This window comes from Leptospira perolatii (assembly GCF_002811875.1).
In the GTDB taxonomy this organism is placed as follows: Bacteria; Spirochaetota; Leptospiria; order Leptospirales; family Leptospiraceae; genus Leptospira_B; species Leptospira_B perolatii.
Window position 1 is genome coordinate 168,635 of record NZ_NPDZ01000003.1, and the last position, 57,671, is coordinate 226,305.

General features: G+C 41.9%; 52 protein-coding genes (2 of these 52 running past the window's edge). 19 read left to right on the forward strand and 33 right to left on the reverse strand.

The window, feature by feature from the left end:
- The 3 genes in view from CH373_RS06935 to CH373_RS06945 are tightly spaced (at most 18 nt apart) and all read right to left on the reverse strand, a layout consistent with a single transcriptional unit that may run on beyond the window.
- Positions 1 to 404: the 5' portion of a FlgO family outer membrane protein gene (locus CH373_RS06935; protein ID WP_243393296.1), read on the reverse strand. It extends 157 nt beyond the left edge of the window; only the first 404 of its 561 coding nucleotides appear in the window; its start codon is at positions 402 to 404; the stop codon falls past the left edge of the window.
- A gap of 18 nt (positions 405 to 422) precedes the next feature.
- Positions 423 to 2,576 (reverse strand): 7TM diverse intracellular signaling domain-containing protein, encoded by a 2,154-nt coding sequence (locus CH373_RS06940; protein ID WP_243393297.1) that lies wholly within the window; start codon positions 2,574 to 2,576, stop codon positions 423 to 425.
- 5 nt (positions 2,577 to 2,581) lie between these two features.
- Positions 2,582 to 3,820, reverse strand: coding sequence for a TraB/GumN family protein (locus tag CH373_RS06945; RefSeq protein WP_100712671.1), 1,239 nt, complete (start codon positions 3,818 to 3,820; stop codon positions 2,582 to 2,584).
- Positions 3,821 to 4,047: 227 nt separating this feature from the next.
- Here CH373_RS06945 and CH373_RS06950 point away from each other — a divergent pair, with 227 nt between their 5' ends.
- From CH373_RS06950 to CH373_RS06965, 4 genes are all read left to right on the forward strand, one after another.
- Complete coding sequence (locus CH373_RS06950; RefSeq protein ID WP_100712672.1) at positions 4,048 to 4,554, forward strand: chemotaxis protein CheD; 507 nt, start codon at positions 4,048 to 4,050, stop codon at positions 4,552 to 4,554.
- Between the two features lie 6 nt (positions 4,555 to 4,560).
- Positions 4,561 to 5,412 carry an HDOD domain-containing protein gene (locus CH373_RS06955; protein ID WP_100712673.1) on the forward strand — a complete coding sequence of 284 codons (852 nt, stop codon included), beginning with the start codon at positions 4,561 to 4,563 and terminating at the stop codon, positions 5,410 to 5,412.
- The gene (locus CH373_RS06960; protein ID WP_100712674.1) at positions 5,409 to 5,948 is read left to right on the forward strand and encodes a shikimate kinase; all 540 of its coding nucleotides are present in this window, start codon (positions 5,409 to 5,411) and stop codon (positions 5,946 to 5,948) included. Before CH373_RS06955 ends, CH373_RS06960 begins: the two co-directional genes overlap by 4 nt.
- 157 nt (positions 5,949 to 6,105) lie before the next feature.
- Positions 6,106 to 7,005 carry a tyrosine-type recombinase/integrase gene (locus tag CH373_RS06965; protein WP_100712675.1) on the forward strand — a complete coding sequence of 300 codons (900 nt, stop codon included), beginning with the start codon at positions 6,106 to 6,108 and terminating at the stop codon, positions 7,003 to 7,005.
- 59 nt (positions 7,006 to 7,064) lie between these two features.
- Here CH373_RS06965 and CH373_RS06970 read toward each other — a convergent pair whose 3' ends face one another.
- From CH373_RS06970 to CH373_RS06995, 6 genes are all read right to left on the reverse strand, one after another.
- Positions 7,065 to 8,357 (reverse strand): alanine racemase, encoded by a 1,293-nt coding sequence (locus CH373_RS06970; RefSeq protein WP_423789755.1) that lies wholly within the window; start codon positions 8,355 to 8,357, stop codon positions 7,065 to 7,067.
- 18 nt (positions 8,358 to 8,375) lie between these two features.
- Positions 8,376 to 8,996, reverse strand: a complete 621-nt coding sequence (locus CH373_RS06975; RefSeq protein WP_100712677.1) for a trimeric intracellular cation channel family protein — start codon at positions 8,994 to 8,996, stop codon at positions 8,376 to 8,378.
- Positions 8,997 to 9,017: 21 nt separating this feature from the next.
- Positions 9,018 to 9,824 carry an SDR family oxidoreductase gene (locus CH373_RS06980; RefSeq protein ID WP_100712678.1) on the reverse strand — a complete coding sequence of 269 codons (807 nt, stop codon included), beginning with the start codon at positions 9,822 to 9,824 and terminating at the stop codon, positions 9,018 to 9,020.
- A 44-nt stretch (positions 9,825 to 9,868) separates the two neighbouring features.
- A complete protein-coding gene (locus tag CH373_RS06985) occupies positions 9,869 to 10,972 on the reverse strand; it encodes an MBL fold metallo-hydrolase (RefSeq protein ID WP_100712679.1) in 1,104 nt (367 codons plus the stop codon).
- A gap of 115 nt (positions 10,973 to 11,087) precedes the next feature.
- On the reverse strand, positions 11,088 to 11,456 hold the full coding sequence (locus tag CH373_RS06990) for a hypothetical protein (RefSeq protein ID WP_100712680.1): 369 nt from the start codon (positions 11,454 to 11,456) through the stop codon (positions 11,088 to 11,090).
- A gap of 65 nt (positions 11,457 to 11,521) precedes the next feature.
- Positions 11,522 to 13,732, reverse strand: coding sequence for an adenylate/guanylate cyclase domain-containing protein (locus CH373_RS06995; RefSeq protein WP_100712681.1), 2,211 nt, complete (start codon positions 13,730 to 13,732; stop codon positions 11,522 to 11,524).
- A gap of 147 nt (positions 13,733 to 13,879) precedes the next feature.
- Here CH373_RS06995 and CH373_RS07000 point away from each other — a divergent pair, with 147 nt between their 5' ends.
- Together CH373_RS07000 and CH373_RS07005 are read left to right on the forward strand one after the other, a co-directional pair.
- A complete protein-coding gene (locus tag CH373_RS07000) occupies positions 13,880 to 14,359 on the forward strand; it encodes a peroxiredoxin (RefSeq protein WP_100712682.1) in 480 nt (159 codons plus the stop codon).
- A gap of 2 nt (positions 14,360 to 14,361) precedes the next feature.
- Positions 14,362 to 16,104 (forward strand): M61 family metallopeptidase, encoded by a 1,743-nt coding sequence (locus CH373_RS07005; protein WP_165778791.1) that lies wholly within the window; start codon positions 14,362 to 14,364, stop codon positions 16,102 to 16,104.
- A gap of 45 nt (positions 16,105 to 16,149) precedes the next feature.
- On the opposite strand, the gene CH373_RS07010 is transcribed toward CH373_RS07005, so the two are convergent.
- Positions 16,150 to 16,938 (reverse strand): SDR family NAD(P)-dependent oxidoreductase, encoded by a 789-nt coding sequence (locus CH373_RS07010; RefSeq protein ID WP_100712683.1) that lies wholly within the window; start codon positions 16,936 to 16,938, stop codon positions 16,150 to 16,152.
- Positions 16,939 to 17,019: 81 nt separating this feature from the next.
- On the opposite strand from CH373_RS07010, the gene argB reads away from it, so the two are divergent.
- Together argB and CH373_RS07020 are read left to right on the forward strand one after the other, a co-directional pair.
- Positions 17,020 to 17,892, forward strand: coding sequence for an acetylglutamate kinase (argB, locus tag CH373_RS07015; RefSeq protein ID WP_100712684.1), 873 nt, complete (start codon positions 17,020 to 17,022; stop codon positions 17,890 to 17,892).
- A 98-nt stretch (positions 17,893 to 17,990) separates the two neighbouring features.
- Positions 17,991 to 19,739: a SpoIIE family protein phosphatase gene (locus CH373_RS07020; protein ID WP_100712685.1), complete on the forward strand. Its 1,749-nt coding sequence runs from the start codon at positions 17,991 to 17,993 to the stop codon at positions 19,737 to 19,739.
- A 46-nt stretch (positions 19,740 to 19,785) separates the two neighbouring features.
- Here the strand turns inward: CH373_RS07020 and CH373_RS07025 are convergent, their stop codons facing one another.
- Positions 19,786 to 21,087, reverse strand: coding sequence for an ATP-dependent 6-phosphofructokinase (locus CH373_RS07025; RefSeq protein ID WP_100712686.1), 1,302 nt, complete (start codon positions 21,085 to 21,087; stop codon positions 19,786 to 19,788).
- Between the two features lie 139 nt (positions 21,088 to 21,226).
- On the opposite strand from CH373_RS07025, the gene CH373_RS18935 reads away from it, so the two are divergent.
- On the forward strand, positions 21,227 to 22,249 hold the full coding sequence (locus CH373_RS18935) for an LIC_20087 family outer membrane protein (RefSeq protein ID WP_100712930.1): 1,023 nt from the start codon (positions 21,227 to 21,229) through the stop codon (positions 22,247 to 22,249).
- Positions 22,250 to 22,307: 58 nt separating this feature from the next.
- Here the strand turns inward: CH373_RS18935 and CH373_RS07035 are convergent, their stop codons facing one another.
- The 5 genes from CH373_RS07035 to CH373_RS07055 are packed head-to-tail and all read right to left on the reverse strand — an operon-like array spanning position 22,308 to position 29,019.
- A complete protein-coding gene (locus CH373_RS07035) occupies positions 22,308 to 22,643 on the reverse strand; it encodes a hypothetical protein (protein WP_243393299.1) in 336 nt (111 codons plus the stop codon).
- 6 nt (positions 22,644 to 22,649) lie between these two features.
- The gene (metH, locus tag CH373_RS07040) at positions 22,650 to 26,387 is read right to left on the reverse strand and encodes a methionine synthase (RefSeq protein WP_100712687.1); all 3,738 of its coding nucleotides are present in this window, start codon (positions 26,385 to 26,387) and stop codon (positions 22,650 to 22,652) included.
- Positions 26,384 to 26,683 carry a DUF362 domain-containing protein gene (locus CH373_RS07045; RefSeq protein WP_100712688.1) on the reverse strand — a complete coding sequence of 100 codons (300 nt, stop codon included), beginning with the start codon at positions 26,681 to 26,683 and terminating at the stop codon, positions 26,384 to 26,386. Before CH373_RS07045 ends, metH begins: the two co-directional genes overlap by 4 nt.
- Before the next feature lie 27 nt (positions 26,684 to 26,710).
- Positions 26,711 to 28,024, reverse strand: coding sequence for an adenosylhomocysteinase (ahcY, locus tag CH373_RS07050; RefSeq protein ID WP_100712689.1), 1,314 nt, complete (start codon positions 28,022 to 28,024; stop codon positions 26,711 to 26,713).
- Positions 28,024 to 29,019, reverse strand: a complete 996-nt coding sequence (locus CH373_RS07055; RefSeq protein ID WP_243393303.1) for an ArsR/SmtB family transcription factor — start codon at positions 29,017 to 29,019, stop codon at positions 28,024 to 28,026. The genes ahcY and CH373_RS07055 overlap by 1 nt, the downstream gene beginning before the upstream one ends.
- On the opposite strand from CH373_RS07055, the gene CH373_RS18795 reads away from it, so the two are divergent.
- Positions 28,997 to 29,149, forward strand: coding sequence for a hypothetical protein (locus CH373_RS18795; protein ID WP_243393309.1), 153 nt, complete (start codon positions 28,997 to 28,999; stop codon positions 29,147 to 29,149). The two genes, CH373_RS07055 and CH373_RS18795, sit on opposite strands and share 23 nt — an antisense overlap.
- 50 nt (positions 29,150 to 29,199) lie before the next feature.
- Here the strand turns inward: CH373_RS18795 and CH373_RS18940 are convergent, their stop codons facing one another.
- Positions 29,200 to 29,727, reverse strand: a complete 528-nt coding sequence (locus CH373_RS18940; protein WP_165778792.1) for a DUF1564 family protein — start codon at positions 29,725 to 29,727, stop codon at positions 29,200 to 29,202.
- 126 nt (positions 29,728 to 29,853) lie between these two features.
- Here CH373_RS18940 and CH373_RS07065 point away from each other — a divergent pair, with 126 nt between their 5' ends.
- The gene (locus tag CH373_RS07065; RefSeq protein ID WP_100712691.1) at positions 29,854 to 30,756 is read left to right on the forward strand and encodes a haloalkane dehalogenase; all 903 of its coding nucleotides are present in this window, start codon (positions 29,854 to 29,856) and stop codon (positions 30,754 to 30,756) included.
- Positions 30,757 to 30,805: 49 nt separating this feature from the next.
- Here the strand turns inward: CH373_RS07065 and CH373_RS07070 are convergent, their stop codons facing one another.
- The 7 genes from CH373_RS07070 to CH373_RS07100 all read right to left on the reverse strand — a co-directional run bounded on the left by CH373_RS07070 (position 30,806) and on the right by CH373_RS07100 (position 36,830).
- Positions 30,806 to 31,528 (reverse strand): FecR family protein, encoded by a 723-nt coding sequence (locus tag CH373_RS07070; protein ID WP_207761441.1) that lies wholly within the window; start codon positions 31,526 to 31,528, stop codon positions 30,806 to 30,808.
- Between the two features lie 133 nt (positions 31,529 to 31,661).
- Entirely contained in the window at positions 31,662 to 32,693 is a 1,032-nt protein-coding gene (locus CH373_RS07075; RefSeq protein ID WP_100712933.1) for a DNA-methyltransferase, read from the reverse strand.
- A 56-nt stretch (positions 32,694 to 32,749) separates the two neighbouring features.
- Positions 32,750 to 33,658, reverse strand: coding sequence for a DMT family transporter (locus CH373_RS07080; protein WP_341476344.1), 909 nt, complete (start codon positions 33,656 to 33,658; stop codon positions 32,750 to 32,752).
- On the reverse strand, positions 33,642 to 34,205 hold the full coding sequence (locus CH373_RS07085; protein ID WP_100712694.1) for a hypothetical protein: 564 nt from the start codon (positions 34,203 to 34,205) through the stop codon (positions 33,642 to 33,644). The genes CH373_RS07080 and CH373_RS07085 overlap by 17 nt, the downstream gene beginning before the upstream one ends.
- Positions 34,206 to 34,267: 62 nt before the next feature.
- Complete coding sequence (locus CH373_RS07090) at positions 34,268 to 35,308, reverse strand: FecR domain-containing protein (protein WP_100712695.1); 1,041 nt, start codon at positions 35,306 to 35,308, stop codon at positions 34,268 to 34,270.
- A gap of 48 nt (positions 35,309 to 35,356) precedes the next feature.
- Positions 35,357 to 35,878 carry an RNA polymerase sigma factor gene (locus tag CH373_RS07095; RefSeq protein ID WP_100712696.1) on the reverse strand — a complete coding sequence of 174 codons (522 nt, stop codon included), beginning with the start codon at positions 35,876 to 35,878 and terminating at the stop codon, positions 35,357 to 35,359.
- Between the two features lie 193 nt (positions 35,879 to 36,071).
- On the reverse strand, positions 36,072 to 36,830 hold the full coding sequence (locus CH373_RS07100; RefSeq protein WP_100712697.1) for a DUF547 domain-containing protein: 759 nt from the start codon (positions 36,828 to 36,830) through the stop codon (positions 36,072 to 36,074).
- Positions 36,831 to 37,046: 216 nt separating this feature from the next.
- On the opposite strand from CH373_RS07100, the gene CH373_RS07105 reads away from it, so the two are divergent.
- Positions 37,047 to 37,316: a hypothetical protein gene (locus tag CH373_RS07105; RefSeq protein ID WP_423789756.1), complete on the forward strand. Its 270-nt coding sequence runs from the start codon at positions 37,047 to 37,049 to the stop codon at positions 37,314 to 37,316.
- 122 nt (positions 37,317 to 37,438) lie between these two features.
- On the opposite strand, the gene CH373_RS07110 is transcribed toward CH373_RS07105, so the two are convergent.
- The 4 genes from CH373_RS07110 to CH373_RS07125 form a co-directional block, all read right to left on the reverse strand.
- Positions 37,439 to 37,717, reverse strand: coding sequence for a TIGR04454 family lipoprotein (locus CH373_RS07110; protein ID WP_100712698.1), 279 nt, complete (start codon positions 37,715 to 37,717; stop codon positions 37,439 to 37,441).
- Positions 37,718 to 37,865: 148 nt separating this feature from the next.
- A complete protein-coding gene (locus CH373_RS07115) occupies positions 37,866 to 39,767 on the reverse strand; it encodes a glycoside hydrolase family 5 protein (RefSeq protein ID WP_100712699.1) in 1,902 nt (633 codons plus the stop codon).
- A 6-nt stretch (positions 39,768 to 39,773) separates the two neighbouring features.
- Positions 39,774 to 40,655 carry a patatin-like phospholipase family protein gene (locus CH373_RS07120; RefSeq protein WP_100712700.1) on the reverse strand — a complete coding sequence of 294 codons (882 nt, stop codon included), beginning with the start codon at positions 40,653 to 40,655 and terminating at the stop codon, positions 39,774 to 39,776.
- Between the two features lie 512 nt (positions 40,656 to 41,167).
- Entirely contained in the window at positions 41,168 to 42,385 is a 1,218-nt protein-coding gene (locus CH373_RS07125; protein ID WP_100712701.1) for an MFS transporter, read from the reverse strand.
- A gap of 139 nt (positions 42,386 to 42,524) precedes the next feature.
- Here CH373_RS07125 and CH373_RS07130 point away from each other — a divergent pair, with 139 nt between their 5' ends.
- Both CH373_RS07130 and CH373_RS07135 read left to right on the forward strand, forming a co-directional pair.
- Entirely contained in the window at positions 42,525 to 43,808 is a 1,284-nt protein-coding gene (locus tag CH373_RS07130; protein WP_100712702.1) for an acetyl-CoA hydrolase/transferase family protein, read from the forward strand.
- Between the two features lie 203 nt (positions 43,809 to 44,011).
- On the forward strand, positions 44,012 to 45,130 hold the full coding sequence (locus CH373_RS07135; RefSeq protein ID WP_100712703.1) for a GGDEF domain-containing protein: 1,119 nt from the start codon (positions 44,012 to 44,014) through the stop codon (positions 45,128 to 45,130).
- On the opposite strand, the gene CH373_RS07140 is transcribed toward CH373_RS07135, so the two are convergent.
- Genes CH373_RS07140 through CH373_RS07150 form a run of 3 tightly spaced genes read right to left on the reverse strand, consistent with a single transcriptional unit; the run spans position 45,131 to position 48,964 of the window.
- Positions 45,131 to 45,535 (reverse strand): DUF5360 family protein, encoded by a 405-nt coding sequence (locus tag CH373_RS07140; RefSeq protein WP_100712704.1) that lies wholly within the window; start codon positions 45,533 to 45,535, stop codon positions 45,131 to 45,133.
- 7 nt (positions 45,536 to 45,542) lie between these two features.
- Entirely contained in the window at positions 45,543 to 46,928 is a 1,386-nt protein-coding gene (locus CH373_RS07145) for a high affinity choline transporter 1 (RefSeq protein ID WP_100712705.1), read from the reverse strand.
- A gap of 41 nt (positions 46,929 to 46,969) precedes the next feature.
- Positions 46,970 to 48,964: a hybrid sensor histidine kinase/response regulator gene (locus CH373_RS07150; protein ID WP_207763705.1), complete on the reverse strand. Its 1,995-nt coding sequence runs from the start codon at positions 48,962 to 48,964 to the stop codon at positions 46,970 to 46,972.
- Positions 48,965 to 49,099: 135 nt separating this feature from the next.
- Between CH373_RS07150 and CH373_RS07155 the strand changes: the two genes are divergently transcribed.
- The 4 genes from CH373_RS07155 to CH373_RS07170 all read left to right on the forward strand — a co-directional run bounded on the left by CH373_RS07155 (position 49,100) and on the right by CH373_RS07170 (position 55,620).
- Entirely contained in the window at positions 49,100 to 50,233 is a 1,134-nt protein-coding gene (locus CH373_RS07155) for an MBL fold metallo-hydrolase (protein WP_100712707.1), read from the forward strand.
- A 139-nt stretch (positions 50,234 to 50,372) separates the two neighbouring features.
- Positions 50,373 to 51,704 (forward strand): TolC family protein, encoded by a 1,332-nt coding sequence (locus CH373_RS07160; RefSeq protein WP_100712708.1) that lies wholly within the window; start codon positions 50,373 to 50,375, stop codon positions 51,702 to 51,704.
- Positions 51,701 to 52,519, forward strand: a complete 819-nt coding sequence (locus CH373_RS07165; RefSeq protein WP_100712709.1) for an efflux RND transporter periplasmic adaptor subunit — start codon at positions 51,701 to 51,703, stop codon at positions 52,517 to 52,519. Before CH373_RS07160 ends, CH373_RS07165 begins: the two co-directional genes overlap by 4 nt.
- Positions 52,516 to 55,620, forward strand: a complete 3,105-nt coding sequence (locus tag CH373_RS07170; protein ID WP_100712710.1) for an efflux RND transporter permease subunit — start codon at positions 52,516 to 52,518, stop codon at positions 55,618 to 55,620. Before CH373_RS07165 ends, CH373_RS07170 begins: the two co-directional genes overlap by 4 nt.
- A gap of 15 nt (positions 55,621 to 55,635) precedes the next feature.
- On the opposite strand, the gene CH373_RS07175 is transcribed toward CH373_RS07170, so the two are convergent.
- The gene (locus CH373_RS07175; protein ID WP_100712935.1) at positions 55,636 to 56,373 is read right to left on the reverse strand and encodes a polyphosphate kinase 2 family protein; all 738 of its coding nucleotides are present in this window, start codon (positions 56,371 to 56,373) and stop codon (positions 55,636 to 55,638) included.
- Positions 56,374 to 56,503: 130 nt separating this feature from the next.
- On the opposite strand from CH373_RS07175, the gene CH373_RS07180 reads away from it, so the two are divergent.
- Positions 56,504 to 57,631: an MBL fold metallo-hydrolase gene (locus CH373_RS07180; RefSeq protein ID WP_100712711.1), complete on the forward strand. Its 1,128-nt coding sequence runs from the start codon at positions 56,504 to 56,506 to the stop codon at positions 57,629 to 57,631.
- A 2-nt stretch (positions 57,632 to 57,633) separates the two neighbouring features.
- On the opposite strand, the gene CH373_RS07185 is transcribed toward CH373_RS07180, so the two are convergent.
- Positions 57,634 to 57,671, reverse strand: the 3' portion of a protein-coding gene (locus CH373_RS07185; protein ID WP_100712712.1) for an alpha/beta hydrolase. 910 nt of this gene lie beyond the right edge of the window; 38 of the gene's 948 nt are visible here — the last part of the coding sequence; the start codon falls outside the window, past its right edge; its stop codon occupies positions 57,634 to 57,636.

Sequence of the window (57,671 nt, forward strand, 5' to 3'; positions counted from 1 at the left end):
GCGCCTGATAATTTTCCGATCGAAACCATTTCATCGGATAGTACCAAACCGCTTTTCTGAAAACTCTGCTCTCCGATGATTTTATTGAGCCGATCCCTTTCCAGCAAAATAAAAGTTTTAGATTGGAATAGCTCGCGGATCATCTTGTCAGTAAGAGAACGGCCTAAATTCGAAATAATTCCGTCCTCGTTTGCGATATTCAACACCGCAAGTTTTGCCGGGACCTTTCCTCCAGAAGCCTTAACCGAAGACTCGAATTGGGTTCTTAAATCCCCAGACAGTGACTGAATTGCATCCGGAAAATCCGAAAATTTATTGTTTTTGGATATTGAGGCGCAGGAAGAAAAGAAGAAGGAGAACATTAAAATAGCTGAATAAACGAATATTCCATCAGATTTTTTCATTTTAGTATTTCGCTCTCGTTAAAAGTATTTTACGACCGAGATTTGGTTTCCGGCACTATTGAACCTAACTACATCGAATGTTGCCCGAGCCAAAGTCAATCCTCTTCCGTGACTCAGTCCCTGCAAATTGATTGTGTCCAAATCATTCTTTAAAAGGCGTGCATGATTGAAGCCCCGGCCTTCGTCGGTAATTCTGACTCCAATCCGATTTCTGGAAAGTGAATATTCCACTTTTACTTTCTTGTCTTTATAATAAGGATCTTTTTGTCTCTTCTGAATGAATTTAAAATAATTGCCGTCGGCCATGGCTTTCGTTTTTTCATCAAAGCTAATATTCAAATTCCCGTGTTCGATCGCATTGATGATCATTTCCCGCAAACAATTTCGGATAGCAGCAATTGTCGCAGGATCCGTAAAACGATATAGATTCACGGTCAATCTTTGGCTCACTAGTTCCGCGTTCTGAAGATAATTATTCGTGGAATAGGTGATTTTCTCATCATCCAAAAACCTAGAGCTCAAATCTTGGTCCGGTTCGAAGGCTCGGCCTAAAATTTCCTTCTGCCCCTCGTATTCCAGTATTTGAAATTGGACCTGCAACTCTTTTGGTTCCCGCAAGTATTTTTGCATAAACTCGGTCTGAAATCGAATCGGCTTTTCTTCGGATAATAATTCCTCTAATTTCTCCAAAACATAGAGCTTAGTATAAGCATCTTGTAATTCACCCTGCTTATAAACTATCTCCATGAAATTCTTTCCGACTAGATCCGCAGGTCGAAATCCGAGGTGTTTGGAAACGGAACGATTTGCAGTCAGTATAAACCAATTCTGATCTAAAGAAAAAAGAAAATCTTCCTCGGCCTCGAATAAGCTTCTGTACTTTGCTTCGGATTCCTCTACACTCAGACGGATCTTTTGGAGTTCGCTTGCTTTCGCACCAAGCTCTTCCGAAAGTCCTTTGATTCGATCTGCCAATCCCAAAGAAAGCAAACTTACTTCCATGACCGAGCCGACCTGAATCCCCCAAAGAGTGAAGAAATTATTCGGAAGTATTCCAAAAGACTTTAAGCCGAATAGGAAACTGAAAGTCACAAAAAGGGTCCACGCCAATAAAAAGAACCGTGCAGTTTTATTTCCCCGAATCAGACATTGCCATCCATTAAAAATACTGAATCCAAGAGTTAAAAACATGGAAACTATACTAGCCACTATCGCGATTCTATATTCGAATACGAATAGGGTTCCGATCATACCGATCGCGTTCAGGCCGATCACTGCAAAATAGATTTTATCCGCAGTTGGAGTAAATCGTCTCGATTGCAAAAAAGAACGACTGAAGATCGCCGCATTCGAAAGAGTACAGAAGATCAGAAATGGCAAACTATAGTTTCCCCACCAGACCGAGTTTCTCCATAAATATTGGAACGAAAGGCCATTAAGAGTGAACTGAAACAAAATATAACTCAGTATATAAGAAACATAGAAGAGGTAACTCTTATCCCGCGTAGAAAGAAGCAAAAACAGGTTGTAGATCACCATTACTAGCATAGATCCATAATAAAAACCTAGTGCTAGCTGCTCGTATAACACGTGTTCTCCGAACTCGTTTTGGGTGAATGCGATAAAAGGAAGGATGATTGAGCTGGATGATGCAATTCTAAAATAGATCTCTTTTTGGGACTTGGGGGCCTCGTCAAAACGAAAGGCGAAATTTCTATGTTCGATCGGTCTAGAACCGAACTTCTTCATATCCCCGGTTGCGTATAGAGGCTTTGCCCCAGACTCGGAGGTGAAAAGATCTATATAATCGAGCAAAGCATAATCTATTTCTAAAATCCACTTTGAGACTTTCGGTAGAGTATTTTCTACTTTGATACAAACCCAAATCGCAGCCTTAGAATACCCGATACTGTTTGTTGTCAGCGATTCGAATTTCCCTTGCTTGTATAACTTTGATGCTTCCAGAAAACCAAGCTTTCCGGTCTCGTCCTTATAAATTTTCAAGTAGGGAAGAAGAGAGGTCTCAGTGATCTTTTCGGAAATTGAAAACCGATCTGAGGAAGGTGCGGATCCTGCCTGAGCAAATGTCGGAGATGCTACAAACAATAGAAACACAATACAGAAAAAAGTACATAACAACTTTCTGTTTTGCATTTCAGAGTTTGCATTCATATTCTCTAACCGCCCAAAATTTTACCGATCCAGCCAGATAGAATCCTGCTAACTGCCTGAAATAAATTTGCTGTAACGATAAAAGTACCGATGCTACTTCCCAATTGCGGTAAAGTGAAAACTAGAAAAATTCGAATTACATTATTCTGCCAGTATCCTTTCCAGCGCTCAGAATCTTCAGCGATCTTTTCAAAATCTTGCACGAGAGGTTTTCTTAGCCAGGATTCAATCAAGGCCGCAACCCAGCCCGGTTTGATGATTGGATTAAAATTTCCGACTGGTGCTGCTAGGAAAGCGGCAATAATCGATAAGGGATGAGCCAGAGCTATCACGGCGCCTAACGCGGCCAAGCTGCCCTTTACCAAAACCCAGCGAATCAAAAAATCTTGGCCTTGGTCGCTGTCTCCATGCAAAAAGACCGTACCAACTAACGAAAGCAAGATGACCGGAAATACAAATGGTCGAATCTGATCCCAAATTCCTTTTTTGGGAATCTCATCCAAGTGAGTCACGGAACGATCTTCCTGGATATGATCCATGATCCCGTTCAAATGTCCGGCGCCTACTACTGCAAAAACTTTCTTACCGTGTTTGGCGGCTTCTCTAATTCTCTGAGCTAGATACTGGTCCCTTTCGTCTATGATTACGTTTTTTACCGAATCATATCGTTTAGGAAGTTGCGAAAAGAGATCCTTCAGAACATCGTCCGATTTCATCTCTTCGATTTTTTCGGGCGGGATCTCTTCGGTGACGAACAAAGAAGTGATGAGAGCGGAAAATAGGAGCATTCTGTCCCAAAAACCTACTTTCCACCAAGCCCTCTTCAGAGTGGTAGAAATCTCCCGATCCACAGGGAATAACTTGGCGCCGGTTTTTTCCGATTCCGAAATCGCGCGTCGCATCTCGTCTCCGGGACGTATGCTTCCGTGCCCCAATTTCTTTTGAAAAGAGGAAAGGATCAGGCTAGAAAGCAAAAGCCACATTTTGCGTTCTTTAAAAACTTTGAAAATGTCCAGTTTTTCCCAATGCTGGCGATCTTTCACAGATCTCATTCTGGAAGCGCAGAGCTCCACACAAATCACGTCGGGATTCTCTTCGTTTACGATTCTAGATACTTCTTCGATACTTTTGCTGCTGATATGAGCGGTGCCGAGAATTAATACCTCAGATCCGGCGATCTTCACCTTTCGGATTGGCTCGTTGCTCGGGGTCTGAGTAGGGTTCAATGTTGGTACGGATTCCATTCGATTTCAGATGAGTTTTCTTCATCTGGGAGTAGTTGAAACTCAATTTTTGAAAGCTCTAAGCGAAAACTGCCAGGATTTTTCCGATTTTATCGTCCTGTAAGTTAGGAATTAAGGGACTATTTCGGAACAGGAAAAAAGATTTGAAGGAACAAAACAATGATTGTACATTTTATCGATTCTTTTTCCTGATTACTATTCAAACTACTTGGTAAGTTCCATAGGACATGCTTAATAAAGACGTAAAGATCATTAATATCGGAATCGCAGATTTACAGGGAGGACAATCCCCTGCTGTACTCCGAACTACTTTGGGATCCTGCATCGGAGTAGTACTCTATTCTCCTGATAAGAAAGTCGGTGCCATGGCTCATATCATGCTGGCCGCCGATCCGAGCGGAAAGGATTCGGTAAAAAATCCGCTCAAATATGCTACGACTTCCCTTCCTGAACTAATCAAAAAAATGGCAGAGCTTGGATGCCACAAAGGTGAGTATTTTGCTCGTCTATTTGGTGGAGCTTCTATGTTCAAAGGTATGAGTTCTAGTTTTCTGCAAAACATTGGTGAGCAGAATATTTCGATGGCGAAGGAGTTCCTGGAAAAGGAAAAAATACCTCTTCTGGTTGAAGATGTGGGTGGGAACGAAGGTAGGACGATCAGTCTCTATCTAGACGACGGTAGAATTCTGCTGAAAAAAGGCGGATTCGAAAAGTACCTCTACAAGGTCAGGTAAGCGGTTATGAAGGAAAAGATAGACCAGCTCTTTCAAAATGAGGCCCAGCTTCCAAAGATTTCATCTATCGTTACGAGAGTGATGGAGATGGTGAGTAATCCAGATGTGTCTATTCCGGATTTATCCAAAGAAATTTCCAAGGATCCAGGATTGACTGCGGCGGTTATAAAGTTATCTAACTCAGCATACTATCGACCTGCCAAACCTGTAAAAACTGTTCAAGAATCCTTAATGGCCTTGGGAACCAAGGCAGTAAAGGAAATCGTTCTATTAACCGAAGCAAAAGGAATTCTGAAAAAAGATTTAAAGGGTTACCAGGTAGACGGAGAAGCAAACTGGCTGCACAGCCTGATTGTTGCAGAGCTATCCATGCGGATCACAGTTCAGAAAAAGTTTAAGTTCGATAAGGACGTTGCATTCACTGCAGGACTGTTGCACAATGTGGGAAAAGTAATCCTCTCCGAGTTCTTTCCTCAAGTCATCCTACAGTTTAGAACTGAATTACAGAACTTCCAAAGGCCTTATGCAGAGCTCGAGAGAAAATACTTCGGATATACTCACGAAGAAGTAGGTGCAAAGCTATTAGAGAAATGGCATTTTCCAGAGGAATTCATCGACGTGGCCCACTACTATTCAGAGCCAGAAAAGGCCGAAAAATATCCGGAGCTGGTTTCTGTAGTGCATATCGCCCATATGATCGTGATACTCGGCGGAATGGGAATTGACATAGGAGGCTTGCGTACACCACTCTCAAACAAAGCCATCCAAGTAACACGTGTTACCGACGCCGATTTGCAAATGTACTACACATTATTACCGGAAATGGCAAAGCATATCGCGGAGCTAATCAGCGTTTGAAGAATATTTCTTTGATCGGCCCTAGAGGGGTCGGCAAATCCAAAATTTCCAGAAGACTCTCCAAAATTACCGGAAGACCGGTACTTTCTACAGACATGATCGCGGTGTATGAAAATGGCGGAATTGCAATTCCGGACTTTATCAAGAAAAGCTCGGGGGATTGGAGACCCTTTAGAGAATTAGAATTTAGAATTTTAGAGAGAATCCAAAACTCCGACGGAATCATTTTAGACTGCGGAGGCGGAATTCTTTTTGATCTGGATTCTTCAGGAAGGGAAATCCCAAGTGAGAGAAAAATACAGCTCCTGAGAAAAATCTCTATCGTATTTTCCTTATCTAGACCCATCGACTTTTTGATCGAAAAGGTTCAAAACGATCCTACAAGGCCCTCGCTGAGCAATGAAATATCATACAGAAATCTTTTAGAATCTAGGTTGCCACATTACAGGGCTTCGTCAGATGTGCAGTTAAATCTAGGCGATCGAAAAACCGAAGATATCTGCGACGAGATCCTGAAAAGAGCTTCCTGGATCTAATCAGAAATCACTTTACGATTTTCGCACTTAGATAAATTATTTGCATCGGTTGTCATTTTAAATAGAGACCGACGACCGAAAAATCCTCCCAAACGTTAGATGGACCAGGGCGGAATACTCTAAGACCAAGACTAAATGAACGAACTAGAGGTCCTGTATGATAGAAACAGAAGTACCGAAGAAGAACAAAGCTTCTTTCGAAAAGCTCGTCAAATTGATCCGACAAAGGAGTTATAAGAAGGCTACTGAATATACATATCTAAAGTACAATTTAGACTTTCTTATTTTTGCGGATAAGCCTGCGGAAAAGGTCGTTACGAAGGACATCGAAAGATATATCGATCAACTTCGTAAAAAAAGGGTGTCGGCATCAACGATCCAAATCAATATCAGTTCGCTGAAAATTTTCTTCGAAGAAGTCATGAATATGAATATATTCGAAGAATTTAAAAGACCAGCAAGAGAATATAAAACTCCAAAGGCTTTATTGCCAAAGGAAATTTATAGCCTGTTGGGCTCCGCTAACGGTAACCCTAGATCAAACACGATTTGCGCCCTTGCCTATTTCGGTGCGCTTAGAGTGGGAGAAATCGTAAATCTAAAATGGGATCAAATCGATTTTGGAAAGAAAATCTTGGAAGTGAAATCTTCCGTTCCAAAGCAGGCTAGGACAATCTTGCTCGAAGGTGAACTTCTCAAAATATTAAAAAAATATGAAAAAGAAACCGGAGGAGAAAAGAAAGGGAAATATCTTTTTCCCGGAAAGTATCCGGATAAACCTTTAACCTCCAGAAATATGGAAAGACTCGTGGGAGATCTTTCCACCCAAGCAGGTCTGAAAAACCAAGTGACTCTATTTACGCTAAGACATAGCAGAGCGATTCATCTTTTGGCAGAGGGAAAGCATATAGAAAACGTTAAGGACTTTTTGGGACACCAAAGTCTTGCAAGCACGGAAAGTTATCTTCCGATCCGAAAGAATTTAAGGACTTCGGTTCGAAGAAAGCATATCGAAGACGCCCTAAAGGATATTCGAAAAAAATACAAACTCAACTGACGAGTTACAGACTAGGATAAATTGCGATCGGGGAAATTACCTTTCGCATTTCCTCCTAGCTAATTTACGAAAGTTTTCCAGGTTCCGACTAGTTTTCCCCTTCTGAGCAAATGGATCTCGCCCAATTCTGCCATAACTTTTTCACTTTGGGTCGGTCGATAAAACACATAATCATTTGGAAACAAATCGGTTTTTCTGGATCCGTTCAGAATCCCTTGGTTTGTACTCGTTCCATACAACGAATTGTCCTGCAATCCTCTAGGAGATTCCTTTTTTGCAGAGAAGGCGCCTCCGTAGGTAAAATATGTCAGCTCCTGGTTTGGATCCCAAAGCGGAAACAGAAAAGATATTGATTCCAAAAACGGGATCGTTGTACCTTCCAGCCTCTTTAGGATAGGCGTTGCGATCAAAACCGCAGGCTTGTGCTCTTCTAAACTAGGAACGTCGAAATCCGTGGGTTTTACGAGTGCAGAACCGACTGAGATATCATCCACCGGACCTCCTTGCGACTGATAAAAACGATAGGTCTTGCTTCCACCTCCGTTAAACACAACGTCTCCCGTGAACAATTTAGGAAATTCCTCCTTTCCTAATTTTATAAATTCAGAATATAGAAAAATAGATTTTTTGAGCTCCTCTTCCTGAGCGATTATCTTGTCCCCGAAAATAACCGGAACCGAAGCGATATGTGGTTCGTACCCCATAAACCCTGAAAAACTTAAAGTTTCCGGATTGGCTTGAATCTTTTGTAAGGTACCGGTTACACTTGCTGGATTCGGAAATCCTCCTCTATGCAATCCGATATCTATTTCCAAATTGATTTTCAAAAGCAGCTTTTCCTTTTGTGCAAAGGCTAGATACTCCTCCAGTCTTTCTTGGGTATCAACCAGCCATCTAACCTTTTGGAAACTGTCCTTCAATGTCTTTGAGTAGATATCCGAGATCGCAGATACCGGCATAGGTTTTCCCAATAGAATATCAAAATTTCGAAATTCGGAGTCGTTTAAGAGCATCACGATATCCCCGGAATGGAATACCATCAGTCGAGTACTTCCTGTACTTTTCGTGATATACCTTAGCAGATCCAAAGATGGCAGTGATTTTACTACAACTCTGTATTTTAAAGGTGGAGAGAGTTTTTGCCGTAGAAGAACTAAATTTTCGTCCAATCGGTCCAAATCCAGAAGTACGATCGGCTTCCCCTTTCCATTTGTCTTTAATTCATTGTTTAGATTTCGATAATATTCCTCGTAAGGAGCACCCTTGTCTCCCGGTTTAAGAAAAAGGAAAAGAATTAGCAGGGAAACGAGTAAGATAAGGATCCATTTAATTTTGGAAGCAGGCCGATAAATTCCGATCATTGTAGATTCTCACTCCGGGATTTTAAATTGAGGCAGAGACAGATTGTATTTTACGACGACTACTCGAATCGCAATAATTGCACTCGCGGAAATAACCGTATTCCATTCGCGGTTTATATCTAGGAAATCCAGAAAAATATAAAGAATCGCCCCGGCGATACAAGCGGTCGCATAGATTTCTTTTCGAAAAATCACCGGAATTTCATTGATCAAGGTATCTCGGATGACTCCGCCAAAAACTGCGGAGACCATTCCTAGTATGACCGCCGCAAACGGATTCACTCCATAAGAAAGAGAAATTCTGGTTCCGATGACCGTAAATATTCCAGTCCCAATCGTATCAAATAAAAATAATGTTCTTCGAAACTGAATTAAATATTTTGCAAGCGCGACAGTGAGCAAAAATCCGGCAAGAATCGACCAAAGAACATTGGAGTCTCTTACCCAGGCAACCGGATAGTTTCCTAGGGTAATGTCTCTCAAAGTACCTCCACCGATTGCGGTCAAAAACCCTGTGAAAAATACACTAAACAGATCGTTGTGGTGGGTCTTTTTGTCCGAAGCAGCTAAAGCCCCGGAAATCGCAAAAACCATGATCCCGAAAAGTTCGATTGCGTTCGAAAAAGTCATCCGGATCGTTCTTACTACAGGTTAGTTCTTGGAGTAACTAGCCTGCTTTTTCCTACCCTTTTTGCGGATCGAAGGACCTATCAGAAAATTCAGATTCGGAAAGAAATTCCCGATTTTTGCGAGCAATCCTCTTGATGTAGGAATCATGACTTCGAGAGGCTTCTTCGGAATCACTCTATCAAAAATAATCTTGGATACGGATTCTACTGTTAGAACTTTTCCTCCTGAAAAAGTCATCGAAGCTTCTTCATAATCTTTTTGTAAATCTAGCATTGGAGTTTTGATCGCGTCAGGACATACCACCGAAACAAATACGTTTTGTTCCCGGAGTTCCTGAGCGACAGCAATGGAAAATCCTCTCACCGCGTACTTCGAGGCACTGTAGAGAGAGATTCCAGGAATTGGAGCGATACCGGCTAAGGATGCAATATTGATAATATGACCTCCACCTTGAGGGATCATTCTTGAGGCAGCCTCTCTGGTTCCGTACATCAATCCTTTCGCGTTAATATCGATATGTCTATCTATGTCTTTGGAAGTAACGTTTTGCAGATAACCGGGTAGCAAATATCCCGCTATATTCATTAAGATATCCAATCTGCCCCAGTTTTTATACGCAAGATCCACGACCTTTTTCCATTCGACCGCGGAGGTAACATCCAGCTTGGAAACCAAAACTCTTTTCTTCTCCGCCTTCCACTTGGACGCAAATATCGATAAAGCCTTTTGATTGATGTCCGTGAGAAAAATTTCGTGTCCTTTCGCAAATGCGTCTTCTGCGAGTTTTTTCCCCAAGCCCCCACTTGCGCCAGTAATTAAGATTTTCATGTCGTTTTCCTTTTTCGGAAATCAAATCCTAGTAGAACAGATCCTTAAGGTCGATAGACTTTACCGAATTCTAATTTACCGATGCTGAATGTAGGAGATGTGCCCGGAAAAAGCCAAAATCCGGTCATTTCAGAGGATGGCATGACATTGTAAAATTCGGGATTGCGGGCCGATGGACCTGCGATTTCCTTTTCCATCACCATCGAAATATACTGATCTAATCCGATCTCGAGGGTATTTCCGTTTAAGACCACTTCCATACCTGTAGACTTTGCGAACTTTCTCACTCCCGGAATTCTAGATTTTAAAGGTGCAAAGCTATCCGCCGAAACACCGTTTTCACTAGTCACAAAAAGACCTTCCGGAGTATGAGCGACTAGACTGTGATTCCCGTAAGTGTGTCCCGGAGTTCTTACTAGTGCCACTCCTCCGCCTAGTTCTACATCCGAATCCAAGACCATCACCTGCTCCATTGCAATTCCGCCGGTTCCGTTCGGGCAATACCAGTCAGACTGAGGAGGAATTAAGCCCTGGACAGATTCCCATTCTTCCTTCATCACTAGAAGTTTTGCGTTCGGAAAATATCCGGGCTGGCCATTTGCACCTAACCATTTACGAAGGTCCTGTGTATGGAGGTGATCGTAAGAAATATAGTCCACCTCTGCCGGTGAAATTCCAACATCCGCCAAACAGTCTTCGACGGTATTTTGAATCGGAGCTATGATCTTTTTGCCGATTTCATTAAAAGGTCCATATCCGGTCGCCAACCTTTTGAAAAAAGGAGTTTCTGCGTTTGCGTGCACATCCGACGGGGAGAATAATAAAGTCTTAATTCCTTCCGAAGTTTTATACTGAACAATAAATAGACGATTCATGATATGCATGAACGGAGTCGGAAGACTGAATGCGTTTAACAATCCATATTTTGTTGGATAAGGCACACGGATCAGGTCGTAAGATTTGTAAAAAACGATCTGAGGACCGGAAAGCATGCGCTCTCGAAACCTAACAGCCCTTTTGCGGACATCTGCAAGTCTCTCCAGAGGAGAAGAATGTCTTCTGGAACCTACAAAATCTTTCATCGGTTTAATCGAGTGATCTTTTTTCTTCTGTGGGGAACTGCTTTTAGGTTTGGATGCTTTGGCCATGGAAACGTCTCTTAAAGATAGTTTGCTAGAATTTAGAATCGCTTGTCAACGGAGAAGAATCCTGAGTCTTACGAAAATGCAATCGTAAAGACACAGGACCCGATCACTTTCCTTTTTAGAAAGGTTTGTACATCGCGAAATAGGCTACCAAAGTGCCTAGAGCCGGCAGTACAAACCATAGAATCTTGGAGAATTCAGGCTTTCTATAAAACAAGGTCAAAGATAGACCGAAAACCAACCAGACAGCAATCTTAGCGATGATCCAACCCGGCCAAGGCCAGTGAATTCCCAATCTTGCGAGCATTCCGAAACCGCCCAAAAGTATGCAAAAGAGGCCGATCCCATGTGTGAGTGCGATCAGTTTCCTAGGGGCGTTTTGTCTGGTTCCGCCGTTCATTGTATGTAATGCGATTGCACCAAATGCCAGAAATAGCATCAGTATTCCGAGGACATGTAAAAGTTTATAAATTGTATAAGAAATCATCCGGATAAGAATTTCATTTAGTACCGTGCTCGCAAAGCGAAAAAAAACATTCTCGGCTCGGGGACTTATTTTTCAAACAGATGCTGGACGCCTACCCAATTTCCTAAGGGAGGAGATTCCATGTATTCTTGGCATCGTTTGCGATACAAAATTGGAACGATGTCTTCCGGAAATACTTTGAGAGCCTGTTCAAAGTTTATCAATGCTTCTTTAAAGTTTCCTACTTTGTACAAAATGATTCCGCGCGAAATCAAGGCTAATGTGGAATCTTTCAATTTCTTAATATGCGGCTCATCTGCTTCATAGATTTCGTAGATGATGATCGGTTGGCTCTTACCTTTTACTACAACCGAGTCCACCTCGCGGACGGAGACATGATCTCCGATGGTCATTCTTGATAAGGTATGCTGAGTGATCAGTATATCCGCTTTGTAAAGGCTAGTAAGACTTTCCAATCTAGAAGCCACATTCACTGTATCTCCGATCACCGTTGTATCCAATCTGTCAGAAGAGCCTACAGTTCCGAGCATTAGATTTCCTGTATTAATTCCGATTCCGATCTTGATTCCCTTGAGATGTCCGCCTTTGACTTCCTTTTCTATCTCCCTCACTCTTTTTCTCATCTCGACTGCGGCGAGTACTGCTCTGTCCGCGGCGGACTTCTCTTCCCATCCAGGACCATTTCCCTCTGCGGAGAATAATGCAAGAATTGCATCCCCCATAAACTTATCCACGAACCCCTCATACTTTTGAATCAAGGGTTCCATCCTCGCCAAGTAGCCGTTGATAAATTGGAAGTTTTCCTCCGGGGTCATCTTCTCTGAAATTGTAGTAAAGGAGCGGATGTCCGTGAACAGTACGCTCATTTCTCTTAACGCAGAATCCCCCAGGCTTACATCTACTGCAGAATCCTTGCCTAACACGCTCAAAAATTGGATCGGAACGAAACGGAAAAAAGCGTTTTTCTGTCTGGCGAGCTCCAACTTTTGGTGACTCAGCTCTATGTTCAGATCCTCAGATTGTTTGTAGAGGTCGATGAATCTATTTGCCAAAATCGTAGTTAAGGAAATTACGAATAACAAATATGCAAATTGTGTAAATCGTATCCCCGACTGAAAGAACATGGAATCGATCACGTCGTACACTGCGATGAATATGATGATAAACATGCTGATCGCCATGAGGGATGCGTCTTTCTTGCGAAGGTACACGGACTTTCCGATAAAATACATTAAATAAATAAGTGTAGGCAAAAGTGAAATCTGCCAGATCCGAAGGCTGGTCATCAGATACTTAAAAGGACCCAGAATAGAAAAAAGAAAGATCCCAGTGCACCAAAGAAAAATCACGAGGATAGGAAGGTTCGGCCTCGCGATTCCGTAAAAATAATCGTGCAAAAATAAAAGAAATAGAGGACTCAGCATCGCCACAGAGCCGTATTCCACTCGAGTGATCCACGAAGTATCATGAATCGTATCGAATGCCAAAGAGGAACGAGACAGCGAATAAACAGCCATCATCACGGAAAAGATGCCGAAGTAGAGGTTGTATTTGTCCTTACTTCGCTTGGAAAAAATAAGAAGGTGGTACAAACCGAAAAATACATAAATCGTATTTAGGCAAAGGTTCAGAAGTGTTGCAGGATCCGGAGCAAAACTAGCCTGGACAGAAAGAGAATACTCACCGTCCAAATAAAAACCTAAATCCGGATTTCCGGAAATTCCGCTCGCGGGCGCATCACCTAACAAACGAAATACGAGAAGATTTTCCCCCTTTTTCAAGAGACTAGAATCCACAGGAAGTTTCAGATCTCGGACCGTTCTCCTCGCGATTACGGATTTTTCGTTATCTAAGTAAATTTCCTGCTTTAGAGAGTTTCCGTTTAAAAAAACTTCCCAGTTTTCACCAATGGATGCCAAAAGCAAATGCAACGGTTCGAGGAAAATTTGTGAATTTAGATCCTCGTCCAATTCAAATTTCGTAAAAAGAGTAAACTCTTTGGTGCCTTCTCCGACGGGAACCTGAAAAACTTCGTTTAACACAACAGGGAAGGTAGTAATCTTACGAACCTGAGATTGATTGGGATCAAAGCCTTTCTTATAGTCGTCGCGATACCCTTCGATGGCAAACCAGTTCAGACTTTTTAGATCTATATTCTTCCAGGATCTTCCGTTGGTTTGTTCCTGGCCAAAAATAGATGAGATTATTAAAAAATATGCAATTAGAAATAGGGATAGCTTTTCCGCGGTGAACCCGGTTTTTTGTGTATTCGCCATACGTTTGTGTATCGGACCGATGGAAAATTTAGGTCCGTATTATTTGATGGGGAAAAGAATCATATTTCAAGTTATTTAAATGAATTTTTTCCTTTCCGTCAGTGGGAATTCCAGTACAACTATCCTTAGTCGAAAAGGAGGGAAAATATGTCCGACAATTGGGAGGGCAAAAGATTGCCTGAAGTAAATTTGGAAAGTTCGGAGGGGAAGATGGTTCACCTTCCCAAAGATGGCGAAGGTTCTTGGACTCTACTCTACTTCTATCCAAAAGATGATACTCCTGGTTGCACCAAGCAGGCTTGCTCTTACCGGGATAATCTGGGAGAATTCGAAAAAGCCGGAGCGAAAGTCTTTGGGATCAGTTCAGATTCTCTAGGGAGTCATTCGAATTTCATTTCGAAGTACAATCTCAGCTTCCCTCTTCTTTCCGATCCGGAACACAAGTTGAGCGGAACCTTGGGTGTATACGGCGACCAAGAATGGCAAGGGAGAGTCTTCAAAGGACTATCGAGAGATACTTTTTTGGTAGGCCCTGACGGTGTGATTCAGAAAGTCTGGAGGAAAGTGGATCCGACAAAAACGGTATCTGAAACGTTAGATGCGATCCTGAAGGCGGTCAAAGCCTAAGCGTGAGCGTAAAGATACACTTAGAAACTTACCAACCTCATCTACACTATCTACGGGTGGAAATGGAAGTCCATCCCAAAAAGAAGGAAACCTATCTCAGCATCCCTACCTGGTCCCCTGGTTCCTATAAAATCAGGGATTATGCGAAATCCATTCACAAAATACGATTAGAAAACGCTAAATCGGATCATACAATTGAGCAGGTCGATTTGGATACTTGGAAAGTAAACTCCAAAGGAGAAACTTTCAAGATTTCTTATATAGTACACGGATTCGAACATACTGTAAGAACGAATTATTTTACTTCCGAATTGATTCTACTTCATCCACCTGCTACGTTCCTATACCCCAAGGAAATGCCGGACACAAAATGGGAAGTCACCTGGAGAAGTTTGTCTCCTTTTAAATATTGTTACACAGGATTAGAAAAAAAGGAAGGCTCCAAATTAGCTTGGTTGGCAAAGTCCACCGATGAGTTATTCGATTGTCCAATTCTCTTAACAAATGAAAAAGCACTACATTTTGATGTCGTGGATTGCAAATTCGAGTTCGTGGTCTTGGGGGAAGTCTCAAGTCAGGATAAGCAAAGAATTCTAAAAGATTTACAGCAAGTAGTCTCAAAACAAATCTCTTTGATGAAGGGGACTCAGAATAAAAGGTATTTATTCGTACTGGACATGAGTGACAATTCCTACGGTGGATTGGAACACATGAATTCCAGTATTAACCAATTCGATCCTCTAGGGATGTCAAGCCCGGAGAATTACAGAAACCTAATTGAGCTGCTTTCCCATGAATATTTCCATCACTGGAATGTGAAACGAATTCGACCGATTGCGCTTGGGCCGTTCGACTATCAAAAACCGAATTTGACCAAAGAACTCTGGATCGCGGAAGGGATTACCAGCTTTTTCGACGCATACTTTATGCTTCTATCCGGGATTTATACTCCGCAACAATACATTCACAAATTATGGAAAGATATTACGGAGTTAGAGGATTCCGAAGGTGAATCCTGGATGAGTCTTGAGGAGTCCAGTTTTACCGCTTGGACCAAATATTACAATCGCCCGAACGATCCAAATTTTCAGAACACCGGGATCTCTTATTATACCAAAGGGGCGATCCTATCCCTCTGTATGCATTTGCACATCTTGGCAGAAACCAAAGGAGCCAAATCGATGTTAGATGTAATGACAGAGTTGCACGACTTCTATTATCTGAAAAAGAAAAGGGGGTTTACTAAAGCAGAATTCTACCAATGCGCAAAGAAGGCCACCTCAGTCGATCTTAAGCAGGAATTCGATACATATATTACGAATTCCAAGAAGATTCCATTCGAAAGATACTTATCTCTTATTGGGATAGAAAGATCCGCTTCTTCGCCCTCTCTAGAACCAGGTTTTAGAGTGAAAGAGGAAAAAGGAAGATTAGTTTTGCATAAAGTAAACTTTTCAAAAGCAATCCGTGATTCGGACCTAAGCGTAGGAGATGAATGGATTGCAATTGACGGCACAAGAGTTTTGCCGGGAAATTTCAAAGATATATTAAAGAAATATAAACCTGGGCAGAAAGTGAATTTGCTGATTTCGAGACGAGGAACAATCGGCAAAAGAAAACTCAAAATGGACAAAAAACCGTCTTCGTGCGAACTCTGGATCAATGATAAGTCAGACGAAAAAAGGACAAAACTCAGAGAAACCTTTCTAAAACTTTCCGAGCCGGAAAAGCAGCCTAAAAGATAGAATGAACATTCTTCGCGAGTTGATTTGCATTTGCAGCGAATCCTTTTAGATAGCGGTGATGCCTCCGTCTATCGTCCAGTTTGCTCCATTGACATAGTCGGCAGCTTCGGTTAACAAAAATCGAACGACTCTCGCGACTTCTATCGGGTCCGCAATTTTTTTGGAAGGAGTCATCTCTATAATTCTGTTTCTGTGATCATTCACTTGATCCTCTTGGATTCCCATTTTGGTCTCCATGTATCCGGGGCTAACTGCGTTACTCGTGATCCCAAATTCTCCCCATTCTGCTGCGATCGATTTTACGAAACCGATCAAACCGTGTTTGGAAGAGGAGTACGCGACTGAATGTGCACTGCCTTTTAGTGCGAGAGAAGAAGCGAGGTATACAAGCCTTCCAAATTTCTGGGAAGAGAATCCGGGCAGGATCGCTTTCGTAATCTGGAACGCGGATCGCAAGTTGGTAGAAAAGATCGCATCCCATTCTTCTACAGAGACCTCAGTGATTGCATGATATGGCCCTCCGTATCCGGCAGCATGCACATATCCTACTAAGTGTTTCGGCACTCTTGCAATTGAAGCTGTGACAGGAAAAAATTCTTTTCTTAGGTTTTCACAAGCAGTTTCTATTTGGAATATAGAAGTTAAGTCTAGCTCTAAAAAGATTTCATTCTTTACTTTTTCTGCCGGAGGTACTTTGTCCCAATTCATCACCGAAAATCCTTCGGAACAAAGCAGAGAAATTAATGATCTACCAAAGCCCCCGCTACCGCCTGTAACTAAAATGAAAGAATGATTTGGATCGAATCGATTGGGTTTAGGCTCGATAATTTGCATCTCAGTTTTTGATCATCTAATCCGAACGCGATTAGGATTTCCTAATCGACAGAGTTGAGCCTGACAATTTCTGTGTTTGGTATGGAACAATCACTCGAAAGGGTCAACAATATTCTGGAAGCCCTTCCCTATATAACCAAGTACTCCGGAAAAACCGTAATTATCAAGTACGGCGGTGCTGCTATGGCAAAGGCAGATTTAAAGGAATCTTTTGCCAAGGATATAGTTCTATTAAAATATGTGGGAATTCATCCAGTGATTGTGCATGGAGGCGGTCCAGAGATTAATCAGCTTTTGAACACTCTGAAAATTCCGACTGAATTCGTACACGGCCACCGAGTTACAAATAGCGAAAGTATGGAAGTCGTAGAGATGGTATTAACAGGAAAAGTTAATAAACAAATCGTATCTATGATTAACCGACAAGGCGGAAATGCTGTTGGACTTTCCGGAAAAGACGGGAATCTTGCGATCGCATCCAAGACAAAGATTTCGGTAGAGATAGAGGGCAAACCTCCGGAATTGGTAGATGTTGGCCTGGTCGGAAAAATTGATCGAATCGATCCGACTGTGATCCTTTCTTTACAGGAAAAAGGTTTTATTCCGGTAATTTCACCTGTGGCAGAATCCGGAGAAGGATCTTCTTTGAACATCAATGCAGATACATTTGCGGGAGAACTCGCAGGTGCTCTCAAGGCTGAAAAGTTAATTCTTTTAACAGATACCGAAGGAATTTTGATCGACGGAAAGTTAGTTACCGGATTGAATCGTGCTCTCGTAAAAGATTACATACGTTCCGGCAAAATCACTGGCGGAATGATTCCGAAAGTAGAATGTTGCATTTCCGCGATAGACCAAGGTGTGCGCCGCACCCATATTATCGACGGAAGAGTTCCTCATTCAATTCTAATAGAAGTTTTTACTGATCAGGGGATAGGGTCGCTCATTGAATAATACCGAATCAGAAAGTCGGCCTGAATCTCCTTGACAATCTCTTGCTCTAAGGGTGGAATGAGCGTACCTTCCCTCAAAAAAGAAACGAAACCATTCACATGAGTTTTAAGCAGCTCTCCCTCGCCTTGATTTCGGATATTACCGCCCGGATCAACTCCACCGACGATTTGGAGGAGCTCCTCGGAATTATAATAGAAACTACAAAAGATGTTTTGAATACGGAAGGGTGTTCCCTTTTGTTATACGACAAAGAAGAAGACTGTCTTGTTTTCCAGATTGCAAAGGGTGACAAAGGCGAGTCGCTCGCCGAATTAAAAGTACCGCGTGGTAAAGGAATCGCAGGGATCGTTCTAGAAAGCTTGGAACCGGTCATTGTTAACGATGCCCAAAATGATCCTAGAATTTATAGAAACATTGATCAGGCGGTCGGCTTTACGACACGGAATTTGATCTGTGTTCCGATGAAAGCACAAGGCGAAATCCAGGGAGTTTTAGAGGCTGTCAATTCGCAGGAGCGCCCCGAATTCTCCATAAAAGATATTAAGATATTAGAATATCTTTCGGATCTAGCAGCTATCGCGATCCGGAATAGAAGACTCATTCAGCAGCTGAAAGACAGAGCCAGAGAATTGGACTGTTTGTACCAGATTAGCCAAGCAATCAGTAATATCAGTGAGATGGACCAGTTCTTAAACCTGACAGTTCACTCATTGTCAGATGTGCTAAATGCAGAGAGGGTCTCTCTGATCTTTCAAAATCCTAGAAGCAACAGTTTCGAACTCTCTAAATCTGTCGGATTCGGAATCGAAGAAGAATCTCAACTAGTAGATGAAACCCAAGGAATATTAAATAAGATCCTTTCCGAAGGAAAGCCGCTCTTAGTACAAGGCCAGAATGATATCTCGCCGGAACTACTGAACCCTGCAAGATACAAAACCAAGTCGTTCGTTTCCGTACCTATCCGACAAAACGGGAAAATTATAGGAATCCTAAACGCAGCAGATAAGGAAAGCGGAGAAAGTTTCTCTGTCCAAGATCTTTCGATTTTGAGTACGATTTCCAATCAAATTGCGGAAGCTTACAATTCTTTGTTGGTAAAAGACCAAAAAGAAAAATTAACCTCTATTCGAAGAGATATGCAAATCGCTTCGCAAATCCAGCTGAACTCACTCCCGAGCATTCCGAAAAAAATGCACCTCTTGGAGATCGAGACCTCCTACACAGCTTCCAAGGAAATCGGCGGAGATTTTTACGACCTAGTCTACCATAATCCAGATGAAATTAGCGTACTCATCGCGGACGTTTCCGGTAAAGGAATTGCGGCGGCTTTGTTTATGGAGTTTTCCAAGACGATCATTGCAGGAGAGGTCTCCAGGAATTCTTCCACTAGCATTAGTTTGATGAGCGCAAACAGAATTATTCAGGAAAAATCCGGATATTTCATGTTTGTGACTGTGATGCTGATAAGAATTAATATGCTCAAGAAAAGAATTCGATTCTCTAGCGCGGGGCATAACGATCAAATATTATACCGCGCCAAAGAGAAGAAGGTCGTTTTTCTCGCTACCAAGGGAATGCCCCTAGGTATTAAAGAATCAGAAATTGAAGAGCAAGAGGTGGATTATCAGCCTGGTGACTTGCTCATTTTGTATACAGACGGTGTGAGCGAAACCACAAACAAAGACGGGGAAATGTACGGGTTAGAAAATCTAGCAAAGCTGATTGAAAGAAATGGAGACATGCCCGTGGAAAATCTCAAAGATCTGATTCTAGACACGACCGATGCATTTCGAGGTGAAATGGATCCTCACGATGATTATACATTGTTGCTGGTAAGGTTGAACTAGGTGTCGAAGTTACGACACTTTTCCCTCTTGTCGTAACTTCGACAGATTAGCTCTCAGAAGAAATCATCCTAGAAGGTTGTCCTGTCGATGTAAGAAGTGTTCTCCAAAGAGTACTTCTATCCGGCTGTAAGACCTTTCGTTCCTTAATTGCTAGATCAATTGGCAGATGGGTAAAAACATTATTCCACATTCCCACGACCATATCTGTTTTTCCAGACATTGCCGCATGAACAGCATTTTGCGCGAGAAACTCACAGAACACTGAATCTTCAGGATTTGCTGGAACTGATCGAATAATGTAGCTCGGATCAATATATTTTAGATTTATTGCAATATTCTCCTTCTTAAAATAATCCGAGATTTTTTCTTTTAGGAAAACTCCGATATCTCCAAGTTTTAGATTTCCGGAGGTATCTCTTTCCTCATTTTTCCCGAAAAATTTTTGACCAGCTCCTTCAGCGACTATAATCACAGCATGTTGCCTTCTTAGGATTCTTTCCTTCAAAATTTCTAGAAAAGCTCCTTTGCCATAAAGATCAAAATCTACTTCTGGTATCAGACAAAAGTTTACATTCCGGGAAGCTAAAGCCGCATTTACGGCAATAAATCCAGAATGTCTGCCCATCAACTTCACAACTCCGATTCCATTCGGAGCTCCTTTAGATTCTACATGCGCACATTCGACAGATTCCATGGCTTTGGAAAATGCTGTGGAAAAGCCGAATGACTTTTGAACGTAATTGATATCGTTATCTATAGTTTTCGGGACTCCTATAATGGAAATTTCCTCTCTTCTTTTTTCTATCTCCTTAACAATTTCCTTTGCTCCTCTTAGCGTTCCATCTCCACCAATACAAAATAACATTTTTACGCCGTACAGTGAAAGGGTATCGACCATATCGATCGCATCTTGATTTCCCCTAGAAGAAGCGAGAATGGTGCCGCCGTCTGCTCCGATGTGAGCTACATTTTCCGGCGTTAGTTCGATTGGGCGATGAGCGTATTTTTTTACTAAACCCTGAAAACCGTAGGGAAAGCCTAGGATGCGCCGAACCCCATACCTGTAAGTTAGTTCCATTACAATCCCACGAATGACGTCGTTGATTCCAGGGCATAGTCCTCCACAAGTTACAATTCCTGCAGTAACTTCAGAAGGCGGAAAAAATATCTTCTTTCGAGGTCCTGCCTGTTCGAAGAAGGCGACCCCTCCTTCGGAATATTTTTTCCAGTCCTCTTCACTATCAAAGACAGTCTTAAAAATAGCTCTTGAATCCTCAGCCGTGTAATAATCATACCCTGCAGGACTTTCTATTTTAGGAGTTCCAAAGTTTTTGATCTTAGTTTCCATTTTTTACCAATTTATAAGACTATTGAATTTTTTTTATTTTTGAAACAAACTCTCGATTTTTCATTGGCAAGTAGGACTACCTGGCGCTATATAAATAGTAGAGATTTTCAGTTTGGAAAAATTTCAGGAATCTACAAGAATGAGTGATCCGAAGAAAATCCCGCACAAATATTCCGCTATATCCCGCGCTTTACAATTAATAATCGGATCATTAGCCGGATTAACTCTTAGCTTCTCCATCCTGTATGCAGAAACCGGGCCGACCCATTTCTGGACTTCCTTTGGGTTTCTTTCAACCAAGGATACAAATTCAAGCGCATCTGATCCTAACGAATATGCGGCATTAGAACGAGAATCTGTGCGGTTTTTTTCAGCCCAAATGATTCAGAGGCCTTTCGAAACTAAATTCTTCTCTCACCTTCTAAAGAATGAAAATGAGCTGTGGCAGAATATTCCCGGCTTGCAAACAGAACTTCCGCGCCCTCCAAAACTTTTTTTACCTCGAAGAGAGTTTTTTGCCCTCTACCCTTCTTTGGGAAAAGAGGAAATTTTCCTTGTGGCTCTTTCGGTAATTCAGCCGAAGCAGGTAGACTCTAGGGCTTATGTCGGAGCTTCGACGGAAAAGCGCGCATTTGATTCTCTTACCGATTTTCGGAGCGCAAACACGTCCTTACCCGGAGTAAACGCAAACCTTTCAAGAGGTTTCGATAACCAAGGAAACAATCTACTTCTGGGATTCATGGCCAAAAGAGCAGGGTTTCAGATGGGTTTAGGAATGAGAATGGTAGGAAACGGCGCGGGACTGGCAGTTCCAGAATCGGCCAAATCTTCAATCGGATTCAGCTATTCCCTTTTTCCAGGTTCAACACAACAGAACAGATTTGATTTCTTTCTGCAACTCTCTGGAGTCAAAAGATTCCAAGACCGCTCACTCGTTGCAGTGGAGGCACCGCCTGCATTTAGAGGCTGGCACCAAGGCTATGAATATTACGTAAATCCCGGATTTTCAGTTTCCACTAGAAATTTAAGTTTCGAAGGTTTAGTTCGCGTTCCACTCCACCAGCCCTTTCCAACTACGGATGGACTCTGGACTCCAGAAATCCAAGGATTGTTAGGGATCAAATACAGTTTTTCCGAAAGCTCGCCAAACCTACCTAAGTAAGTCCTTCAGTCTTTTTCCCGGAATTTCAGTTTAGGAAAGATTGTGGAGACTGTCGAAGTTACGACATTTTTTGCCTATCCACTGACAGCCTGAAATCGATTTTGCTAATGAATTCCTTTTTGCGAGAAAAGCGAATCGTCATGACAGACTCGCTCAAGCTCGTCGGAAAGATTTCCACCCAAGTTTCATTAATCGGACAGGAAAGATCAACGCAAGACTCTTCTCGGACCCGAAGGATACTATCTGGCATTTCGAATTTCTGCCTTAATGCAGATGCTAACCAAGGATGGAACGAAAATTCCGAGCCAGGCATACAAAGCTCTGCAAAATTTTCGTGTCCACTATGAGCACTTACATTATGCAGATCTTTATTTGTCGTATCTTCGACACTCATAATACTTTAGACGACCGGAACAGTCTCTTTCGTATCATAGGCAAGATTTGGAGAAAGCCAACGTTCTACTTCTGGAACACTCATTCCTTTTCTCGAGGCATAATCCTCGATTTGGTCCTTATTGATCTTTGCAACAGCGAAATACTTCGATTCCGGATGAGCAAAATATAGACCGCTTACTGAGCTGGCCGGCCACATTGCAAAATGCTCTGTAAGTGTGATCCCGGTATTTTTTTCTACCTGAAGCAAATCAAAAAGGATCCTTTTTTCTGTATGATCTGGACTCGCAGGATATCCAGCTGCAGGACGAATTCCTTGGTACCTTTCTCGGATTAAATCTTCCTTAGATAAAATTTCTTCTTTTGTGTATCCCCAAAGTTCTTTACGAACTTTTTCGTGCATAAATTCCGCAAAAGCTTCCGCGAAACGATCTCCCAAGGCTTTTGCCATAATCGAATTGTAATCGTCCTGCTTGTTCTCAAAAGCTTTCGCAAACTCGTCTACACCGTGACCAGAAGTAACGGCAAATCCACCGATATAATCTGCAAGGCCTGAATCTTTCGGCGCAATATAGTCCGCCAAACAGTAATTTGGTTCTCCATTTTCTTCTTTAGAGATCTGTTGCCGAAGAGTGTGGAAAGTAGTTAGAACTTTCTTTCTCGATTCATCTTCATAAACTTCTATATCATCCCCTACACTATTGGCAGGGAATATTCCGATTACGCCCTTGGTTCTAAATTCATTATTCTTAATGATCCGTTCCATTAAAGCTAGAGCATCATTATATAATTCTCTAGCTTGTTTTCCGGTAATTTCATTTTCTAATATGGAAGGGAATCTCCCCTTCAATTCCCAAGCATGAAAGAAAGGAGACCAATCTATATACTCTTTCAAAGTAGATAATGAAATCTCTTCATCAAATACTTTAACTCCTAAAAATTTGGGCTTGGCTATTGGAACATTCGACCAATCAGAGACGTATTTGTTCTCTCTTGCTTCGTCAATAGAGACTAATTTTCTCTCGCTTCTCGTGCTAAAATAAATCTCTCTTTGCTTCTTTTGTTCTTCTTTAATCTGTAGAATATAATCAGGCTTTAAAGAAGGACTGAGAAGCTTACCAACAACATTTACGACCCTAGACGCATCTAAGACATGCACCACGGGGTGCTCATATTTCTCAGAAATCTTTACCGAAGTATGGGCAGAACTTGTCGTAGCACCTCCGATCAATAATGGAATATCGAACCCGTTTCTTTGCATCTCCGAAGCGACATGAACCATTTCATCCAAGGAAGGTGTGATTAGACCCGATAGTCCGATCACGTTCACTTTGTTTTCTTTTGCCTGCTCCAAGATTCTTTCACAAGGAACCATTACTCCAAGGTCAATCACCTCATAGTTGTTACACGCCAAGACTACAGATACGATATTCTTTCCGATATCGTGAACATCTCCCTTGACTGTGGCGATTAGAAATTTAGGTTTATTTAATGCTTCTGCTGAGTTTCTGTTCTCTTCTTCCATGAACGGCAATAGGTAAGCGACTGCTTTCTTCATCACCCTTGCACTTTTCACTACTTGAGGGAGAAACATCTTGCCGGAACCGAACAAATCTCCGACTACTTTCATTCCGTCCATCAAAGGACCTTCAATGATTGATAAAGGTCTCCCGTATTTTACTCTAGCTTCTTCGGTGTCCTGGTCGATAAATTCTACGATTCCCTTTACTAGAGCATGTTCTAATCTTTGCTCTACCGAGCCTTCTCTCCAGGCATCTTCTTTCTTTTCTACTTTTTCGCCTGCCTTGACGGTCTCGGCAAACTCGATCAACCTTTCTGTTGCATCGGATCTTCGATTGAGAAGTACGTCCTCCACCATTTCGAGAAGGTCTTTCGGAATCTCTTCATACACCGCCAGCATTCCGGCATTTACGATCGCCATGTCCATTCCCGCCTGGATCGCATGATAAAGGAACGCTGCGTGCATAGCCTCCCTTACCGGATTATTACCGCGGAATGAGAAAGATACGTTACTCAATCCACCGCTAACTTTAGCTCCCGGACATCTCTTTTTTATCTCTTTAACTGCTTCAATAAAATCGACAGCATAATTGTTGTGTTCTTCAATTCCCGTTCCGACAGTTAAAATATTTGGATCAAAAATGATATCCTCTGCTAAATAATCTGCCTTATCAAGAAGTAGATGATAGGCCCGTTCGCAAATCCTAACCTTATCATCTTTTGTAGCAGCTTGGCCTTGTTCGTCAAAAGCCATTACGATTACAGAAGCACCATATCTACGGACAAGCTTGGCATGAGCTAAAAACTTTTCTTCACCTTCTTTCAATGAAATTGAGTTAACGATCGGTTTTCCTTGAATGCATTTTAATCCAGCTTCCAGTACTGTCCATTTTGAGCTGTCGATCATAAACGGAACTCTCGCTATGTCAGGCTCAGAAGCGATCAGGTTGAGAAAATGCTTCATAGAAGCTTCTCCATCTAACAGTGCTTCATCGAAATTTAGATCGATAATGTTCGCACCAGATTCCACTTGCTGCAAGGCAACGGAAACAGCCTCTTCAAAATTTCCTTCAAGTATTAGTTTCTTAAACTTAGGAGAACCGGTAACATTTGTCCTCTCTCCTACCAAAAGGAATCCTTTGTCCGGAGTTATATTCAAAGCTTCTAATCCAGAAAGCCGAGTAAGCGGAGTTATATGGGGAATTCTTCTGGGCGATTTCCCTGCAACTGCTTTAGCTGCGGCGGCAATATGTTCTGGAGTGGTTCCGCAACAACCTCCCGCGATATTTAACCAACCTTTGGAAGAAAACTCTTCGATAAAAGCTCCAAATTCCTCGGGGGTTTGGTCATAGCCACCGAAGGCATTCGGCAAACCGGCATTCGGATAACAACAAATATAAAACTCAGCGACTTGAGATAGCTCTTCTATGTAAGGTCTCATCTCTCCCGCACCAAGAGCACAGTTAATTCCTATTGTTAAAGGATTTGCATGATGAACGGAATTATAAAAAGCCTCGATAGTTTGACCAGATAAAGTACGACCTGACGCATCCGTGATAGTCACCGATAAAGATAGAGGAATGCGAACATTCAAATCTGCAAAAACGTTTTCAACCGCGAAGATAGCAGCCTTTAAATTTAGAGTATCTATATTCGTTTCTAATAATAGAATATCGACTCCAGCTTCTACTAACGATCGAGCCTGCTCGTAAAAGGTCTCTACTAATTCGTCGAAAGAGGTAGCTCTGAACGCAGGGTCGTTCACATCCGGAGAGAGCGAAGCAGTTCTATTCGTCGGACCCATTGCTCCAGCTAAGAAAATAGGTTTATCCGGATTCTTACTCTGGAATCTTGAGATTGCCGCTCTTGCAACACTGACGGCAGCCCGGTTTAGTTCATCCACAAGAAATTCGGTCTTATAATCAGCTTGAGAGATTCTATTAGAACTAAATGTATTCGTTTCTAATATATTTGCTCCAGCTTCTAAAAATTTATAATGTATCTCTTCCACAATCTCTGGGCGACTTAATACAAGAAGATCATTATTTCCTTTTAATGAGTGGGGATGTCCTTCTAACCTTTTGCCCTGGAAATCTTTTTCTGATAGAGAATAGCGTTGGATCATCGTTCCCATAGCACCATCGAGGACTAAAATCTGCTTTTGCAATAGCTCAATAAGCAGTTTCGATGAATCGTTTGTATATTTGGGAGAGCTTTTCTTCATAATGAACTCTTACTACAGGGATCCTTTATTAATGGATTTTTTAAATCTTTGATGACTGGAAGTGACTTGGATTCAATCGCATTTTTTCGAATCCAATCCTTCCAGTTTGGAGGTACTTCATCTTCGGGAAAAATCGCATTCACCGGACATTCTCTCAAACAATCATTGCAATGAATGCAGACATCCGGATCAATTAAAACCAGATCCTTTCCTTCCCGAAATGCCTCCACAGGACATACTGCGGCACAATATGTATACTTACAACCAACGCATGGCTCAGTTACAACGTATGCCACAGTCTTCCTACCTTGTGCAAAAATAGATTAGTATCTATAGTTCTCCGGTTTGAACGGACCTTCTATAGATACACCAATATATTCTGCCTGTTTTGCGTTCAGCTTTGTGAGCCTTACACCTAACTGCTCCAAGTGAAGCGCGGCAACTTTCTCATCCAGATGTTTTGGTAAACAATATACTCCAATTTCATACTTGTTATTCCAGAGATCAATCTGCGCCAAAACTTGGTTCGTGAAAGAGCAGGACATTACGAAAGATGGGTGACCGGTAGCACATCCTAAGTTTACAAGACGTCCTTCTGCCAATACAATAATAGACTTACCTTCCGGGAAAGTGTACTTATCGACTTGAGGTTTAATCTCCTTCTTAATGACTCCTTTTTCAGAGTTCAATCTAGACATTTGAATTTCAGTATCAAAGTGTCCGATATTACAGAGAATCGCGCCATCCTTCATTGCTTTCATATGCTCGAGGGTGATGATGTCATCGTTGCCGGTCGCAGTTACGACAATGTCAACGGCTTCAATCACGTCTTCAACTCGAAGAACCTGATAGCCCTCCATTACAGCTTGGAGGGCGCAAATAGGATCGATTTCGGTGATAATCACACGGGCGCCAAAATTCCTTAAAGAAGCGGCGGATCCCTTTCCAACGTCACCATAACCGCAGATCAAAGCAGTTTTCCCGGCAAGCATTACATCCGTAGCTCTCTTAATTCCATCAGCAAGAGACTCGCGGCAACCATAAAGGTTGTCAAACTTTGACTTAGTCACTGAGTCATTCACATTGATAGCAGGGATCTTTAATTCACCTTTCTTTAATAGTTTATAAAGACCTTTCACACCAGTGGTAGTTTCCTCAGATACACCCTTTATTTCCTCAAGTAGCTTTGGATACTTCTCATGAACGTAAGCAGTCAAATCGCCACCGTCATCCAAAATCATATTTGGACCTTTTCCACCGTCGAAAAATAGAGTTTGTTCAATGCACCACCAATATTCTTCGTCTGTTTCTCCCTTCCAAGCAAAGACCGGAACTCCGGTTTTAGCAATTGCCGCTGCTGCGTGGTCTTGTGTTGAAAAAATGTTACAAGAAGACCAACGAATCTCCGCACCAAGCTCGGTCAAAGTCTCAATCAAAACAGCAGTTTGGATTGTCATGTGCAGGGAACCTGCGATTCTTGCTCCTTTCAACGGTTGTTTGCCCTTATACTCTTGGCGAACAGCCATAAGACCAGGCATTTCCTTTTCGGCCAAAATGATCTCCTCGCGTCCCCATTCTGCGAGGGAAATATCTTTAACCTTATACCGTAGTCCTTTCTCTTGTATAGTCGCGGACATTATAGTCCTCCTTTTTTCCTAGCTTTAATAATTAATACTTTGAAGTATTCCTGTGTATCTATTTCTTCAGTCGAGATTAGTTCAAATCCTGAGTGCTCTAACCATTCCGTAAGCAAATCCAAATCAAATCCCAACCAAAGATCTGCAAAGTTATCCCTCATAAATTCTTGGGAATGCTTCTTAAGATCGACAATGACTAGTGTTCCTTCGTCTACTAGGACCCTTTTAATTTCTCTTAATGCTTTCGGCGGATTTGAAAGATGGTGAAGAACCATCGAAGCTACGACAGCTTCTGCGGAGGAAGTAAGAGAAACTGGAAGCGATTCCAGGTCCGCGACCAGAAAATTCACATTAGGGTTATTCTGAAAAGAACTTCGGGCTTCTTGAATCATACTTTCAGATGAATCGATTCCAGTAACTTCTTTACTCCTAGTTAGTAAGTATGGAATTAAACCACCCGGTCCGCACCCTAAGTCGAAGATCCGACAAACAGATTCGGGAAGTAACTGAAGGATCTTCTTTCTATAATGAACTGGATCCAAAACATTCTTTTGAATGGATTCCCAATCCTTTGCTACAGTGTTAAAATAGGCAGAGCGATCTAAATCCCGTTTTTTCAAAATTCCATAAGTGCTATCGTAATCTATATGAGAAAAAGGTAAATTTTGACTTTCTGCAAGCAGCACCAATAATAATGCACTTGGGAAATCACCCGGGATTTTTTCTTTTTGAAGTCTATAGTAAACCCAAGAGCCTTCCCTTTGAGAATGAAGAAAACCTGCATCTAATAGTATTTTCAAATGACGAGAAACACGAGACTGGCCCATATCCAAGACCTCTGTGATCTCCTGGACATTCAATGGGGTTAACGAAAGAATACGTAGAATTCTGATTCTCGTTTCATCTGATAGTGCCTTCAGAGCGGAAATAATCTTTTTTGAAGATGTTGCCTCAGATCTTAGGAGGGCCCGTTTGTTTGTATTTTCCGAAGCAATGGTAGAAATCGACGAGATAGCCGACCATGAAGACTTCTCTGGCAAGGTTCTCGCCTCTAAACTCCCCTTGATCATTAACTCAGCGGATTTGCTATTGGAATCCATAAGGATAGATATCAAGATATCTTGATATCTATCAACCCTTTATTTTCTTTCCGGGCGAAAATTAAGAGACATAGCCTAAACAGGGCCATGCTTAGAATGCGAAAACAGCTTCGGATCAAATATGCAGAAAAGGCCAATTTTATCCCTTTGATAATCTATAGATTTCCAAATTAACATTCTTTTGGGAGAGGAGAGTCTCGTACTATTCCAAAATGATCGGAAGATCTTCCTCTTAATTTTTGATAAATCCCAGTGAATCAGAAGGGAAATCAGATAGCTTTGCGATACACCCAAGGTGCTTCCAATCATTCGTAATTCTTGATATGATCGTTCGATTGGACGATAGCTGCAGCGAATCAAATTTTGCTCCTTTGGCTGGTATTTAGTCCGAAGCATACTTGGATTAAGATGCCCTTGTGAAAGTAATAACAATCGGTACTCGGAGATAAGTTCATGAATATAGTTTGCAAAACTCCTTTTCCGCAATCTCGGAATCACTCGGAGCCACTGGACTTTCGGTATGAGTGCTGTTGAAGCAAATCTATTACGCTGGATTTGAAATTCCTTTCTATGTGTTGAATTAAAATATACAGACTCTTTCAAAGTAATCCTGACAGGTGTCGCGAAAGCAAAACTGCTAACAAAAAAGTCTTATAAGCGAAAAAAACTGGATCTATTTTAAGAATCTCTAAATATTCGTTTCTTCTCTAAAAATGGGGGGGAATTCATATGCAAAAGGTATTAAAAACGCCAGAACAGAGTTTCAACAATCTCCCTGATTATCCGTTTCAACCAAACTTTGTTAAAGTAGGTGACCTTCGAATGCATTATTTGAATGAGGGGGATAAGAACTCGAGTGAAACAATCCTCCTCCTTCACGGAGAACCATCCTGGTCTTATCTGTATAGAAAAATGATCCCTAAGCTTTCTGCTTCGAGTTTTCGTGTCGTAACTCCTGACCTAATTGGTTTCGGCAAATCAGATAAGCCAGTTCAAAAGGAAATATTTACATATCAGCAGCATGTTGATTGGCTTATAGAATTCATCGATACATTAAATCTTAAGAATATTACACTTTTCTGCCAGGATTGGGGTGGATTGTTAGGCTTGCGAGCCGCTGTCGCCAGAGAGCATTTATTCAAAAGAATTTGTGCCTCCAATACTTTTCTTCCCACAGGGGATAATCCGCCAAAGGAGGCATTTCTAAAATGGCTTTCTTTTTCGCAAAAAGTGAAAAATCTGCCTATAGCAAAAATAATTCAGTCCGGATGCGTGTCGGAACTTCGTCCTGAAGTATTGAAAGCATATGCTGCTCCGTATCCTGATGAGAGTTATAAGGCAGCAGCGAGAATGTTTCCGACACTAGTCCCAATAACTCCAGATAACCCTGCTTCTCAGGCGAATCGAGATGCTTGGCAAATTCTCCGCAACTGGAGAAAACCTTTTCTAACCGCATTTAGTGATTCCGACGATTTAACAAAAGGCGGGGATATCTTTTTCCGAAGATTAATCCCGGGCACAAAAGGCCAAAAGCATACCACAATAGAAAAGGCCGGTCACTTTTTACAAGAGGACAAAGGAGAAGAATTGGCACAGGTTCTGATCGATTTTATTTCAAGCAATCCTGGCTAATTTCTGCAATTTCGGAAGGAAAGAACCAGGTATTAAGACCAGATCACATCTATTGATAGCTGGACTCCCTGGCTTTTCTGATCATTTCTTGATTTTGCTCTCTTTGATTTTTTAGAAGCTGATAATTCTCTTCACTAATTTTGCGAAACCCGTCCAAAATCTTCATCTTCTCTTGCATAAAAATCTCGAGAGGCTGCTTCAATAGACCCTCCGGAGATAGAATAGCCTCTTCGCCAGATTTTACAGGTACACTATTGCCGGAAGATGTCGTAACTCCGACTTCCCCCTCTTTCACAAATATCCCATTCGGAATATTTGAATCCTCATTTTTTGGATTTTGCTTTCTAGCTTCTTCCGATTCTTCACTTACGACAAATTGTGTCCCTCGGACACCTGCAGTATAAGAAGTAGAAGAGACTGAAAAGTTTTCCTTTTTATCGGATTTATCAACTCGGGCAAAAACCTTTCCGGAGACCAATTGAACAGTAGATTTGTTTTCCTTTGCAGAAGAAGACAGGTCAGCAATTTTTACTTTTGAAAACGGAGCCAGCCGAATTACGGCATTCGGCCCGACTTGAATATCTGCCTTACCATCAGCCGATTCAATAGTATCTTCTTTTCCCAATACAACATTTTTCTTCAGATCCAGTTTCTTTCCATTTTGAGTGTAAGAAACCTTTCCACTAACAAATAGTGTAACAGCAATTTCATCCGCAGCGTAAATAGAATAAGTGAAAGGAGAAACTAACAGCAGTACGATGCACGATTTCATTCTAAATTTTGATAAAATGGCCATACAATTTCATTCCTCGTTTCAGACTGCTGAAGCATTTGAATATCTATTTCCGCTCTAAAAGGGAATATCCATTCAAAATAACAATCGGACATTCTATATTCGTACAATTTTAAGAATACAATTTTTTTCCGTTTTTTGATGGCGCAAAAGCGACATACTTAGTCTTGCATTGAGTCGGATCAATCATCTCAATTGAATCTATACTTTCGAAACGAAGCTGTCTTTCCTGATTCGTTACAACTGGAATCTCATACAATTGATTTCTGTGCCCCACAGATTTTCCGATCTTTTTTTGATGAGATAGAAATTCAGAATGCTCTTTCCAGCGCTTATGTAGAAGTTCCGACGCAATTTTTCGCCCTTCGATCAACCTTCTCTTACCTATCTCAAAAATACTAGAATCGATTTCGATTCCAATGCTATTGCGAACCGCAATCATTGCTGCCAGTGAAGTAGTACCTGTCCCCCAGAATGGGTCTAGAACAAGGTCCCCCTTGATCGAAAACATGTTCACCAGTCTGTACGCAAATTCTAGTGGGAAAGCGGCGCTTCGATTTCTGGAAGTCTTGTCGGAACTTACACCCTGCCTCTCCCCTTTGATCTCCCACACATCCGAGAACCACTTATTTCTTTCTTCCCAAAAGAAAGCGCTTTCGCGCCTGATTTGCTGTTCCAATTTACTGAATTTGCGAAGGCCACCTTTTCTAAGCACTAGAATGTACTCATGCTCATAGGTAACATAAGCTCCAACTGGAAGCATACCCGAGCCCATAAACTTTGTCGGAGAATTTGTCTGTTTCCTCCATAAAATATCAGGAAGGCTGGCGAATCCTAAATTCAGACAAGAAGAAAGAATTCTAGAATGGTTGGAATAGAGTCGGAATTCGCTTCCCAGACTTCTTGTCGCATCTCCAATATTGACTAGTAGAATCCCTCCATCTTTCAAAACTCGATAAGATTCACTCCAAACCCTATCCAGCTCCAAATGCATCTTCTCGAAGGCTTCCATACCCTTCGAAGAGCTTAACAGTTTTTGAATATTAGAATTCCATCCTTCAAAGAGAGAGTCCCACATTTGAACCATAGGGTACGGTGGAGAAGTCAGTACTAAGTCAATAGTATTACTCGAAATCGATTTCATCCTTCTGGAATCATCAACATGAAATGAATGCGTTGTTTCGATAGGTCGAGGACTCTTCACCTAGTAGCCCTTTTGGTTGTAAGATAAACTCCGGAAAGAATCAATCCGCCCCCTACGTATTGTTGTGCAGATAAAGATTCCCCTGCAAATATTCCGATGATCGCAGTCGCAATCGGAACTAGGTTCACATAGATGGAAGTTCTAGCAGGTCCTAAACTGCTTACTCCGATATTCCAAAAACGGAAAGCAAATACCGAGGCAAAGATCCCCATATAGGCAATCGATAACCAAAAATAAGTTTCATCAAGACCCGGGATTGTTTTTAAGGAATCAAAACCATCCCGAACAATCAACAGCGGGAAAAGGAGGACTGTACCTATACAGATGGACAAACCTGATGCAAGGTTAGCGGGGACCTCCTTCATTACCTTCCTTCCAATAATTGCATAGATTGCCCAAGAAATAGAGGCACAAATTAGTAGAAGTTCTCCCTTCCCGATATTTAACGTTGTAAGCCGTTCCAGGCTCCCCTGAGTAATCAGGACGAAGACACCGAGAAACGAGACGAAAATTCCTAGCCAATTCTTTTTACTTAATACTTCTAATCCCAACAGTACGCTAATCAACGCAGTGATCCCAGGATTCGAACCGGCAATCAAAGAGCCGCTTACGGCGGAAGTTCGCATTAATCCTTCGAAAAAGAAAAGATTGTAAATGAATATCCCGAAGAAGGACATCCAAAACAGATAAAACCAATTCTTACGATCGATTTCAGAGAGTGGTTTTCCATTTGCTTCTACTTTGAATAAAATCAGAGCAAAAATGGATGCAAATCCGAATCTCAGCGAGGCAACCATGATCGGTGATGCATTTAACATTGCGATCTTGGCGGAATGAAATGCCAAACCCCAAAGTAGAGCGGTTATGGCTAAAAGAAGGTGACTTATTCTATTGTTTTTTTCCAGAAATCTTTTTCTCTATAACTTGGTTCAAGAGGTCCGCCAAGTCTTGGAACTCGTCGCCCTTTCGAATCCGAATTTTATCTACGTCTTTCCCTTCAATAAGCAATTTTAAATTTTTCTTAATATTATAAACTGGCCCAGCCATTTTATGTGAATATAAGATCACGAAGAGGGCCGACAAAAGCAAATACAATAAAGAGAAAAGTAAAATTCCTCGAAACTGTATCGTAAACATGTCTAGATTATGATCGTAGTTTGGGAGGAAAATTTCGCGTTCTACGAACTTCTCTTTCTCAACACCGTTTACAACTTCGAATCCCTTTTGGTAAACTTTTACAGGATCTTCCCTAAGTCTGAAGACAACTCCCTTATCATGCCGAGTTGAATGGACCCAATACAGAAACCCTAAAGTTAGGAGCAGCCCAAATATAAATAATAGAGAAAAGTTAAGTAGAAACCTGAGTTGAAAGTCCTTATCAATTATATAATTGGAAAGGTGCCTTTTGTAAATGGATAGTTTCTTAGGTTTTACGGGATTCTCTTCAGGCATTACATTTCCCCTTTGTAGGTAGTTTCTGCCAGAATTTCTCAGGTGTCAAAAATAATTCAAAATTAGCGGACCTGAATCACTTCTTGGACCATTTCTCTTGGAATCTGAATTTCTTTGTCCAGGGTCTGTAGATACATAAATTGTTCATCCATATCTATGATCACGCCATCTTGGACCGTTTTATCTGTGAGAACCACTCTCTCCAGCCTTTGGTATTCCTTAAACAGTTCGTCTTTTGAGACAAAAGAACGGTCCTTATTTCTTGGAATTTCCTCGACTGGCAATCTCTCGAATTTTCCGCTCAGATCCTGCAATTCCTGATCTCTCAAAAAGGATCTCTGAAAGCCCTTTGAGCCCAGCTTAATTTTTTGGCCGGGTTCCAATACTTGCTCTCCCTTATCAGTCTCCCCTTCTTTGAGCACAGCAACTCTTCCTTCTAAAACGGATACTTCTACTCCGCTTTCAGGATTTGCCGAAACGGAAAATTTCGTGCCTCTGACCTCGATCTTTCCCATTTCGGTTAGAATCTGAAATTCTTCTTTTTTAAGATTCTTATGAAGGTGAACCAAAAGATTTCCGTTCTTTAAACGGAAGGAATCTTTTCCTTCTTTCACAATTTCTAGATCTGTATTAGGAGAAAGTAATAATCCGATTCCTTTCGAAACGGAAATTCTAAGCACCGAATCTGCATCCGTAGAAACAGACTGGCCAAGAGCTACCGATTCTCCCAAATTGAGTGCGACTTTGTGAGACGAATCGGAGGAAGAAAGAAAAGCTCTTCCTTGGATCTCCTGGATTACAATACCGGAAGGCTCTAAAACCGGAGCTTTTTCCTTCATTAGGAAATAGACAGGGAAAACTAGAATGACTGCTGCAGCTGCGGCGACCCAATATAAATAAGGGCTTCGAAAAGAAAGTAGCTTCGATTTAGAATCGACTTGGGCATCAGAAAAAAGCTTTTCAAACTGAGAAGCTTTGACTCCCGAATCCAATTCAACCCAAGGTTTTGCTAGTAAAGATCCAAGTACATCCACAGTCGGAGTAAGGTCGTTCGCCTTACCTTCCAGTGCATCTTGTATCTTCTTTTCCAGGTCCTTATCCATTGTCCCTGTTTTTACCCTTTCCTATTCTCTGAAGCTAGTCTACCCATCTTAACCGGGAAGTATCTGTCTAGCTTTCGCAAGTTCTAAGAGTTTCCCCGTTGCCCTTACCACCAAACGCGATGCAGTTGCAACCGAGATCCCCATTACCTCAGCGATATCCGCTAAAGTATAATTCTCTATATTTTTCAAAACTAGTGCGTATCTTTCATCCTCATCAAGGTCACCTAGACACTCTTTTAGCCTCAGTTCCAAATCCGAAAGTTCCGCTTTTCTGACAAAGCTGGGTCCTTCTTCCCGAAAGGACTGAATGTCCTCAGCGCCGGATTCCTTGACCGTAGAAAATTTCTTGGCGTGATTGATGGAACGATTACGAGCGATTGTGTACAAAAGTTTGAGCGATTGCTCCCGAGTTAGATCAGATTCAGAATACTTCTTAAAGAAGTTCAGGAAAGTATCCTGCATTAAATCCGAAGCAACCTCGGCATTCCCGGTGTACTTGTAGAGGAAGTCAAAAATCCTCCCGCTGGATTCCCTATATAGAGCCTCCATAAAATCTTTCCGGGATGTCATTGCACTACAATCCTAGCGGGAAAACCTAATTCAAGTAATTTCCTGCCAGAGTTTAGGCCCGTATTGTTCTTTCTTTACCGAAGAGCCCTCCTAATATTTTAGTTACGCTCGATTTTTAAAACACCCGGTTGGGAACCTTTTTACACAGATCGGTATTTTTTCCCGAAAAATTTTGCCGTTTTGATTCCACTTTTTATCTGGTTTGATTCAAGTCCCAATCGTAGTCGTTGAATTGAATCTTGGTGTCCATTGGAATCGAGGCCCCAGAATTCCGGTTGTAGAAGTCGATCAGGGTTGCGCCTTCTCGGGTAAAATCCTCCTTGAACCAGTCCATAATCTTGGAGAGATAGAGAACCTTCTTGGAAGCATCAAAATTGTTTTTATGGGGATCTTTTAAGAAACTGCGAGTGATTTTCTTTAATTGGTCCCTGATAAGGTCTGCCTTGAAGGATTCTCCCAACAACGGTGGGCAGCCCATCGAAGCACAATTGATCGCAAAATGGATTCTTGGCTCGCGAAAGTCCTTTCTCAGCTTTTCATGTTCGATCCAATCTAAGTGATGCTTTTCTCCCAATAACGTAAAGAATTCTTTCTTCCAGGGACTTCCCAAAAACCCTCCGATATCTTTGATGCTTTTGACCGGATAGTTATCGACGACGAGTTTTACGGTGAATGCATTATACGCGTTGATCAAAAAGGCTAATTTTTGGTTTTCGCTAAACTGAGAATATGTTTGGCCACTTACAGAAGAAATTGAGGAAAGATATTCATTTAGTTTTTTTGCATCCTGCTGAAAAGAGACATAGTCTACTAATCCGTTCTTTACGTTTTTCTTAAGTAACAAATCCCATGCTAAATGATTATGATCAAAAGCAAGAATTGATGAAACCGGGGTGATGAATAGAAATAAGAGAATGTATTGAATTCGCAAAAATCGAAGGCCGTCGATCATATTTGTTCCCTGTTCTTAAAGTTGGTTCTATTTTTGATTTTGTCTTCTGGACCAAATGGAATGTTTTTATACCCAAAAAGTCTTTTCTGATCCTTGTTCTAATACAGAGTTCTTTCTCCGGTCCTGGTAAATTCTTTTTCGTTTTTATACCGATATTAATTGTAGGTGCAAAGATTGAAGGGATTTCTTACCTCCTATATCTGTTTCTTTCTCGTTATCTATTATCTGAGTGCTTCATTTCTTGGGATACATCCAGATCCTTCTAGTACATTTCCTGGACAAGACCCAGAATCTAAACCTTTATTGAGAGTTTGGCCTAGCTTTAGGGAAGAAGAATGTGAGTGGGCAATTCGATGGGATATTTGCTTACGATGTGTAAAAAGGAATTTTAGATACGCGCAGAAAATCCATTTTTACAAGGAAGGACTCTATCGGGAAAGCGGGTGTTATACAGAGGAAAAAGGATTCTTTTTAATCGAAAGATAATCGGAAATAGAGGAGCGTCAAACCAGAAACGAGTTGTAAAGCGACCAGTAGATGATTTCAGCTGAAGAAAAAAGCGATTCCAGGATCCGATTTTTTTTCGGACCCCGGTGCTTTCAAAAATCTTATTTTTTGCAAACTGCCAAAGCTTGGATGTCTTTTGCAGATTTGAGACAGCTCAGATCATACTTTCCGGACATACATTCTTTTAGCAACATAGGAGCCAAAGATGGCTTCAAAGAATTCAACTTCTCTGTCTCTTCAGGTGATTTTCCCTGAGTTAAGTTTTGAAATAAGTCGTTCACGACAGGCTCGCATTCCGCTTGACTCACCTTGGCTCCACCACAGGAAACCATAACGAATAAAGCAAGAGCCGGAAGAATTGCGAAAGAAAGTTTCTTCATGTAAAACCTCTTTATTTTAATTTAATGTTCACTTTTTTTAATCAGGATCGGGAGAGCAAAGGCTTTCCAGAAGAATCGAATGGTAAATGAGAACATTCTCAAATAACCGATTCGCGACCATTCTATTGTTTCCCATTTCGATGAAAAGTTATTTTTTTAAAGGACTAATAGTAATCCCGTAGTGGGAAATTCCCTTTTCTCCTTTAAACTTAAGAAGCCTTTTCTTTGGATCAAATTTCCAAGTGCCCGCATTTACAAGGACTTCCACTTGTTTTCCATAGTGGATCTCCGGAAGAAAAATTTCGGCCTCTGGAATTTCGTTCTCTTCTCGCCGAAAAGAGTATTTGAACAAAGACCTGTGCATATCGAATGAGATCGCTTCCGGAATTCCTTTGGTCCGAATTGGATATGGTCGAGAAAATGCTCGGACCGCCCTTCCCCCATCTGGATTCATATCCTTTGGAGTATCGATCGAATAAATCGATAAGTCTTCTTCATTCCATCGATCACCCAAACTGTGAGTATTATCCGGAGTGTAATTCCAAAGAGTATAATGTACAAACTGCTTTTCCATAGGGACTAGCATGCGATCTAGAGCTTCTTCCAAGTGGTTATAGTCCTTGGTTAAGAAAGCTTTTCTCGCATTCATATCCATCGGAATTCCGGTTTCTCCAATCACTGTAGGACAATTGCCCATTTTCTTTAGAGACATTTCTTTGATCAGTCGAATCGTATCATCATATGCTTCTCTGATTTTCTTTTTACCGAAAACTGGTTGGTGTTTGAAAGTATGAACTCCGAACCAAGGAACGAATCTTTTTAAAAGCAAAATGGAGGCGTCATACCAGTGGGTTGCATTTATTACCCCTCCCGTTCCGGGTTTGGATTCCTCGTCCCATTCTAACTCTAGCTGTGTCGGATCACTCTCTATGAATATGGAAAAGCGTTTTTGGACAGTTTGAATTCTACGTTTGAATTCCTTTATGAATGGAACCATGTATTGTGGATAGAAATCCACCTGTCTTCCTCGAACTTTTGAAAAGTAATCCGCTTTCAAAAGCATGGGGGCTCCGTTCGGATCGTAATCCCAAACTCCGTGGTCTTTCCATACACAGCTTTTTCCTTTTTTCCAAAGAGGTATTCCGTTGGGATTCAATTTGACTTTGCCCAAACTGACTCCCATAAATCCGAGCATCTGTGAAACCTTTACGTGAGCAGGCCTCCCCTCCGAAAGAAACATTTCTTGGAAAGGAGATGAAGTAATTACTTTGCCGAAACCGAATCCAGAGAATTCACCTAGATTTTTTTTCCCGATCCAGCCTGGGGATGGTTCGTTTAAAGAATCGAAGCCGATTACGTTCTTGTACTTTATTAACTTTTTTGCAAGTTTACAAATCGAATCGATATAGTGATCCTGCAGGAAGTCCTGCACATTTTGTCCCTGGATCTTAGCTCTTGGTGCAAAAGTATTTCCACCAAAGAATAAAGTAAACATGGTAGCACACGCATACTTCTGGTAGTTTAAAGGCCAGGACATTCTTCGGTAATTTCTACCTTGGAAATGATGCACAATTGCAGTGTCCGAATCTCGGAGCTTGCTAATATCCATTCCGAGTTCTTCCATTGTCCAACCCGGAGCACCGTCTCCTCCGGTGAATCTAGACCAAACATCCTGGTGAGGGTCGATGAAGATGTAGAATCCTTTTTTCTCGGCTAAGGCTACCATTCTCTCCACATAGTCCAAGTACTGTTGGTCGTACTTTCCCGGGCCTTTGTGTTCGATAGCTTCCCATGTAACAATGAATCTTAAAAAGTTGAATCCCCATTTTCTAAGTCGATCCAAGTGTTCAGCGGCACTTGATTCTTCCAAAGGACGTCCCACAAAGGAGACGTTTTTGTGATCTAAAAAACTCTGAGTTTGTTCAAAGTGAGTCGTTCCGTCCGGTTGCGTCGGAACTTTTGCACTCCCGGAAAGGTTTACTCCTCTTAATTGGAGTACATAGCCTTCGCTATCATAAAAGTGACCGTTTAGCGATTCTACTTGTAACATATATAATTACACTTCTCCAAATTGCAATTTGGCGTCTTCGTATCCTCTACTAATCAAGTAGTCCGCCTGTACTTGAGAAAAATTTAATATACTTCCGAATCCGAGCGAAGTCCGAGGACCAATAACTCTAATTTTGATTTCAGGCGAATCGGATCCTCCAAAGGAAAGCAAGGATCTTCGAAGGCTTTTCCTTTTGATTCTCCTTCTTCTCTCATATTGCAGATTCGCCATGATCGTTTGAAATGAGCCGATTAAGGATAACTCGAAGATTCTTTCTAATGCTTCCCTTCTGTTTCTGGGCAAACTCATGTTTACTCCACCAACAGGAGAAAGTAATACCACTACGATTTCAGTGGCTCCTCTTTCCACCGCCGGCAAGATAGGTGTGTTTGCCATAATTCCACCGTCCCAGTGAGGTTTTCCGTCCACATACTGCCAGGGAAAAATTAAGGGGATAGCGGACGAAGCCATAACATGCTCGATATCTATGTCCTTATTTCCAAAAAAAACAAGTTCTGCATTGAGAATGTTCACAGCGGTGATAATTACGTGCATTGGATTCTTTCTTAATTTTCTAAAATCCAGCTGGGAATATAATAAATATTTTAAGGGGGTAGTATCTGCTAAAGGGGAGAATCTTCGGAATATTAGATCCAAGAAGTCATTCCAAATGGAATACTTCATCACCTTCTGAACTTCGATTGATTTCCAAAGTTCAACCACTTGTTTTGCGTCTAGTCCGCAACCCATTGCGGTGGCAGTAATCGCACCGACAGAAGTTCCACAAACGATATCCGGCTTGAAATGTATCTCTTCCAGATATTTGAGCACTCCGGCTTGGTACGCGCCTCTTGCTCCTCCTCCGGATAAAATTAAAGCTCTCTTCATTCGGGTGCTGATCCGTTCGTCAGTTTTCCTTTGAAGGAGTAAATTTCAAGACGGATTATGTTAGGTGGGGGGATGGTCGAAGTTACGACAATTTCCCAGGGAAATTCGATCGTTTCTTGAGTGTAAGAGAACGCGCAGAGGGAAGTTTGAGAGGACGAGATACGTCGTGTCGAAGTTACGACAAAACTGGAGATAAGAGGGATTAAAACCTCCTGAGCGGCTGCTTCTTTTGTGTCGTAACTTCGACACTTTCAGATGCCTGGAAGTGACCAATTCCCAGGGCTCAGTAAGGCCAGTGGTCTGATGGTATTGCAATAGGTCCCAAGCGGGCCCTTGCAAGCGGCTTGGGCTATTGCTCAGCCACCTCACAGGTCATTAATTTGCTGCAACTATCGCTACTCACTAAACCACCTCCTTTTCGTGTGGGCAGACCGTATTCTGTCTCATTAAAAAGTCAAGAATTCTCTGAAAATTTTTTACCGAAGCTTCGACCTTACCTGCAAGTGACAGTCCTAAGAAACGATTCTGACTTTTCTAGAAATGTAGAGAGCGAGTAAGTTAAATCCAACGGAACAGAAACCTACAATATCATATCTTTGGAAAGAACCATCTGGAAGAGTTACTAAGATCAGTCCGGCTAGGTTCGCTCCAAGACCGGCAGCAACATTTTGTAAACCAGTGTTCACCGACATAAAGCTCCCTCGAATTTCTGGCCTCACAGCGGAAGTGACTAAGGCAATTGCCGGGATGATTCTTCCGGAAACCAAAACCATGAATATGGTAGTTACGGCTAACGCTGTCCAGAGAGGCACTTTTGGTAAATGAGTAATTACTACGATCGGAATGATACTTAGGAGAACAATATTGAGGAACATTCTATGCTTCCCGTAAAGGTCCGTTAGATAGCCAATCAATCTAGAAGAAAAAAATGTACAAGCTCCTCCGAAAAGATAGATCAGCTGAACATCAGTTTTCGAGAAACCAATATTTCGCTCCATATAAACTGCTATCGAAGTTACGACAGTAAATCCTCCAAGAATCACCAGCATGAAGAAAGCAATCGCTTTGAGGTGATTCCCGTCGGAGAAAACGAATTTCAATTGAGAAAAGTCAAAGGCTCCGGTCTTGGCCTGCTTCGCTGGAATGCTTGGCAAAAATAGAAAGGCTCCTAATAATACCGGTAGTCCAACTAATACGATAAAACCGAAAGTATGATTCCAAGAAAACTTACTGGCAATCCAAAGACCTGTCGGAACTCCGATCACAGACGCAGCAGAGAAAGCTCCCATAACCGCGCCGGTCGCCCTTCCTCTTTTATCTATCGGAAAAACGTCTCCGATGATCGAAAGCACGATTCCTCCGAGCATTCCCCCAAAGGTCCCGGCAACAATTCTAGAAACTAAAAGAAATGAAAATGAATTTGCAATAGAGCAACAAAAAGTGCCAATCATGAAACCTAAGTACAAGAAAATAGTTGCATACTTCCTGTTAAAACGATCGATAAAATTACCGCCTACTATACCCGCAATGGCTGCAGCATAAGAATAAGATGCGAAAACGATCGAAAACTGCCCAACATCGATTTGAAACTGCCTCAAAAAATAGTCTTGGAGCGGAAACAGGATCATCAAATCCATGAAGTGAGTAAACTGAATGCTAGCTAGCAACAATATTAAGAATGACTCGTTCACTTTCCCGCTGGAATCGGTTCTAACGTTTGCAGAAATCATAATAAAAACCAGAGTTTGTAATCGAAACTAGAATGGGAGAATAATTCATAATTCAAAAAACTTGCCTCCAAAAATCTCCATCAAAGCGGAATGAAAAAGTAAAACTAAACTAGAATTTGGTCTAAAAATTTATAAATATATGAAACTTACACTTACAAGCGCAGAAAAAGCAGTCTCGGTAATTCAATCCAATCAAAGAGTATTCGTGCATAGCGTCTTTGCTTCTCCTAGGCCGCTTGTCAATGCACTCTCCCAAAGGGCTTCCGAACTAAGAAATGTAGAAATGGTTCATATCCATACGGAAGGCGATGCGCCTTACGCTGAAGAGGGCATGGAAAAAAGTTTCCATGTAAATGCGCTTTTCGTTGGGCCAAACATGAGAAAAGCCGTGGAAGAAGGTCGGGCAGATTATATTCCAGTATTCTTAAGTGAATGTCCTGCGCTCTTCCGAAAAGGAATCTTACCGATCGATGTCGCACTCATACAAGTTTCTCCACCAGACAAGCACGGATACTGTTCTCTCGGTGTTTCCGTTGATATTGCGAAAGCTGCTGTAGACACTGCAAAAATCGTTATCGCGCAATTGAATCGACATATGCCCAGAACTCATGGGGATGGAATCATTCATATTGATCGAATTCACTCTTTTGTGGAAGGTCATGAGCCATTATTGGAAGCAGAGATTTCTAAACCTGATGAAATCGAGATGGCTATTGGCAAACATGTAGCGGCGCTAGTGGACGACGGTGCAACTTTACAAATGGGAATCGGTGCGATTCCAAACGCAGTCTTGTCCTGTCTCGGCAATCATAAAAATTTAGGCATCCATACGGAGATGTTTTCTGACGGTGCCATTCCTCTAATTGAAAGCGGAGTCATTAACGGGTCTCAAAAGACAAACCATCCGGGAAAAACTGTTTCAGGATTTGTAATGGGCACCAAGAAACTTTATGACTTCATTGATGACAACCCTCAGGTAGTTCTTTTGGACATAGCTTATGTGAACGACACTCACGTAATCCGGAGAAACCCAAAGGTAACCGCAATTAATTCTGCAATTGAAGTAGATATTACTGGGCAAGTTTGCGCCGATTCAATTGGCTCAAGACAGTTTTCAGGTGTAGGAGGTCAGATGGATTTTATTAGAGGGGCCTCACTTTCAGAAGGAGGAAAACCAATCATTGCGCTTCCTTCTTCCACTTCAAAAGGACTTTCCAGGATCGTTCCTATGTTAAAGCCTGCTGCCGGAGTTACGACAACCAGAGCCCACGTTCACTATATCGTGACAGAATTCGGGGTCGCGGATCTATACGGCAAAAACCTCAGGCAGAGGGCAATGGCGCTCGTCGGAATCGCCCACCCTAATCATAGAGAATCTCTGGAAAAAGAAATCTGGCAGCGTTTCCATAAAATAGGGTCATAATTCTTCTATCAGTTTTGGCGGCCTCTATGATTGGGGAATGGGGGAAGGAGGAAATTCGATCTCTTTTGTCGAAGTTACGACATCCCTACCCCGACGAAAATTGTCTGAAAAACATTTCCGCTTCAAAACGGAAAGAATTCCCTGCCAGAGGAAACAAACATTCAAATTCGTACTGTTTCATACGTCTATGAAAGTAATAGCACATGCCTTTTCGAGATCTTGCACAGTCCGAAGATGAAAAAACCTTCACGCATGAAATTCTTGCATTAAGAGCACGAGACAATGGAAGGATGTTTCAGATTCTCGCAGTGGTCGCAGTCGGAGTTTGCTTTGCATTCACCGCTCAAAATATTCTAGATCCGGGTACGCCTGAAGGAAGCTCTATTCCGTATTATCTAATTTCGGTTTATGCGGCATTTGGAATTCTCTCCTGCAGTTTATTTGTATTCCTTCGACTTTATTGCGAAAAACTACCATCCGCAACTCAGATAGTAGTTTATATCTACGCATTAATTGCCACCACTACTACCACCTCGCTCACGATCATCGACCTCGCCCATATCCATGATTATTCCGGCTATCTGTTCGGAATGCTCGGCCTACCTCTATTCCTCCGTGCAAAGCATTGGGTATATGTGGTAATGATTATTTACAATTTTATATATTTCTTAATCGGTTATTCTTATTTTGTCGGTAAAGTCATCGGCCTTCCTGTTCTTACTCCTATCTTCGTGTTTTCGTTATCAAGTTGGTTCTCCTCTATCATCATAGAGAGAACAAGAGTAAGGGCGAATATTCTCCAACTGAAACTAGTAGAATCAAATCGGCATTTGACTGAACTCTCTTACAGAGATCCATTAACAGGATTGCATAACCGAAGATATTTGATCGAGGCCTTATCCTCTTTGATCGCAAACGCAAGAAGATATAGATTAGAACTGTCCATCTTACTTTTGGATGTGGATCATTTCAAAAAGACGAATGATAAGTTCGGTCACTTGGTCGGAGATGCAATTTTAGCGAAACTCGGAAGACACTTAGGAAACTTGATCCGAGAAAGTGACTTGGCGGCACGCTACGGCGGAGAAGAATTTTGTATTGTTCTTACAAGCACCCGCAAACGGGAAGCAAGCAGGGTCGCAGAAAGGATTCGGAAATCAGTCGAACAGCACCGTTTTGAGGAAGTCCCTTGGCGAATCACCGTAAGCATCGGAGTTAGTTCATTAAAGAAATCTCAAACAATGGAAGATCTTTTGAAGACCGTGGATGAAAATCTCTACAAAGCTAAATCTAGAGGTCGGAACAAGGTTGTTTCCGTATAACTAAAGCCGACGGTTTCTGACAAAATAGAATAGGAAAGGAATCGGATAAATTAACAAAAAAAGATTCGGAAACCACCAAAACCAGTCAAACCATCCCTGTATCATCCAAAAAGAAATCGCCTGCAAGCCTGAAGCAGAAGTAAACGCCAAAGAAAGTATAGCGAATTGATTCTGCCTGGCATCCTTTTTTGCATGAAGGCGAAGAGCATAGATTCCTGTCGCAGAAACAAATAGATCCAGAGGCAAAAAAGACCAGTTCCAAATCACCATTGTTGCATTCTTGTAATCCGGAAAAAGATATTCGTCTGGAATCCACCCGAAAGCTGTGATCAACCAATACAGTATAAATCCAAAATCTACGAGGATGAAAAAGGGCTTAAGAATCTTCGGAAACTGTTCTTGCATATAAAACTTAATTTTTTTCTAATTTATGAATAGGCAAATAAGCACCGAGTAATTGCAAGAACAAACTTGCACCCAAAGCCGGAAGAGAAGCAGGTATCCATTCCGGACCTAAAATCTTGAACCATAACCAGACTCCCATTCCGCCAAACATCGCGCCGATCGCCCCGGTAGCGTTTGCTTTTTTCCAAAATAGTGCAGCGACCAGTGGTATAAATAGTGAGACCAGGCTAATCGAGGATGAATCGGCCACCAATTCGTAAATATTCGTTCTGCTTAGTGCCATGACTGTTGAAACTGTAGTAATAGAAACCACAGACAATCGCATGATTCTCAAAAGTGTTTCTTCACTAGGATCTTTTAAGGTGGGTCGAATCAAATTTTCTCCTAGTACAGTCGCAGGAGCCAGTATTGCTCCTGATGCAGTACTTAGAATCGCCGAGAGAAGTGCTCCAAAGAAAAGGATTTGCACCAAGACCGAAGAATGGAGCAAGACCACTTGGGGCAAAATCATTTGATTGTCTCCGACAGCGATGTCAGGATAAAGTTTCCTCGCCAATACTCCAGCGATTAGCGGTAAAAAGGCGATGGTCAAATACAGAAACGAACCGAGATAAGAGGAATAGACTGCAACCCTTTCTGATTTAGAGGACATTACTCTTTGAAAAATATCTTGCTGTGGAATCGAGCCCAACCCGATCGTAATCCAAGCGGCGATATAGGCCAGAATCGACTCCATTTTTGGCGGAGGTAAAAATCGAAAAAAGCCAGGAGGTGTTTCGGAAGCAAAATGCGTGATTCCCCCGGATTTACTTGCGAGATCCCATACTAAGAATAATAGGCCGACTATGATCAGTATTGTTTGTGCAAAATCGGTAATTGAAATCGCCCACATCCCACCTATATAAGTATAAACTAATACAACTCCAGCTCCTGTAAGAATCCCTATATAAATATCAATCCCTAATAAGGAATTCAGTACGATCCCCATCGCTACGAGCTGCGCTGCGATCCAGCCGAAATAAGATGGAACCATAAATAAGGCAGAGAGGAACTCCACCTTTTTGCCAAACCGATTTCTGTACAAGTCTCCGAATGTAAGAATATTCATTCTATAGAGTGGCCTTGCAAAAAAGATTCCGACCAAGAGTAGACAAAGCGCGGCACCAAAAGGATCTTCGATAACTCCCAGCACTCCCCCATCTACGAATTTGGAGGAGGCGCCCATAAGAGTTTCGGATCCGAACCAGGTCGCGAACAACGCAGACGAAGCGAGAACGAGCGGAAGTCTTCTACCCGCCAACACATAATCCTGAGAACTCCTTACAAATCTGGACGCTACAGCGCCGATAAGAATCGTTCCTAGAATATAAATAAATACGAATGTGACTAGCACCTTGAATTTGCTTCTCCGAATAATTTCAGATATCCTTGAAACTATTCAATAAGCTGGTCGTCAATTGCAGAACGAATTTTTTTTAATATTTCATTTGGAATGTATGGTTTTTGCAATACGTCCTTCACACCGGCGCGTATCATTTCTATCTTTTTTTCCGGATCTATGAAGCCGCTGGCCAAGATCACCTTCAACTTTGGCTGAAGCTTTTTCATTTGATAGAATAACTGGTCTCCTGAAATTTCCGGAAGTCCTATATCAGAAAGGACTAGGTCGATTTCAGAAAGATGGTCTCCATATTTGTTGATCGCCTCTCTCCCGTTCGGAACCATTAATACAGTATAACCCTTCCCTTCCAACAATACTCGAACCATTTCTCTTAACATTTCTTCGTCTTCTACTACTAAAATGGTCTCTCTTCCTCCTGGCGGCTCCGTAAGATGAGTGCCGGAATCCAATTTAAAGGAACTAGACTCTGTTTGTGCAGGAAAATATAGATGAAATTTAGTACCGACTCCTAGTGTACTTTCTACCGTAATGTAACCACGGTGTCGTTCCACGATTCCAAAAACTGTAGCTAATCCAAGACCCGTTCCTTTTCCTGGTTCCTTGGTTGTGAAGAACGGCTCAAAAATTCTTTCTCTTGTAAATTCATCCATTCCTTCTCCGGTATCAGAAACGGAAAGTTCGATATAGTGTGAAGGAGTCGCGTCTGGATAAAAGGCTCTCACCTGTTCGCAGGACACTGCGCATACTCGCAAAAGTAATTTGCCTCCACTCGGCAGCATGGCGTCTCGAGCATTAATGCATAGATTGATGATGACTTGATGGATCTGAGTATGATCCGCCAAAATCAGAGGCATTTTTTCTTCCAAAGAAGACTCGATTTGGATCAACTTAGGGAACGTTTGCTTCAATAGAGATACGACTTCCGATACCACATTATTAATATTTAACAGCTCCATCGTGGTGTCCGCTCTGCGAGCAAAGGTAAGTAACTGTCGGACTAATGAAGTTCCACGATTAATTGCATTTCCTATCGAGCTGATATTCTTAGTCCTTCTTTCCACATCGTCAGAATATTTTTCAAGCAAGGAAAGGTGTCCTAACATTATGCTAAGTATATTATTAAAATCGTGAGCGATCCCACCTGCGAGATTTCCCAAGCTATCCAGTTTTTGTGCCTGTATCAATTGGTGTTCCAATTGTCTTCTTTTGGTGACATCTTTCATGATACCACCCACTCCGACGATCTTTCCATCTCGAACAATTGGATGAGTAGAAATCTGTACCCACAAGTACTGCCCCGATTTAACCAGGGCTCTATGCTCGAAAACTTCTCGGTTTCCCTTTATTGTGGAATTGATAATTTTTTGAACAGGTCCCTTATCTTCCTCTACCACAAAATCAAGAAAATGTTTATTAAGAATTTCTTGTATCTTATATCCAGATTTAGGTTCCACAACAGAGCTTACAAATGTTACCCTTCCCTCAATGTCTAGGGAGAAAATCACATCGCTAATATTCTCCACTAACTCTTGGTAAATATGTCTGGATTCTCTTAATTCGTTTTCTACCTTCTTATTCTCGGTGATGTCCTGGATCATGGCCATCCCATAGGCTATTTCTCCGGCTCCTTGTTTGATCGGTACGTGATGTACGTTAAAAATTCTTTCTCTAAGCGAAATTTCACAAACAGTCTTTTGGCCAAGCAGCGTTGCCCTGTAATGCGGTTCCATCGTTGCATAAATGTCAGGAGGAAGTACTTCTCGAGCCAATTTTCCCACAATTAGCTTGGGGGAAAGTCCCAAATCAGGGAGAATTTCCCCCTCTATCAAAACGTAACGAAGATCGCGGTCAAAAATAGCAATAGCACCATTCGGAAAATTCTTGGCGATAGCCTGGTACAAGAATTCACCTTGGATGAGCTCGATCCCGCTTTGAAGTCCTTCGCTAATATACCCTTCATCCATCATACTGGACCATTCTCTAAAGGAGAGTCTCTGTGAATGCAAAAGTCCCGAACTATAAAACACTAAAAACTAGCTTAAGTAAATCAAAAGATCACCTAGTCTTGTGTTTACGATTAATATTTATCAATAAACGAATCGTCATAAGGTTGCGTTTTCCGTTCCTTTGCAAAATATGACGCGATATATTTGGACAACGGCATGAATCTGAAAAATATTTCTGGTTTTAAGATGTGTTTGGAACTTTTTAGAAACTTTCGCAGTATCGACAAATCTTTTGTCGGCTTATCCTTCTTCCTTTTGCTCTTCGCTTCCTGCGCTACGATTCCGATTACGCAAGGCCAACCGTTAATATCTCATTACGAGGCCGATTATAAAAATAAAATCCAACTCCAATATCTTGGAACCGGCGGCTTTTTGATCCGTAAGGATAAGAACGTTATCTTTACTGCTCCGTTTTACTCAAATCCGGGGTTTATGCGCGTCGGTGTGTTTCCTTTTTCGTTTCCGATTTCTCCAGACATAGACGCGATCGATCGATTACATCCTCGGATTCCTGATTCGGATGCAAAGGCGATTTTAGTGGGTCACGCACATTACGATCATCTAATGGATGTGCCGTATATCGCCACGAACATAAATAAGAAAGCTTTGATTTATGGCAGCAAAACTATGATCAATTTGTTGCTTTCTGCAGATCCCGTCTTACCCGCGAATAGGCTTGTGAATATGGAGAGCAAGATGGCTATCCCGGAACAAAAGCAAGGCGAATGGGTCTGGATCGTAAAGGATGAAATCCGTATCATGGCAATCAAATCGAATCACGCTCCTCACTTCTTTGGCATCAAATTTCTAAAAGGCGAAGTAAACGAAAAAAGAGATAGCCCACCTACTTTTGCCTGGCAGTGGAAAGAAGGACAGCCGCTCGCCTACTTGATTGATTTTATGAAGTCTCCCACAGAGGTTGGATTCAGAATTCATTATCAAGATGCGGCAAGCGATTATCCGAACTCCTTACTTCCAAAATTCGATTCCGAATCGGATCAGAAAAAGGAAGTAGATTTAGCGATTTTGTGTGTAGGCAGTTACAACGAGGTTTCGGAATATCCGGAGTATATAATAAAGTCCATCAAACCGAAGAATATTATTTTAGGTCATTGGGAGGACTTTTTCAGTTCACCGATAGATACACCGAGTGACGTACTCAATGTCCGCAACCTGCTCTTTGGGAATTCCAGAAAAGACTTTCTGGAAAGGGCAGAAAAACACTTACGAAAGGATGCGAGAAAAATCATCCCGAAGCCCGGACATAACTATAATTTTGATCTAAATTAACCGAAAGGTTACAATTTGCAAAAATAGGACGTTTAGAGGTAATCAACGACCGGAGCCACGAATTCAATGGAGTAGGATCATTTTGTAATATCCGTACTTTCATTTGCCGAAAATCTAGTAGGAGAAATAGTGCCTCGACATGTTCCGCCTTACTAGTTTTCTCCTACTTTTGCAACTGCTCGGAACCTGCTCCCTATTTTCTCAAACCCTTGAAAAAGACCCGCAGCCCCTTACCATCGAAGAATGTGCGAACATTAGCCTAAAACAAAACCTAACTCTTTTGGCAAAGAAGTATGATGTGGACATCGCAAAAGCGGACGAGATACAGGCAGGACTTTACAGAAACCCGTCTTTCAGTGCTTTATCTAGCTTAAATCCTTTTGGAAAAAATTATAACCAGTCGAGCACGGGAGGTCCGAGACAGCTCGATTTACTCTTAAACGTTCCTCTGGATCTGAGTTCCAAAATAAAGTCAGGAAAGAGAAAGGCCCAAACCTGGACCTATATTTCCGAAGTGATGTTAGAAGCAGCATTTCGCGAAGTCGCTTATCAAACTAGGGTTGCCTACCTTGAGCTAGTTCTAAAGGAGAATGTGCTCCAACTACTTCGCGATCGGGAAATCAACTTGCAGCGGCTCGCAAAAACCATCCAGAATAGGATCGGTGGAAGCGGGATCCAACCCTTACTTCTCACTCGTGCACAACTCGCGGTGGAAAGTGCATCGATAGACACGCAAGTAGCTGTAGTCGATGTAGAGACAGCGAGGAGAGCCCTTGCTCTCTTACTAGGTAAAGAAGGGTCTCCTGATTTAGTTCCTCTTACAAAACTTCGCGATGTACAACTGGAAGATCCTCCAAAGTATGATGAAATTATCGAGACCGTAAAAGAGGATTATCCGAATCTGCAAGCGCTTCGACTAGCGGTAGATTTTTCTGAAAACCAAATTACAGCAGCCCAAGCACAAGTGTGGGACGACTTTACTCTGTTTGGCGGAGTAAGCAGACAATCAGGAGTGGACGCATATCCCAAGGCTCTTCCTAATTCGGGCTATCCGATGGAGACTGGGATTCCAGGGCAATCCTCCTGGGCACTCGGGGTGATTATTCCATTGCCGAGTTTAAATCGAAACCAAGGTAATATTCGAAAGGCCAGAGTCATCAAAGAACAAGCGACAGTCTATTATCGCGCGGCGGAGATTACTTTAGAAAAAGAAGTCAAGACTTTAATTCAGGGAATGCTTCTTAACAAAAACATAATACAGCAGATCGAATCGAGTCAGCTTCCTAAGGCTCAAAAAGTCTTGAATAACCAGCAACGGCTTTTCGGAACAGGAGGAGCGAACTTACTCGAATACTTTGACGCAGTCAACGCATATAACGGAACGTTGATGACCTATTACAAGGCGGTTGCGGATTACAGGAAAAACCGGGCCAAATTGGAATCCTACTTGAACAAAGGGATTCGTCCATGAGCAGGTTGAGAATACTTTTTCTATTTTCATTGGTATGCGCGGCCGCTTTTCTATTTTGGGCATGGTGGAAATTTTCCCATCCACCCGAGATCAAACCTGCTCACTATTTTACTAACGACGGTTATATGATCCGTTTTTCGCCCGATTCCGAATTTGTTAAAGGAATCGTTTCCGAATCCGCAAAACCCTCTCCTCGCGAGGATCGCACCCATTTTCACTCAGTAGGACAAATCATACTTTTGGTGGATAGATCCGGGGCATTGATCGGACCACAGAGAAGTTTGGTACATTTGGATCCGGAATTATCCGAGAAATTCGGATTAAGCAAAACGAATGCTAAAATAGATACCGCTTTCGGGATAGTCGATGTTCCAAAGGAACATTCCAATCAGATGCGAATCAATGCAGATCTGGAAATTGCCATCTATGGATTGAGAAAAGCGTCGGCAAACGCGAAGATCGTAAAAATCCAAAGATCCTTTAGTTCCGCAAACTCCATTACAATTTTATTTAGAATTAATGAAGGAAAGGACTGGTATCCCGGAACTAACTGCGAAGTGAATTTCCCGGAGATTACCAGCAAGCCTACCGTAGTACCTGCGCGCTCTATTGTTCATTTTCAGAAATTGGACCATGTGTTCATAGAATGGTCCAAAGGAGTTTATGCACCTAGAATCGTTACTGTTCTAGAAGAGAATGACCAGACTTTTTCAGTTCTAGGCGTGAATCCAGGAGAGAAAGTCGTCTCCAAGGGAGCAATTCTACTCCAACCACTTTTGAATATGACCAAGAGCGAAGAGGAAAATAGCTGGTGAAAGCCGAATCCTTACTTCATAAATCCGTAATTTTCGCGTATGAGGCCAGGTGGCTTACGTTCTCAATCGCAGTCATCATTTCAGGATTGGGAATTGTAGCATTCCAATTTTTGAATATAGATGCCTATCCTGACATTTCCGGAACTCAGGTCCAAATTATTACTCCTGTTCCAGGTAGCGCAACCGAAGAGGTAGAAAGACAAGTAACCATTCCAATTGAAAGAACCATGGCTGGACTAGCTCGCGTAGAAGTCATTCGTTCCAGATCGATTTTTGGACTCTCCTTAGTGCAAATTCTATTTGAAGAAGGTACAAACGATTACTGGGCCCGGGAACAGGTTTATCAAAAAATGTACGAGGTAAAACTCCCTCCTGGAATCGAGCCCACATTAGGAAGTCTCGCTACCGCATACGGTGAAATCTATCGTTATGAGCTAGTCAAAACCGACAAACACGATCCAATGGAACTTAGGACGTTTAACGATTGGGTCGTAGTACCACGATTATTAAGAGCAAAGGGAGTCGTGGAAGTAGCCAACTTTGGGGGCTTGGGGAAACAGTATGCTATTCACGTAAAACCGGAAGACCTAATGAGGTGCGGAGTAAAACTTCAGGAAATAGTTTCCGCGGTTCAGAATAGTAACAGCAACAGCGGCGGGTCAATCTTAGAAAGAGGGAGCTCCTCCGTAGTCATCCGAGGAATTGGTCGAGTGACTGATTATAAGGAACTGGAAAATATTTTTATCAAAAATAGCTTCGGGACCCAGGTTTTCGTAAAAGATATAGGTACTGTAGTTTTAGATCACCTTCCTAGAACCGGAGTATTCGGTAAGAACGATCGAGACGACGGTGTGGAAGGAATCGTTCGCATGCGAAGAGGCGAAAATCCTTCTATCGTTCTCGCTAGAATCCAAGAAGCCATCACTGAGTTAAACGAGGAGACCTTACCATCGAACATTCGAATTCAACCTTTTTACGATCGTTCCACTCTCATTCATGAAACCTTAGAAACAGTAGCGCATAATACTCTGCTCGGAATCACATTCGTTATTATCACATTATTCATATTCTTGGGGAATATCAGAATGGCAATGCTGGTCGCTCTAACCATACCATTCTCCTTGTTATTTGCACTTTCTTTAATGTTCTTTTCGAACATACCGATCAGTCTACTTTCAGTTGGTTCTATTGATTTCGGGATTATTGTAGACGGAGCTGTCATCGTATCCGAGAACATCGTCCGAAAATACTCGGAGCGGAAGAGAGCAGGTGCGTCGGAATCGATTACCTTACTAGCGGCAAAAGAAGTGCAGAAACCGATGATCTTCTCTATGGGGATCGTAATCATAGCCTACACTCCCTTGCTTTCCCTGACAAGAATAGAAGGGCTTTTGTTCCGGCCAATGGCTTTGACTCTTTGCTTTGCGTTGATCGGTGCATTGATCTTCGCGTTATATCTAATTCCCCCGCTTTCTGCCCTGTTATTCAAGAATACGGATCGCTTGCACCAACATAAGGAAAGTCGAATATTCTTAAGTATCCAAAACGCATACGATCATATTTTGCCTAGGCTTCTTAAGTATAAAAAAAGAGTCGCAGCTTCCTTTTTGGGCTTCTTTATCGGTTTGATTCTGATCATCATACCAAATTTAGGGACAGAGTTCCTGCCCTATATGGACGAAGGAGTCTTTTGGTTAAGAACCGGCTTCCCGGAAGGGATCTCTTTGAGAGAAACTTCGGAGTATGCTTCAGAAATTCGGAAAATGCTGCTTGAATTCGGAGAGATCTCTTACGTAACCTCTCAAACCGGGCGCAACGATGTTGGAACTGACCCTTTCCCATTGGATCGAATCGAATTCATGGTCGGACTAAAACCCAAATCAGAATGGAAACAGTTTAAGAACAAATTTGTTTTAGAAGACGCGATTCGAAGAAAATTGAAGTCCAGATTTCCGACTTTGAGGATGAACCTGACCCAACCGATCATTGACTCTGTCACTGAAGATAGTAATGGAACGTCTGCGGACCTCGCCGTCGAGCTGTTAGGTCCCGATATGGAAACTCTTAGAGACTTGGCGGCAAAAACGGTTTCCATGCTCAAAGGAATTCACGGGAGTGTAAACGTAAACATCGAGCAAGAAGGACTGCAACCTCAATTGCAGATCAGAATCGATAAGAAGAAACTCTCTACTTATAGAATCTCTGCGACTTCGGTAAATAACGTTGTGAATACTGCGATCGGAGGCTTACCGGTTTCCGAAATCAACGAAGACGAAAAAAGGTTCGATATCTTAGTAAAATACGCTCCTGAATACAGGAAGGCTCCCCAGGCGATCGCATTGCTCCCCGTATTCAACGAACAAGGAGAACCAATCCCCCTGGGGCAAATCTCGGAGATTCGAGTGACCGATGGAGAGACAATCATCGCGAGAGCTAGAGGGAGCAGAAGGATCACGGTTCGGACGGATATCCGAGGTCGTGCTCAAGGAGACTTCGTAGCCGAAGCTCAATCAAAATTTCGTAATACGATCCAAGTTCCGAAAGGATACAAGGTAGAATGGTTGGGTATGTTCGAAAATTTATCTAGGGCCAGAATTCATTTTGGCTTATTGGTTCCGATTTCTCTTTTACTTATTCTTCTTCTGCTGCTTTTTCTTTTTAGATCCATTTCCTTATCTATGTTAGTATTACTTTCCGTTCCATTTGCCGCAACCGGATCCATCGTAGCCTTATTCTTGAGAGGGATGCACCTTTCTGTTTCTGTGGGAGTAGGTTTTACTACGCTATTTGGAATTGCATCGATGCACGGAATCCTTTTAGTGAGCAGAATTCACCACCTACAACAAGAAGGACTTCCTATTGATCAGGCAATCCTGCAAGGAGCCAGCATGCGACTTAGACCGGTGCTGATGACCTCCTTCGTTGCGTTCATGGGACTATTGCCCGCCTCCCTTTCTACCGGAATCGGTTCGGATATCCAAAGACCGATCGCGACTGTGATGGTATGGGGAATTCTGAGCTCCACTTTCCTGAGCTTGATTTTGTTGCCCGTATTTTACAAAATTATTCAGGACAAAATCAAGATCCGAATTACCGTTTGATCCATTAGAAGTTCTTCACCTTTGTCTTTTTGGAAAAGATAAGTCCAGTCGTTCTATATGTTCTGCAATCGTTTTTGCCACCTTGTAGTTCCTGTACCATTTATCGTCTGACGGCAAAACATGCCAGGAGCTATGCTTGCTGCATTTCTTGATTACTCTGTCGTATGCTTCTAAATACTTTTCGTAATGATTTGCGGCGATCTCGTCCGATTCGGAATATTTCCAATTTTTCATCGGATCAGAAATCCTTTTTCGAATTCTATGCTTTTGCTCACTCGAACTGATATGTAAATAGAATTTCAAAAGAATGGTTCCGTTATCAATCAGATGCCGCTCCAACGCATTGATTGTATCATACCTATTCTCCAATATCTCTTTATCCAAATTTTGTGCAATACTAGGCTCTATGATATCCTCGTAATAAGATCGATTGAAAATTTGAATGATCCCCTTCTCGGGCAACTCTTTAAAGATTCTCCAAAGAAAGTCGTGCTCCAATTCTACTTCATTAGGAACTTTGAATGCCTTTGCACGAACCCCCAAAGGGTTCATGCAGGAAAATACATGCCGAATAGTTCCATCCTTTCCAGAGGCGTCAACGCCTTGAAATAGGACCAACATAGAGAACTTCTTTGCAGCAAAGAAAAGGTTTTGAAGATCAAACAATTCTTTTTGGAGTTTTTCGATCTCTTTCTCTGCCCATTCCTGACTTACATCTTCTGGCGCTTTGGTTTGAATTTTATCTAATTCCATTTCGTGGTTTTTCATACTCAGACTAACGAAAGTTATCCTTGGAGGCTAAATCTTTCAAACATTTCTTTCCATTGACACGATTTCAATCCCATCCTCTGATACTAAATTTATATAAATCGGGGGAATGATAATGTTTCAAACTAGACGATTTAGAGTTTTATTTTCAATCGGAATCGTATTGCTCGGCCTACTACTATTTCTTTTTTGGCAAACTTCTTGTTTCAATTCATTAGGAGGCAATCCGGATGGTCTTCGATTAGAAAAAATGAAATCTGCACGAATGTACAAGGATGGCAAATTCGAGAACGATCCACTTGTCCCACTTATCACACCCGGATCTTATATGCAAATGATTCGTCGGCAATTGTTCGGCACTGAGCAAAGAAATCCTGCTCGCGACATCCCTATCGTCAAAGTCGATCCTTCCACCTTTTCCAAAAAAATTTCTCCCGGACTTAGAGCGATCTGGCTTGGACATTCTACCCTCTTATTGGAAATCGATGGTACTAGAATCTTGACCGATCCGGTATTTTCGGATCGTGTCTCTCCTTTTAGAAATATCGGACCAGAAAGATTTTTCCCTTTGCCATTAACTCTGGACCAACTTCCAAAGATTGATGCGATCTTGATCTCGCATGATCACTACGATCATCTAGATATGGAGTCTAGCAAGGTCTTAGCTAAACAAGGCGCACGGTTTTTTGTTCCCTTAGGAGTGGGAGCTCATCTAGAATCTTGGGGAATACCAGAGACTCAGATCGTTGAAATGGATTGGTGGGAAAAAAATAGAGTTGGTTCTTTGGAAGTCGTATGTACTCCGGCGGTTCACTATTCGGGCCGCGGCCTTTTGAATCGAAATTCTACTTTATGGTCGTCGTGGATTCTGTTAGGCGAAAAGCATAACTTTTTTCACAGTGGAGACACCGGTTACTCTTCACACTTTGCAGAAATTGGAAAATTGTACGGCCCTTTCGATCTCACCTCGATAAAAATCGGAGCATACGACTGGACTTGGGAAGGAATACATATGAACCCAGAAAGTGCAATTCAGGCTCACCTCGATTTAAGGGGCTTAAAAATGATTCCGGTGCACTGGGGAACTTTCAATTTAGCGATCCACTCTTGGGAAGAGCCAATTCTAAGAGCATTAAAGGCGGCCGCGAAAAATCAGGTTCAGATTTTGACGCCTAAGCCGGGTCAGTTGGTAGATCCTTCGACTCCAATAAGCTACACAAATTGGTGGGAAGAAGCAAACTGAGCCTATTTCAACTTGCCGAAATCTGGAACATACTGATCTA

Bases quoted from the DNA above. Each gene is read 5' to 3' on its own strand.
- argB (WP_100712684.1), top strand. From the start codon at position 17,020: ATGGAACAATCACTCGAAAGGGTCAACAATATTCTGGAAGCCCTTCCC.
- CH373_RS07075 (WP_100712933.1), bottom strand. From the start codon at position 32,693: ATGAAATCGATTTCGAGTAATACTATTGACTTAGTACTGACTTCTCCA.
- CH373_RS07130 (WP_100712702.1), top strand. From the start codon at position 42,525: ATGAAACTTACACTTACAAGCGCAGAAAAAGCAGTCTCGGTAATTCAA.
- CH373_RS06985 (WP_100712679.1), bottom strand. From the start codon at position 10,972: ATGGCCAAAGCATCCAAACCTAAAAGCAGTTCCCCACAGAAGAAAAAA.
- CH373_RS07135 (WP_100712703.1), top strand. From the start codon at position 44,012: ATGCCTTTTCGAGATCTTGCACAGTCCGAAGATGAAAAAACCTTCACG.
- metH (WP_100712687.1), bottom strand. From the start codon at position 26,387: ATGAAGAAAAGCTCTCCCAAATATACAAACGATTCATCGAAACTGCTT.
- CH373_RS06975 (WP_100712677.1), bottom strand. From the start codon at position 8,996: ATGACTTTTTCGAACGCAATCGAACTTTTCGGGATCATGGTTTTTGCG.
- CH373_RS07110 (WP_100712698.1), bottom strand. From the start codon at position 37,717: ATGAAGAAACTTTCTTTCGCAATTCTTCCGGCTCTTGCTTTATTCGTT.
- CH373_RS07070 (WP_207761441.1), bottom strand. From the start codon at position 31,528: ATGAAATCGTGCATCGTACTGCTGTTAGTTTCTCCTTTCACTTATTCT.
- CH373_RS07115 (WP_100712699.1), bottom strand. From the start codon at position 39,767: ATGTTACAAGTAGAATCGCTAAACGGTCACTTTTATGATAGCGAAGGC.
- CH373_RS07100 (WP_100712697.1), bottom strand. From the start codon at position 36,830: ATGATCGACGGCCTTCGATTTTTGCGAATTCAATACATTCTCTTATTT.
- CH373_RS07020 (WP_100712685.1), top strand. From the start codon at position 17,991: ATGAGTTTTAAGCAGCTCTCCCTCGCCTTGATTTCGGATATTACCGCC.
- CH373_RS07125 (WP_100712701.1), bottom strand. From the start codon at position 42,385: ATGATTTCTGCAAACGTTAGAACCGATTCCAGCGGGAAAGTGAACGAG.
- CH373_RS07175 (WP_100712935.1), bottom strand. From the start codon at position 56,373: ATGGAATTAGATAAAATTCAAACCAAAGCGCCAGAAGATGTAAGTCAG.
- CH373_RS07180 (WP_100712711.1), top strand. From the start codon at position 56,504: ATGTTTCAAACTAGACGATTTAGAGTTTTATTTTCAATCGGAATCGTA.
- ahcY (WP_100712689.1), bottom strand. From the start codon at position 28,024: ATGTCCGCGACTATACAAGAGAAAGGACTACGGTATAAGGTTAAAGAT.
- CH373_RS06990 (WP_100712680.1), bottom strand. From the start codon at position 11,456: ATGATTTCTTATACAATTTATAAACTTTTACATGTCCTCGGAATACTG.
- CH373_RS06965 (WP_100712675.1), top strand. From the start codon at position 6,106: ATGATAGAAACAGAAGTACCGAAGAAGAACAAAGCTTCTTTCGAAAAG.
- CH373_RS18935 (WP_100712930.1), top strand. From the start codon at position 21,227: ATGAGTGATCCGAAGAAAATCCCGCACAAATATTCCGCTATATCCCGC.
- CH373_RS06940 (WP_243393297.1), bottom strand. From the start codon at position 2,576: ATGAATGCAAACTCTGAAATGCAAAACAGAAAGTTGTTATGTACTTTT.
- CH373_RS07095 (WP_100712696.1), bottom strand. From the start codon at position 35,878: ATGACATCCCGGAAAGATTTTATGGAGGCTCTATATAGGGAATCCAGC.
- CH373_RS07155 (WP_100712707.1), top strand. From the start codon at position 49,100: ATGAATCTGAAAAATATTTCTGGTTTTAAGATGTGTTTGGAACTTTTT.
- CH373_RS07035 (WP_243393299.1), bottom strand. From the start codon at position 22,643: ATGAGTGTCGAAGATACGACAAATAAAGATCTGCATAATGTAAGTGCT.
- CH373_RS06950 (WP_100712672.1), top strand. From the start codon at position 4,048: ATGCTTAATAAAGACGTAAAGATCATTAATATCGGAATCGCAGATTTA.
- CH373_RS07085 (WP_100712694.1), bottom strand. From the start codon at position 34,205: ATGCCTGAAGAGAATCCCGTAAAACCTAAGAAACTATCCATTTACAAA.
- CH373_RS06955 (WP_100712673.1), top strand. From the start codon at position 4,561: ATGAAGGAAAAGATAGACCAGCTCTTTCAAAATGAGGCCCAGCTTCCA.
- CH373_RS07140 (WP_100712704.1), bottom strand. From the start codon at position 45,535: ATGCAAGAACAGTTTCCGAAGATTCTTAAGCCCTTTTTCATCCTCGTA.
- CH373_RS07120 (WP_100712700.1), bottom strand. From the start codon at position 40,655: ATGAAGAGAGCTTTAATTTTATCCGGAGGAGGAGCAAGAGGCGCGTAC.
- CH373_RS07065 (WP_100712691.1), top strand. From the start codon at position 29,854: ATGCAAAAGGTATTAAAAACGCCAGAACAGAGTTTCAACAATCTCCCT.
- CH373_RS07160 (WP_100712708.1), top strand. From the start codon at position 50,373: ATGTTCCGCCTTACTAGTTTTCTCCTACTTTTGCAACTGCTCGGAACC.
- CH373_RS07025 (WP_100712686.1), bottom strand. From the start codon at position 21,087: ATGGAAACTAAGATCAAAAACTTTGGAACTCCTAAAATAGAAAGTCCT.
- CH373_RS06995 (WP_100712681.1), bottom strand. From the start codon at position 13,732: ATGGCGAATACACAAAAAACCGGGTTCACCGCGGAAAAGCTATCCCTA.
- CH373_RS06945 (WP_100712671.1), bottom strand. From the start codon at position 3,820: ATGGAATCCGTACCAACATTGAACCCTACTCAGACCCCGAGCAACGAG.
- CH373_RS07000 (WP_100712682.1), top strand. From the start codon at position 13,880: ATGTCCGACAATTGGGAGGGCAAAAGATTGCCTGAAGTAAATTTGGAA.
- CH373_RS07165 (WP_100712709.1), top strand. From the start codon at position 51,701: ATGAGCAGGTTGAGAATACTTTTTCTATTTTCATTGGTATGCGCGGCC.
- CH373_RS07010 (WP_100712683.1), bottom strand. From the start codon at position 16,938: ATGCAAATTATCGAGCCTAAACCCAATCGATTCGATCCAAATCATTCT.
- CH373_RS07090 (WP_100712695.1), bottom strand. From the start codon at position 35,308: ATGGATAAGGACCTGGAAAAGAAGATACAAGATGCACTGGAAGGTAAG.
- CH373_RS06980 (WP_100712678.1), bottom strand. From the start codon at position 9,824: ATGAAAATCTTAATTACTGGCGCAAGTGGGGGCTTGGGGAAAAAACTC.